We start from the raw sequence: 55,987 nt of genomic DNA on the forward strand, positions 1-55,987 counted from the left end.
CCTCTGCCGCCTCGCGGGCGCGGCACGGCCACCAACCTGCACAACCGTTTTGCGCCCACTGTCAGCGTGGCGGAAGACGACGGCTGGTATCAGGAAGTGCCACAGACCCAGGGCACCGAAGTCCGTATCGAAACCGCGAAAACCATCATTACCCGCAACAGCTCGCCGGATATCCCGTTTGACCGGGCGATCAACCCGTACAGAGGCTGCGAGCATGGCTGTATCTACTGCTATGCGCGGCCCAGCCACGCATATTGGGACCTGTCGCCGGGGCTGGACTTCGAAACCAAGCTGATCGCCAAGACCAACGCCGCCGACGTGCTGGAGCAGCAACTGTCGAAACCGGGCTACACCTGCGCGCCGATCAACCTGGGCTCCAACACCGACCCGTACCAGCCCATCGAGCGCGAGTACAAGATCACCCGGCAAACCCTCGAAGTGCTGCTGCGCTACCGTCATCCGGTGACGATTATTACCAAGGGCTCGCTGATCCTGCGGGACCTCGACCTGCTGACCGAGCTGGCGCAGCAGCGGCTGGTGGCGGTGATGATCAGCCTCACCAGCCTGGACGATGAACTCAAGCGCATCCTCGAACCGCGCACGGCTGCACCCAAGGCCCGGCTGCGGGCGATCCGGGTGATGCGTGAGGCGGGGATCCCGGTGGGCGTGCTGTGTTCGCCGATGATCCCGATGATCAACGACAGCGAGCTGGAAAGCCTGCTGGCCGAAGCTCATGCCGCGGGGGCACAAAGCGCGGCGTACATGATGCTGCGTTTGCCTCTGGAGGTGGCGCCGCTGTTTGAGGAATGGCTGGCGGCCCATTACCCGCAGCGCGCGGCCCATGTGATGAGCCTGGTGCGGCAGGTGCGCGGCGGTGAGGTCTACGACAGCCGCTTCGGTGTACGCATGCGTGGCGAAGGGCCGTTTGCCGATTTGCTGGCGCAACGTTTCGCCAAGGCGATCAAACGATTGGGGCTCAACCGGCGGGAAGGGTTTAATCTGGATTGCACGGCGTTTTGTCCGCCGGGCAGACAGATGGCATTATTGTAAACTGCTGGATAAGCGTACTTTTCTGTAGGAATAGTCGCGTTTTGATATCACTGAAAGCCCTGATCTAGAGCGGTTCATTCAGTTTGAGTTAAGTTTCGGCGGGTACCTTGTTCATCGAGTGACTAATGAGTCGGTGCTTCAGTTTGGGCGCCGGCCGCACTGGAAAACTCCCCTGCTCCAACCAAGAGGATGAATTATGAGTGACAAGGATAAACAGCCGTTGGCTGCGTCGGCTTCAGCCCCACACGAGGCGGAATCCGCCGATGCAGCGCTGCAGCACATCGTTGAAGGCTTTTTGCATTTCCATAACGAGATCTTCCCCCAGCAGGAAGAGCTCTTCAAAAAACTCGCCACGGCCCAGAGCCCGCGGGCAATGTTCATTACCTGCGCCGACTCGCGCATCGTTCCCGAGCTGATCACCCAAAGCTCCCCTGGGGATTTGTTCGTGACCCGTAACGTCGGTAATGTCGTGCCCCCTTATGGGCAGATGAACGGCGGTGTTTCAACGGCTATCGAGTACGCGGTACTGGCCCTTGGTGTGCAGCACATCATCATTTGCGGCCACTCCGACTGCGGCGCCATGCGCGCGGTGCTCAACCCCCAAAGCCTGGAAAAAATGCCCACGGTAAAGGCCTGGCTGCGCCACGCCGAGGTCGCCAAGACCATGGTCCAGGACAACTGCGATTGCGCCAACGAACACGAAAGCATGCACGTGCTGACCGAAGAAAACGTTATCGCCCAACTGCAGCACCTGCGCACTCATCCCTCCGTGGCCTCGCGCATGGCCAACGGGCATTTGTTTATCCATGGCTGGGTCTACGACATCGAGACCAGCGAAATCAGGGCCTACGATGCGGATCAGGCAGCGTTCCTGCCCTTGAACGGTACCCAGCCGATTCCATCCGCGACGCCTAAAGCGCGCTTCTAAAACAATCCCCTGTCGGGTAACGCGATGGCTGCCATTCGAGCAGCCAGGCCTTGCCACGCCCGGCGAATGCCTCGGGAGAGTCATTATGCGTGCTGCTCAATTGAAAGCTGTGCTGCCACGGGAGCTGCTGGCTTCCGTGGTTGTGTTTCTGGTCGCCCTGCCGCTGTGCATGGGGATCGCCATCGCGTCCGGAATGCCTCCGGCCAAAGGCTTGATCACCGGGATCATCGGTGGCCTGGTGGTCGGTTGGCTGGCGGGGTCGCCGTTGCAAGTCAGCGGTCCGGCGGCAGGTTTGGCGGTGTTGGTGTTCGAACTGGTTCGCCAGCATGGCATGGCCATGCTCGGGCCGATCCTGTTGCTGGCGGGCTTCCTGCAATTGGTAGCCGGGCGTTTGCGCCTGGGCTGCTGGTTCCGCGTGACTGCGCCTGCAGTGGTGTACGGGATGCTGGCGGGGATCGGGGTGCTGATTGTCCTGTCGCAAGTACACGTGATGCTCGACGGTGTGCCAAAGCCCTCGGGGCTGGATAACCTCGCCGGCTTCCCTGCGGCACTGATCCAGGCGATCCCCACATTGGGCGGCGGGCTCGGCTGGCAGGCCGGTTTGCTCGGGCTGTCGACGATTATGGTGATGTGGCTGTGGGACAAATTTCGCCCGCAAAAGCTGCGCTTCGTCCCCGGCGCCCTGCTCGGCGTGGGCCTGGCGACAGTCACCAGCCTGGTGCTGGCGTTGCAGGTCAAGCGGGTGGAGGTGCCGGAAAACCTCGCGGATGCCATCGATTGGCTGCGCCCCAGCGACCTGCTGAACCTGGCGGATCCCAATCTGTTGATCGCAGCCTTCGCCGTGGCATTTATCGCCAGCGCTGAAACGCTGCTTTCGGCGGCGGCAGTCGACCGTATGCACAGTGGCCAGCGTTCCGACTTCGACAAGGAATTGTCGGCACAAGGCGTGGGCAACATGCTGTGTGGCCTGGTCGGCGCCCTGCCGATGACCGGTGTGATCGTGCGCAGTTCGGCCAACGTCCAGGCCGGCGCTACCACGCGTTTGTCAGCAATGTTCCACGGCTTGTGGCTGCTGGCGTTCGTGCTGTTGCTGTCCAGTGTGCTGCAAAGCATTCCGGTGGCAAGCCTGGCGGGTGTGCTGGTGTACACCGGGATCAAGCTGGTGGACATGAAGGCGTTTCGTGGCCTGGCGCGCTACGGGCGAATGCCGATGTTTACCTACGCGGCGACGGCGCTGGCGATCATCTTTACCGACCTGCTGACGGGTGTGTTGGTGGGCTTCGGGTTGACGCTGGTGAAGCTGGCGTTCAAGGCCTCACGCTTGAAGATAAGCCTGATCGACCTGCCGCAGGAGGGCGAGATGGAGCTGCGATTGACGGGGGCCGGGACCTTTCTCAAAGTGCCTGCATTGACCCAGGTGCTGTCGACGGTACCCGCCGGGACCACCTTGCATGTGCCGCTCAGTAACCTGAGCTATATCGACCACTCCTGCCTTGAGCTATTGGAGGAATGGGGTCGGGCCAATGCGGCCAAGGGCTCGAAGCTGATGATCGAGGCGCGGGGGTTGAAGCGCAGGTTGGAAGGACGGGTAAGAACGACGACCGGAATAGGCTCGGCGCCGTCTGTTGGCTGACGAAACCGGATCAAAATGTGGGAGCGGGCTTGCTCGCGAAGGCGCAGTGTCAGTCACYGAATGTGTTTCTGATACACCGCTTTCGCGAGCAAGCCCGCTCCCACATTGGATCTTTGCAAGCCGGCAAATCTAAGCTGGCTGGTCCAGCTCAAGACCCACGCCCAACTGCCGCGACAGGCACGGCCAGCGCTTCCACGCCGCTTCCGTGTCCGGGCTCTTGAGCTTGTCGCGGTACGCCTCGACCGACTCCAGGGCAAAACTCTCTTCGTTAAGCATCTCATCCACCGCGTGGTGCACCGCCTCATCTAGCTGATTGGCAAACGTCTCGCCGATCAATTGGTGGGCGATCACGTTCGCCACGGTGGTATCCAGCGGAATCAACGGCTGGCCGAAGTGCTTGATATACAGATCGTTGACCTCTTCCACCAGGCGATGCGCCAGGTAAGCCTCATCCAGCAAACCGTCCAGGCCTTCATGCCCGGCCAGGATCGCCGGCGGCTGCAGGAAGAAATGCTCGGCGATTTTCAGCACCGGTTTGATCTGGCTTTCAATACCGGCTTCGCGGGCGACATCGTTGGCCGCGTCCAGCAGATCGGGGACCTGGTCGATGTAGGCGCTTACAAAACGCGTCATCACGCCCTTGGCGTCGACGTCAGGCACGGAAATCGCCGGGTGCAGGTGCGGTAACTGGACTTCCAGCTGCTGAGCAAGCTGGCCAGTGCTGGATTCGTGTTGATGGGCACGGGAAATCTGCTCGCGCAATGCGGCGGTGTTCATGAAAGCTCCAGTGATGCAGGCGTAGGAAATAGGGAGAGCATAAGGTAGCTCGTTTATACGAGAGCCTAAGACGCATTTGTCATAATTATTTCATGGTTATGCGCTGGCGTTATATCAAATTGCCATCGTTCGTCGGATAACGCGCGCCACCGGTCCTGTTGTGTGGTCCGTTTCCTCATTTTCGTTCATTTGCCCGATCACATTGCGGGGTGGCGGTCGCTGTCTATACTCGATTTTGTACGCAATTAGCTGATGACGCCCGACTGCATGAGCAGGCAAGGCTTGGCGGTTGTAAGCAGTATGGAAGCCGCTCCCTTGGCCGCAGGTGCAAACCGGCGGGATAACAAGAATGATAAGGGGAACCCGCAATGACGCGACATCCACATGTTTGGATGGGCCTCCTGTTGTGGTCAGTATTCGGCCAGGCGCAAGCCGCCTGGACAACGAATATGGCGCCAGGGGCCACTGAAGTCAGTCACGCCGTGTTTGACCTGCACATGACCATTTTCTGGATTTGTGTGGCGATTGGCATCGTCGTGTTTGGCGCGATGTTCTGGTCGATGATCGTTCACCGGCGCTCCACGGGACAGGTGGCAGCCAAGTTCCACGAGAGTACGACGGTGGAGATTCTCTGGACCGTGGTGCCCTTGCTGATCCTGGTGGCGATGGCCATTCCGGCCACCAAGACGCTGATCAACATCTACGACAGCACTGAGTCGGATATCGATATCCAGGTCACCGGCTACCAGTGGAAGTGGCATTACAAATACCTGGGCCAGGATGTCGAGTTCTTCAGCAACCTGGCCACGCCCGCCGAGCAGATCCATAACCAGGCCGTCAAAGGCGAGCATTACCTGTTGGAAGTCGACCAGCCGCTGGTGCTGCCGGTGGGTGCCAAGGTGCGTTTCCTGGTGACCGCTGCGGACGTGATCCACTCCTGGTGGGTGCCGGCGTTTGCGGTGAAGCGTGATGCGATTCCCGGCTTCGTCAACGAGGCCTGGACCCGCATCGAAAAGCCCGGCATCTATCGCGGCCAGTGCGCCGAACTGTGCGGCAAGGACCACGGCTTCATGCCGATCGTGGTGGAGGTCAAATCCAAGGCCGACTACGACACCTGGCTCGGCGAGCGTAAGGAAGAGGCCGCCAAGCTCAAGGAGCTGACCTCCAAGGAATGGACCCTGGATGAGCTGGTGGCCCGTGGCGACAAGATCTACCACACCACCTGCGTCGCCTGTCACCAGGCCGAAGGCCAGGGCCTGCCGCCGATGTTCCCGGCGCTCAAGGGCTCGCCGATTGCCACCGGGCCCAAGGAAGACCACCTGCACCGCGTGTACTTCGGCAAGCCCGGCACCGCCATGGCGGCGTTCGGCAAGCAACTGTCGGAAGTCGATATCGCGGCGGTCGTGACCTATGAACGTAACGCCTGGGGCAACAACAAAGGCGACATGGTCACACCTAAAGACGTACTGGCTCTGAAACAGGCGGAAAGCAAATGACTTCCTTCATTGCATATTCCCTGAACCGTCCCGCCCACTCGTTCGCAGGAGAAAGGCCATGAGCGCTGTGATCGATGACCACGGTCATGCCGGTGACCACGCTCACGGCCCCGCCAAGGGCCTGATGCGTTGGGTACTGACCACCAACCACAAAGACATCGGCACGATGTACCTGTGGTTCAGCTTCTGCATGTTCCTGCTTGGTGGCTCGTTTGCCATGGTGATCCGTGCCGAGCTGTTCCAGCCGGGTTTGCAGATCGTCGAGCCGGCGTTCTTCAATCAGATGACCACCATGCACGGCCTGGTGATGGTGTTCGGTGCGGTGATGCCAGCGTTTGTCGGCCTGGCCAACTGGATGATTCCGTTGATGATCGGCGCGCCCGACATGGCCCTGCCGCGCATGAACAACTTCAGTTTCTGGCTGTTGCCGGCGGCGTTCCTGATGCTGGTTTCCACCCTGTTCATGCCCGGCGGCGGGCCGAACTTCGGCTGGACCTTCTACGCCCCGCTCTCCACCACCTACGCGCCGGAAAGCGTGACGTTCTTCATCTTCGCCATCCACTTGATGGGCATCAGTTCGATCATGGGCGCGATCAACGTCATCGCCACCATCCTCAACCTGCGCGCTCCCGGCATGACGTTGATGAAAATGCCGCTGTTCGTCTGGACCTGGCTGATCACAGCCTTCCTGCTGATCGCGGTGATGCCGGTGCTGGCGGGCTGCGTGACCATGATGCTGATGGACATCCACTTCGGCACCAGCTTCTTCAGTGCCGCCGGTGGCGGTGACCCGGTGTTGTTCCAGCATGTGTTCTGGTTCTTCGGCCACCCCGAGGTGTACATCATGATCCTGCCGGCGTTCGGTGCCGTCAGCTCGATCATCCCGACCTTCTCGCGCAAGCCGCTGTTCGGCTACACCTCGATGGTGTACGCCACGGCGAGCATCGCGTTCCTGTCGTTCATCGTGTGGGCGCACCACATGTTCGTGGTGGGCATCCCGCTGGTGGGCGAGCTGTTCTTCATGTACGCCACGCTGCTGATCGCGGTGCCCACGGGCGTGAAAGTGTTCAACTGGGTCAGCACCATGTGGCAAGGCTCGCTGACCTTCGAGACGCCGATGCTGTTCGCGGTGGCCTTCGTGATTCTGTTCACCATCGGCGGTTTCTCCGGGCTGATGCTGGCCATCGCCCCGGCGGATTTCCAGTACCACGACACCTACTTCGTGGTGGCGCACTTCCATTACGTACTGGTGCCTGGGGCGATCTTCGGGATCTTCGCCTCGGCCTACTACTGGCTGCCGAAATGGACCGGCCACATGTACGACGAAACCCTGGGCAAGCTGCACTTCTGGCTGTCGTTCGTGGGGATGAACATGGCGTTCTTCCCGATGCACTTCGTAGGGCTTGCCGGCATGCCGCGTCGGGTGCCGGACTACAACCTGCAGTTCGCCGACTTCAACATGGTCTCCTCCATCGGTGCCTTCACCTTTGGCGCGACGCAGATCTTCTTCCTGTTCATCGTCATCAAGTGCATCCGTGGCGGCCCGCCTGCGCCGGCCAAGCCGTGGGATGGCGCCGAAGGGCTGGAGTGGAGCATTCCTTCGCCCGCGCCGTACCACACCTTCACCACGCCACCGGAGGTCAAATGAACACCTCCCTATCCTGTGGGAGCTGGCTTGCCTGCGATGGCATCACTTCGGTGTACCTGAAAGACCGAGTTGCCAGCATCGCAGGCAAGCCAGCTCCCACAGAAAGGCCATTCGCAGAACATTCATTCGCAGGTGGCCGCCATGCTTGAGTCCGTGCCTATCAAGCGCCTGGTCACGCGCCTGCTGATCCTGGTGGTGGCGATGTTCGCCTTCGGGTTTGCCCTGGTGCCGATCTACGACGTGATGTGCAAGGCGTTCGGCATCAATGGCAAGACCGCCGGGCAGTACGAAGGCGAGCAGGTGGTGGACCCGACGCGGCAGGTGCGGGTGCAGTTCCTGTCCACCAATGCCATCGATATGGTCTGGGAATTCCACTCCAAGGCCGACGAGGTGGTGGTCAATCCCGGCGCAGTCACCGAGATGCTGTTCGTGGCCTACAACCCCACCGACAAGCCGATGACCGCCCAGGCGGTGCCGAGCATTTCGCCGGCCGAGGCGGCGATGTACTTCCACAAGACCGAGTGTTTTTGCTTCACCCAGCAAGTGCTACAGCCAGGTCAGCGCATAGAGATGCCGGTGCGCTTCATTGTCGACCGCGACATGCCCAAGGATGTGAAGCATTTGACCCTGGCGTACACGCTGTTCGATATCACCGCGCGCCAACCGCCCGTGGCTGTCCATACCGGCGGCTAGGCGTTGCTTGCGGGCTCGATTAGGAGAACGAATACATGTCGACTCATGATACGTACTACGTACCAGCGCAAAGCAAATGGCCAATAATTGCTACGTTGGGGATGCTGATCACGGTGTTCGGATTGGCGACCTGGTTCAACGATTTGAAGGCCGCACGCCCGGAATCCCACGGCCCGCTGATCTTTTTCGTCGGTGGCTTGCTGCTGGCCTACATGATGTTTGGCTGGTTCGGCGCGGTGATCAAGGAAAGTCGCGCCGGTTTGTACAGTTCGCAGATGGACCGCTCCTTTCGCTGGGGCATGACCTGGTTCATCTTTTCCGAAGTGATGTTCTTCATCGCGTTTTTCGGTGCGCTGTTTTATGTGCGGCACATGTCGGCGCCGTGGCTGGCGGGCGAAGGCCACAAGGGCATCGCGCACATGCTGTGGCCGAACTTCGAATTTGCCTGGCCGCTGCTGAACAATCCTGACCCGAAAATGTTTCCGGCGCCCAAGGGCACCATCAGCCCGTGGGGCTTGCCGCTGATCAACACGATCTTGCTGGTCAGCTCCAGCGTGACCATCACTATCGCCCACCATGCCTTGCGCAAAGGCCATCGCGGCGCACTGAAGATCTGGCTCGCGATCACCGTGTTGCTGGGTTGGGCGTTTCTCGGGTTCCAGGCCGAGGAATACATCCATGCCTATAAGGAGTTGGGCCTGACCCTGGGTTCCGGCGTGTACGGCGCGACCTTCTTCATGCTCACCGGCTTCCACGGTGCCCACGTGACCATCGGCACGATCATTTTGTTTGTGATGCTGATGCGCATCCTGAAGGGGCATTTCAACAACGAACACCAGTTCGGGTTCGAGGCGGCCAGTTGGTATTGGCACTTTGTGGACGTGGTGTGGATCGGGCTGTTTTTCTTCGTTTACGTGCTTTGAGGTGTTTCACCAAGGCGCATGAGATACCAGTTGGCCGCTGAAGAAACCCCAGGTGATCAACCCCAGGGTGATCACGGCCAGCACCACACGCACGGTCAAGGCAGTGACGAGGCGGTTGGAGTTGCCCTCGTCCTTGACCAGGAAGAACAAGCCACTGAACAGGCTCACGACGGTAGCAATCAGCATCAGGGCAATGGCTGCTTTGAGCATGGTGGGCTCCGGGGCTCTTTTTTGGAGGGGGCGAGCAATGAGATTCAGTATAGCCAGCGCAGCACCGACCTCTGCGGCAATGCCATGAAACCCTTTCGCCCCGGTATTGCGCCGACGCTGGTGGTACTCGTGCTGCTGCCGTTACTGGTATTTCTCGGCTTTTGGCAGCTGTCTCGCGGTCACGAAAAACAGGCGCTGCTGGACACTTACGCCGAGCGCCGCGCTGCCGAGCCCATGAGCAGTACGCAACTGCAGGCCACCGAAGATCCGGCGTTCCGTCGTGTGCATTTGCGCGGGCAGTTCGATGCCGAGCACAGCGTGTTGCTGGATAACCGCTTTCGCGACGGCAAGGTCGGTGTGGAGCTACTGCAACCTTTCCATGATCAGGCCAGCGGCGAGTGGCTGTTGCTCAATCGTGGCTGGCTGCCCTGGCCGGACCGCCGTGCACCGCCGGTTTTCACCACTCCCGAACAACTGTTGAATCTCGACGCCTGGGTCTATGTGGCGCCTGGTGAGACCTTCCAGTTGCATGCCGATCCGGCGGGCGCACAGTGGCCACGATTGTTGACCGCGCTGCATCCCGCAGCGCTGTGGACCGAGTTGGGTCGCAGCGGATTCGCCTATGAAGTGCGGGCTGAAGCGGGCCCGGCCACCTACGAAACCAGCTGGCCCGTGGTCGCCATGGGCCCGGAAAAACACCTGGGCTACGCCGTGCAGTGGTTCGCCATGGCGGTGGCGCTGTTCGGCCTTTACCTCTACCTCGGATGGCACAACACAAAAAAGGAGAAGCGCCATGGGAGCGGCCATGAATCCACTCAACATGTCTGACACGCCGGCAGCGCCCAATCGGCGCAAGGGCCGTTGGCAACTGATCCTGATCCTGCTGATGGTGGTCGGCCCGATGGTGCTCGCCACCTTTATGTACAAATTGCAGTTCTGGGTGCCGGACAGCCGCAGCTACCACGGCGAGATGATCGGCAATGGCCAGACCCGTGCCGACATTGGCGTGCAGGCTGACGAAGACCGCTGGCAACTGCTGGTCACCGCGCCCACCGCCTGCGCCGCCGACTGCCAGCAACTGGTGTACCTCGCACGCCAACTCCAGATCGGCCTGGGCCGTGATGCCTCCCGCGCCAGCCACGCCCTGGCCAGTGCGCAGCCGGTCAGCACCGCGTATGACGCCAAACTCAAGGCCGAATACCCGCAACTGCAACGCTATTCCCTGGACCTGTCGACCTTCAACAAAGACGCCGCCGCCCAAGGCAGCGGCGATGCCCAGCTGTGGATCGTCGACCCCCACGGCAACCTGGTGCTGCGCTACGACGCCCGCGTCAAGGGCAAGGACCTGCTCAACGACCTGCGCCTGCTGCTGAAACTGTCGAACATCGGATAAGGACACCGTCATGGCCAAACCTGGATTTCGCCTCGCGCTGTTTGCCACCCTGCTGGCCCTGATCGTGGTGCTGCTGGGCGCCTATACCCGCCTTACCCACGCGGGTCTCGGTTGCCCGGACTGGCCGGGTTGCTATGGCTTTATCAGCGTGCCGAAAAGCGAAGCCCAGCTGGCCCATGCCGAACTGCATTACCCGGACACGCCGGTCGAGGCGGACAAGGGCTGGAACGAGATGACCCACCGTTACTTCGCCGGCACCCTCGGGCTGTTGATCGTGCTGCTGGCGGCGCGCGCCTGGACCCATCGGCATCATCCGGGCCAGCCGTTGAAGCTGCCGTTGTTCCTGTTGGCGGTGGTGTTCGCCCAGGCAGCGTTTGGCATGTGGACGGTGACGCTGAAGCTCTGGCCGCAAGTGGTCACCGGGCATTTATTGGGCGGGTTTGCGACGTTGAGCCTGCTGTTCTTGCTGACGCTGCGATTGTCCGGCGTATTGCCGGCGCTGATCGTGCCCAGGCGTTTGCAGTATTGGGCCACGGCCGGGCTGGTGCTGGTGATCGGCCAGATCGCGCTGGGTGGATGGGTCAGCTCCAACTACGCAGCCGTGGCGTGTATCGACCTGCCGACCTGTCACGGGCAATGGTGGCCGGCGGCGGATTTCGCCAATGGCTTTCACCTGACCCAGCATATCGGCCCCAATTACCTCGGCGGGCAACTGGACAGTGATGCGCGCACGGCGATTCACCTCACCCACCGGATTGGCGCGCTGCTGGTCACTGTCGTGTTGCTGGGCCTGGCCTGGCAGCTCAAGGTGGTCGGCATGACCCGCCTGGCGGGCCTGTTGCTGATCGCCCTGACGGCGCAACTCTGCCTGGGCCTGAGTAACGTGTACTTCCACCTGCCGCTGCCGGTTGCGGTCGCGCATAACGCCGGCGGCGCGGCGTTGCTGCTGACGCTGGTGCTGGTCAATTACCACGCCCGCACCAGCCTGGTTCGGGTGCGACATCAGTTGCCGTTCGGCTGGCGCTTCAGCCCGCGTAAACACGTGTCGGGCCTCATAACCATTAAAGGAGAGATGCCATGGCGACCTTGATCAGCGAGCGTCACAGCCAGGCGATCTGGCGTGACTATCTGGAGCTGACCAAGCCAAAAGTGGTGGTGCTGATGCTCATCACCTCGCTGGTGGGCATGTTCCTCGCCACCCGCGCCGGGGTACCGTGGCCGGTGCTGATTTTCGGCAACCTGGGGATCGCGCTGTGTGCCGGCGGCGCGGCGGCGGTCAACCATGTGGTGGACCGGCGCATCGATGCGCTGATGGCGCGTACCCATAAGCGCCCGCTGGCGGAAGGGCGCGTATCGCCTGTGGCGGCGCTTGTTTTTGCGATGGTGCTGGCGGTGGCCGGGCTGGCGCTGTTGCTGGCGTTTACCAATCCGCTGGCCGCCTGGCTGACCCTGGCTTCACTGTTGGGCTACGCCGTGATCTACACCGGTTTTCTCAAGCGTGCGACGCCGCAGAACATCGTCATCGGTGGGCTGGCTGGCGCCGCGCCGCCGTTGCTGGGTTGGGTTGCCGTCACTGGCCACGTCAGCGCCGAGCCGTTGCTGCTGGTGCTGATCATCTTCGCCTGGACCCCGCCGCACTTCTGGGCCCTGGCGATTCACCGCAAGGAGGAATACGCCAAGGCCGACATCCCGATGCTGCCCGTGACCCACGGCGAGCACTACACCAAGGTGCATATCCTGCTCTACACCTTCGCCTTGCTGGCGGTCAGCCTGATGCCCTATGTCATCCACATGAGCGGCATGCTGTACCTGGTGTGCGCACTGGTTCTGGGCGGGCGCTTTCTGCAATGGGCCTGGGTGCTGTACCGTGGCAGTCGGCCGCACGCGGCGATCAACACCTTCAAGTACTCTATCTGGTACTTGTTCGCGCTGTTTATCGCCCTGCTCGTAGACCATTACCTATTGTTGAACCTATGACTCGAACTCAAAAAACTGTCTTCATTCTGGTGGCCATTGTCGCGTTGATCATGGGCCTGACCGTCAACAAAGTCCTGAGTGGCAAAGGCCAGGGCGACCCGACGGCCTTGATCGATGCCGGCATCATCCTGCTGCCGCAAAGCCGCCAGTTGCCGCCGGTGACCATGACCAACCAGGACGGCCAGCCGGTGGTGGTCAACGAGCTGAAAGGCAAGTGGAGCGTGCTGTTCTTCGGCTACACCTTCTGCCCGGACATCTGTCCGACCACCCTCGCCCAGCTGCGGCAGATCAAGAGCGAGCTGCCCAAAGACGTTGTGGATAAGTTGCAGGTGATTTTGGTCAGCGTTGACCCGAACCGCGATACACCGGCGCAGCTCAAGCAGTACCTGGGCTACTTCGATCCACAGTTCGAGGGCTTGACCGGTGCGAATGTGGACGATGTGCAGAAGGTTTCGAATGCGGTGAGCATTCCGTTTATTCCGGCAGACACCAGCAAGCCCAACTACACCGTCGACCACAGCGGCAACCTTGCGCTGATCGGGCCGGATGGAACGCAACGCGGGTTTATCCGGGCGCCGTTGAACAACCAGAAGCTGGTAGCGCAGTTCCCGGGGTTGTTGCAGCGTAAATAAGCCTGCCGACCATTTTCTGAGCGACACAAATCAAATGTGGGAGCGGGCTTGCTCGCGAAGGCGGTGTGTCAGTCAACAGATGTATCGACTGAACCACCGCCTTCGCGAGCAAGCCCGCTCCCACATTGGTTTGGATCGTTCCCACGCTCTGCGTGGGAATGCCCCACTGGACGCTCTGCGTCCGCTTTTTCGATCGGGGTTTCGGCCTTGGATCAGAACGCCGGCAGGATCGCGCCTTTGTACTTCTCAAGAATGAACGCTTTCACTTCCGGGGTGTGCAGGGCTGCAACCAGCTTCTTCACCGCATCCGAATCCTTGTTGTCTTCGCGGGTCACCAGGATGTTCACGTAAGGCGAGTCGTTGCCTTCGATCACCAGGGCGTCCTTGGAGGGGTCCAGCTTGGCTTCCAGGGCGTAGTTGGTGTTGATCAGCGCCAGGTCGACCTGGGTCAGCACGCGCGGCAGGGTGGCGGCTTCCAGTTCGCGGAATTTCAGGCCTTTCGGGTTTTCAGTGATGTCCTTGATGGTCGACAGGATGTTGGTCGGGTCCTTCAGGGTGATCAGGTTGTGCTTGGCCAGCAGCAACAGCGCACGGCCGCCGTTGGTGGCGTCGTTCGGGATCACGACGTTGGCGCCGCTTGGCAGGTCTTCCAGCTTCTTGTACTTGCTGGAGTAGGCGCCCAGAGGCTCCAGGTGCACAGCGCCAACGCTCACCAGATGAGTGCCCTTGGCTTTGTTGAACTCATCCAGGTACGGCTGGTGCTGGAAGAAGTTGGCGTCCAGGCGCTTTTCGGCTACCTGTACGTTTGGCTGAACGTAGTCGGTGAAGACTTTGACCTGCAGGTCTACGCCTTCCTTGGCCAGAGCCGGCTTCACGAATTCGAGGATTTCAGCGTGCGGCACCGGGGACGCGGCCACGGTGAGGGTTTCGGCGGCGTGGGCGGAGAACGCGGCAACGGCGGCGAAAGCAACCAGTAGTTTTTTCATTCAACAAGCTCCTTGTTCGGGAATTGGCCGGCTTAACGCCGGCAATAGCCGTTATTTTCGAGAAAAGTGCACCACCAGCTTGTCGCCGACGGTTTGCAGAATTTGTACCAGGATCAGCAGCAGCACCACGGTGACCACCATCACGTCGGTCTGGAAGCGCTGATAACCGAAGCGGATCGCCAAGTCACCCAGGCCACCGGCACCCACTACGCCGGCCATGGCCGTGTAGGAAACCAGTGTAATCGCCGTCACCGTAATCGCCGCGAAGATGCCGGGGCGGGCTTCGGGCAGCAACGCGTTGGTAATGATCTGGCGAGTGGTCGCGCCCATGGCCTGGGTCGCTTCGATAATCCCGCGGTCCACTTCACGCAGCGCCGTTTCCACCAGGCGCGCAAAGAACGGCGTGGCACCCACCACCAGCGGTGGAATTGCACCGGCAACACCCAGCGAGGTGCCGGTGATCAGCACCGTGAACGGGATCATTACGATCAACAGGATAATGAACGGCAGCGAACGCAGGATGTTCACCACCAGCGACAACAGCGCATAAACATTCTTTTGTTCGAACAGCTGACGCGGGCTGCACAGGAACAGCAGCACGCCCAACGGCAAGCCCAGCAATACGGTGAACAGCAGCGAGCCGAACAGCATGGTCATGGTGTCGCCGGTGGCGAGCAGGATTTCCGACCAGTCGATGTTCGAGAAAAAGCTCAAGAGGATTTCCATTAGCGCAGCACCTCCATATGGACGTCTGCCGCGGTGAAGGCGGCGAAGGCGGCCTCCATGTCACCGCCGGTGACGGCGAGGGTCAGTTGCCCGTAGGGAATGTCTTTGATGCGGTCGATACGACCGGCGAGGATGCTGTAGTCCACACCCGTGTCGCGGGCGACGGTACCCAGCAGCGGCGCGTAGGTCGCTTCGCCCTGGAATGTCAGGCGCACGATGCGCCCCGGTACATGGGCGAAGTCATCACGCTGTTCGCCTTCGTCGACTTGCTCGGATTCCTGCACGAAGCGCTTGGTGGTCGGGTGCTTGGGGTGCAGGAATACATCGGCGACGGTGCCTTGCTCGACGATCACGCCGGCATCCATCACGGCCACGTGGTCGCACACGCGGCGGATCACGTCCATTTCATGGGTGATCAGCACGATGGTCAGCTTCAGCTCGCGGTTGATCTCGGCCAGCAGTTGCAGGACCGAGGCCGTGGTCTGCGGGTCGAGGGCGCTGGTGGCTTCGTCGCACAGCAGGATTTTCGGCTTGGTGGCCAGGGCGCGGGCGATGCCGACGCGCTGCTTCTGGCCGCCCGACAACTGCGCCGGGTACTTCTTGGCGTGGTCGGACAGGCCGACCCGGGCCAGCAATTCGGCCACGCGCAGGTCGATTTCCTTGCGGGAAAGTTCGCCCGCGAGGGTCAGCGGCAGCGCCACGTTGTCGGCAACGGTCTTGGATGCCAGCAGGTTGAAGTGCTGGAAGATCATCCCGACCTGTTGCCGGAAACGGCGCAGGCCGTTGGCGTCGAGGGCGGTGACTTCTTCGTCATCGACCTTGATCTGGCCGCCGCTGGGTTGCTCCAGGCGGTTGATCAGACGCAGCAAAGTACTTTTTCCCGCACCGGAATGGCCGATCAGACCAAACACCTGGCCATTTTCGACGCGCAGGTTGGTGGGATGCAGTGCGGGGATATCCTTACCGGCGACCCGGTAGGTTTTATGGACGTTATGAAACTCGATCACGTAGCGAACCTTGTGGGGCGCATTAAAAAGGGATCAGCGGTTAGCCGGGCGCGCATTTTAGCCTGTCCGTATAGCGTTTCTTAGCATTTATTTCTCATCCGACCAGCGATTTGGCAATAACGCGATCAAAGGTCATAAAAAAGGAACGGTACAAAACCGTGTCAGTCACTACATAAGCAACTCGAAACTCCCAGGTGCCGTGCCTGGGGTTTTGCTCAAGAAGAGCCGGGGATCGCTCTGGCCTACGCAAACGAGGAGTTTTTGTCTGATGAGTACTAAAAAGCCAGTTACCCCGCCCAAGAGCGAACTTGCGGGCACCGACACTCTGGACCGTGGCAACACCAACGCCAAGCTGCAAAGCCTGGAAACATTCCGCTCCGACGCGACGGGCCAGGCACTGCGCACCAACCAGGGCGTGAAGGTTTCCGATAACCAGAACAGCTTGAAGGTCGGCTCCCGTGGCCCATCGCTGCTGGAAGACTTCATCATGCGTGAAAAAATCACGCACTTTGACCATGAGCGGATCCCGGAACGTATCGTTCATGCTCGGGGTACCGGTGCCCATGGTTATTTCCAGACCTACGAAAACCACTCGGCGCTGACCAAGGCCGGATTCCTGCGTAACCCGGAACATAAAACCCCGGTATTTGCGCGCTTTTCCACGGTTCAGGGCCCACGCGGCTCCGGCGATACCGTGCGTGACGTGCGTGGGTTTGCCGTAAAGTTCTTCACCGATGAGGGCAACTTCGACCTGGTGGGCAACAACATGCCGGTGTTTTTCATTCAGGACGCGATCAAGTTTCCTGACTTCGTGCATGCGGTAAAACCTGAGCCCCACAACGAGATTCCTACCGGCGGCTCGGCCCACGATACGTTCTGGGATTTTGTTTCGCTGCAGCCGGAGTCGGCGCACATGGTGATCTGGGCCATGTCTGACCGGGCGATCCCGAAAAGCCTGCGAACCATGCAGGGGTTTGGCGTGCACACCTTCCGCCTGGTGAATGCCGAGGGCAAATCCAACTTCGTCAAATTCCACTGGCGGCCTACCGTCGGCACCTGCTCCCTGGTGTGGGACGAGGCGCAGAAGCTGGCGGGCAAAGACACGGACTTCCACCGTCGTGACCTGTGGGAATCCATTGAAAGTGGCGATTACCCGGAGTGGGAATTGGGCGTGCAGATCATCGCCGAAGAGGACGAGCATAAGTTCGACTTCGATATTCTCGACCCGACCAAGCTGATCCCCGAAGAGCTGGTGCCGATCACGCCGTTGGGCAAAATGGTGCTCAACCGCAACCCGGACAACTACTTTGCCGAGACCGAGCAAGTGGCGTTCTGCCCGGGGCATATCGTGCCGGGCATCGACTTCTCCAATGACCCGCTGCTGCAAGGCCGTCTGTTTTCCTACACCGATACGCAGATCAGCCGACTGGGTGGGCCGAACTTTCACGAGTTGCCGATCAACCGTCCGGTAGCGCCGTTCCATAACGGCCAGCGCGATGCCATGCACCGCACCACCATCGACAAGGGCCGCGCGTCCTACGAGCCGAACTCGATTGATGGCGGCTGGCCGAAAGAAACTCCGCCTGCGGCGCAGGACGGTGGTTTTGAGACGTATCCGGAGCGCATTGATGCCCACAAGATCCGTGAGCGCAGCGAGTCGTTCGGTGATCACTTCTCCCAGGCGCGCCTTTTTTTCCGCAGCATGAGCAAGCACGAGCAGGAGCACATCATCGCCGCCTACAGCTTTGAACTGGGCAAGGTGGAGCGTGAATTTATTCGCGCTCGCCAGGTGAACGAGATCCTCGCCAACATCGACTTGGAACTGGCCAAGCGTGTGGCGCAGAACCTGGGCTTGCCAGCACCGACTAAAGGTACGGTGCCAGAGCGCAAGACGTCTCCGGAACGCTCGCCAGCGTTGAGCCAGGCCAATTTGCTGTCGGGTGATATCAAGACCCGCAAGGTGGCGATTCTGGCGGCGAACGGTGTTGATGGTGCGGCGATTGATGCCTTGAAGAAGGCGCTTGAGGCCGCAGGTGCGCATGCGAAGTTGCTGGGGCCTACCTCGGCGCCGGTAACGACGGCGGATGGCAAGAGCCTTCCGGTGGACGCTTCCATGGAAGGCTTGCCTTCGGTGGCGTTCGATGCGGTGTTTGTGCCGGGTGGCGCCAAGTCGGTTCAGGCGTTGAGCGCTGATGGTGTGGCGTTGCATTACCTGCTGGAGGCCTACAAGCACTTGAAAGCAATTGCCCTGGCCGGTGAGGCGAAGCAGTTGCTGGATGTGCTGAAGCTTGAGGCGGATGCGGGCTTGATTGTGGGCGGCGACGCGAAGGCGTTTAAGGCGTTCTTTGCGGCGATTGCCCAGCATCGGGTCTGGGATCGGGAGCCGAAGGCTAAAGCTGTTCCGGCTTAAGGTATCGGTCGTTTGTTAGATCGCCTTCGCGAGCAAGCCCGCTCCCACATTTGACCGCATTCCAAAGTTGGAACTCGGTTAAATGTGGGAGCGGGCTTGCTCGCGAATGGCGTTATTCAGTCTTACGCGGAATCAGCACGACCTGCGCCGGAACCTTCTTCAGGATCTGCCGGTGAATCTTCAGGTCATACCCCGAATCGATGCGCTTCACCCGTTTGGTCAGCAACGTGGCCAGCCATGGGTAATCTTCGGTGCGCGGTGCCTGGATGCTCACATCGCACTGGTAATTCACCACATCGGTGGCGATCTCATCCAGTTGATGGCGCAGTGCCTCGATATCGGTGAGGTTCAGCGCAACCGTAGTGCTTGGCGCTGCCGGGTCGATGACCTTGGCCGGCGGCTTGGCTTCGGCGGCTTTCAGGGCGGCTTCGGCTTTGTCCAGCTCGACTTTACGGGCATGGGCGATCGCACTGTTGACGCCACCGGTCAGCGCCGGAGCCTTGGGCATCAATGCCCGTGCGCGGCTCAGGGCCGTCGCGGCAGCGTTGACATCACCCTTTTGCAGGACGATCTGGCTGCGCTGCAAATAGGCTTCGGCCAGTTGGCGCTGATAAGGCTCCAGCGCCGGGTCGTTGGGCGACTGGGCCTGCAAGGCGGCCAGCTCGTCTTCGGCGGTGGCCAGTTCACTGCTGGCGAGGTTTTGCTCCAGCTGTGCGATGGCCGCAGCACGTGCGTCCGGCGCCTGGGGGGCGGCGGGCGGGGTGCTTTGGCAGGCGCCCAGCAGCAAGGAAAATGCGGCAAGGAGCAGATAACGGGCGTTGAACAGCTTCATTCCTGCGACTCTCTAATTGCGCAAAAAGCGAGCAAGTCTACACCCCACGACGGGGCAGGACAAAACTCAGCAGAAACAGGGCGGCCGCCGTGACCACAATCGACGGCCCGGCCGGGGTGTCCTTGAACCAGGACAGCGCCAGGCCACCACACACCGCGAGCATCCCCAGAAGGCTGGCGCCGAGCGCCATTTGCTCCGGCGAGCGGGCGTGACGCTGGGCCGCAGCAGCCGGGATGATCAGCAGCGATGTGATCAACAATACGCCGACAATCTTCATCGCGACAGCGATCACCACGGCGATCAGCAGCATCAGGGTCATGCGCAGCGCCGCCACGGGCAAGCCTTCGACGGTGGCCAGTTCTTCGTGAACGGTGATCGCCAGCAGCGGGCGCCACAGCGTCACCAGCAGCACCAGCACTGCCGCGCTGCCGCCTAGAATCCACGCCAGGTCGGTGGGGCTGATAGCCAGCAGGTCGCCGAACAGGTAGGCCATCAGGTCGATACGCACTTCATGCATGAAGCTCAGCACCACCAGGCCCAGGGACAAGGTGCTTGGGGCCAGGATGCCCAGCAGGGTATCGGAGGCCAGCGGCTGACGCTGTTGCAGGGTCACCAGCAGCACAGCCAGCAGCAGGCAGCCGACGGTGACGGCAATGGTCGGGCTCACATCCAGCAGAAATCCCATGGCCACGCCCAGCAGCGCAGCGTGGGACAGGGTGTCGCCAAAATAGGCCATGCGCCGCCAGACCACGAACGAGCCCAGTGGGCCCGCCACCAGCGCCAGAGCCAAGCCTGCCAGCAGGGCGTAGAGCAGAAAATCAGCCATGCTTGCAGCTATCTCCATGAACGTGGGTGTGGGATGCGGTGGAGTCATCGACTACAGCGCCATGCAGGTCATGGGCGTGGTCGTGATGGTGGTGGTAGATCGCCAGGCTCTGGGCGTTCTTGCCGAACAGCTCGACAAAAGCCGGATCGCCGCTGACCTGTTCCGGGTGGCCGGAACAGCACACGTGACGATTGAGGCACACCACCTGGTCGGTGGTGCTCATCACCAGGTGCAGGTCGTGGGAGACCATCAGCACGCCGCAACCATGGCGGTCCCGCAGGCGGGTGATCAGGCTGTACAGCTCGGCCTGGCCGGCGACGTCGACGCCCTGTACGGGTTCATCCAGTACCAGCAATTCCGGCTCGCGCAGCAGGGCGCGGGCCAGCAGCACTCGCTGCATTTCGCCGCCGGAGATGCTTTGCACCGGGCTGTCGATCACCTGTTCGGCGCCCACTTCCTTGAGGGCGGACTGTGCGCGGGCACGGTCGACACCGGGCACCAGGCGCAGGAAGCGCAGCACCGAGAGGGGCAAGGTCGGGTCCACATGCAGCTTCTGCGGCATGTAGCCGACCCGCAGCCTCGGCTTGCGCCACACGCTGCCGCTGTCGGGCTTGAGCAGGCCGAGTACGGCGCGCACCAGGGTGGTCTTGCCGGCACCGTTGGGGCCGATCAGCGTGACGATCTGACCTGGCTCGACGCTCAGGGCGATGTTGTCCAGCACGTTTTGCCCGGCGAACGTGACCCCGACCTGTTCCAGGCGGATTAACGCAGTGCTCATCAAGCCCCCTGGCAGCCCGAGCACACACCGACGACTTCGACGGTTTGCCCTTCGACCTTGAAGCCGACGTCGCCGGCGCTCTTGATGATGCTGTCGCTGATGCTTTTTTGCTCAAGTTCGATGGCGGCGTGGCACTCGCGGCAAATCAGGAACTGGCCCTGGTGCGCGTGTTCCGGGTGGTTGCAGCCGACAAAGGCGTTGAGCGATGAGATGCGGTGCACCAGGCCGTTGTCCAGCAGGAAGTCCAGCGCGCGGTAAACCGTGGGCGGCGCGGCGCGGCGGCCGTCCTGCTCGCTGAGCACGCCGAGGATGTCGTAGGCACCCAGCGGCTTGTGGCTTTGCCACACCAGCTCCAGCACCCGGCGACGCAGGGCGGTCAGGCGCAGGCCTTGGCGCGCGCACAAGGCGTCGGCCTCTGACAGTGCGCTGTGCACGCAGTGAGAGTGGTCATGGGGACGGCTGGCAAGCGGTGTTTTAGGCATGAGCGGCGACAGATATTTGTGAGAGACGTTATTATGTTACCTGTTCCTGCCTCCTTGAGTGGTCATCGTGTCCAGACTTTTTCCCGTTTTTGTCGTATTTGTCACCAGTTTGCTGCTTGCCGGTGCCGCTCAGGCGGAGGTTCGGGTGCTGACCAGTATCAAACCGTTACAACTGATTGCTGCTGCTGTGCAGGATGGCGTGGCGATTCCCGAGGTATTGCTGCCGCCGGGCGCTTCGCCGCATAACTATGCGTTGCGCCCTTCCGACGTACGGCGCGTGCAGTCGGTGGACCTGCTGTATTGGATCGGCCCGGACATGGAAAGCTTTCTGCCGCGTGTCTTGAAAGGCCGCAGCTTGCCGACGGTGGCGGTGCAGGACCTTCCGGGAATGAAACTGCGTCGGTTCGCCGAAGATAGCCACTCCCATGCTGAAGATGCCGACGAACATGATCATGACCATCGCCCGGGCAGCCTGGATGCGCATTTGTGGCTGTCGACGGTCAACGCCCGGGTGATTGCGAACCGCATGGCGGCGGATCTCAGCGCTGCCGACCCGGCGAACGCCGAGCGTTACCAGAGCAACGTGAAGGCCTTTGATGGCCGTATGGATGCACTGGACGCGCGCTTGAAGGCACGTATGGCGGACGTCGCCGGCAAGCCGTACTTCGTGTTCCATGAAGCCTTCGATTACTTCGAAGATGCCTACGGCCTCAAGCACACCGGGGTGTTCAGTGTGGCCGCAGAAGTGCAGCCGGGTGCCCAGCATGTGGCAGCGATGCGTACGCGTTTGCAGGAAGTGGGCAAGACTTGTGTGTTCAGCGAGCCGCCGTTGCGCCCGCGCCTTGCGGAAACGCTGGTGGCGGGTTTGCCGGTGAAGCTGGCGGAGCTGGATGCGTTGGGCGGCTACACGCCGGCCTCCGCCCAGGGGTATGAGCAGGTGCTGGAGAAGCTGGGGAATGACCTGGCTGGGTGCCTGGAGTCGCTCTGATAGACGCCGCATAACCACTGTGGGAGCGGGCTTGCTCGCGAATGCGGTGGATCAGTCAGCGCATCTGGTGACTGAAACTCCACATTCGCGAGCAAGCCCGCTCCCACATTTTGATCGCGTACGATCTTTACAGCGCGAACGGTAGCGGGGTCTTGACCTGCTGGCGTTGCGCCAGGCGCACCTGAAACTCGCGCGGGTCGTGAATCAGCACGTCCTGCCCGGCGAACGATTCCGCCGCAATCAGGCGTGACAGCCAGAACCGCACACAGGCCACACGCAGCATGGTCGGCCACAGCTCCGCTTCCTTGGCGGTAAACGGTCGCAAGCCCGCATAAGCCCCCAGCAACGCCCGCGCCCGTTGGCCGTCGATCACGCCGTCGGCGTCCGAGCACCAGTCGTTCAGGGCGATCGCCACGTCGTACAGCATCGGCCCCGAGCAGGCGTTGTAGAAGTCGATCAGCCCGGTCAGGTGCGTGCCTTCGAACATCGCGTTGTCGCGAAACAGGTCGGCGTGGATGTTTGCCCGGGGCAGCGCGAGGATCTGCGCCTTGTGCGCCTCGATCTCATCCAGCGCCGCTTGCAACAGGCCGCGTTGTTCCGCGTCGAGGTGCGAAATCAGTTGCGCGCCTTCGCTGAGCATCCAGTCCAGCCCGCGATCGGTCTTGCGTTCCAGCACCTTCTCGCCTTGGGTGGCGAGGTGCAGGTGGCCGAGCAATTCGCCCACTTGCACGCAATGCTGGGCGTTGGCGTCCTTGATGTGCTTGCCCGCCAGGCGCGGTTGCAGCAGCGCCGGTTTGCCCGCCAACTCGCGCAAGGCCACGCCGTCGCTGGTACGCAGGGCGTAAGGCACTGGCAAATCAGCGTCGTGGAGCACGTCCAGCAGTTCGATGAAGAACGGCATTTCCTGCACGGGGCCGCGTTCGACCAGGGTCAGGACAAATTCGCCCTGTTCCAGGCTGATGAAGAAATTGGTGTTTTCACTACCAGCGGCAATCCCCTGGAAATCAAGCAGGCGGCCGAGCCCGTAAGGGGCAAGAAAGGTTTCCAGCTCGGGCCGAGCCAGGGGGGTGAACACAGACATGGTTAAAACTGCCGTTACGGGCGCTGCGGGGAGCAGCGCCGATTAAAGTTAAGAAATCATTTCCATTCGAAGATCTTCCATGACGGGATCAGCATATCCGGCTGGTCAGAGCGGATGAAGTTCGCATCGGTTCCGTCCGCGCGCACCAGGAAGTAAGGCGGAAAGCCTTTCTGGGTCACCTTGATCGCGTACAGGAAACCATTCTGGCGGTATTCCTGAATGGTCTTGTCGCCTTCCGTGCGAATGGTGACTTCCGGGTCGCCCGAAGGGGCAGTATCTGCCGCTATGGCCACCATCGGAGTGAGTGCAATCAAGCCGGTCAACAACAGGCGATTTACTGTACGCATGATAACCTTGTCCCTTTGTCGTCATTGGTCCGGCTATTCTAGCGCCTGACCCGCCGAAAAGGTTGATCCTGCTCATGAGCCAAGCCCCCCTCGTCCTGGTGGACGGTTCTTCTTACCTGTACCGCGCCTTTCACGCGCTGCCGCCGCTCACCACTTCCAAAGGCCTGCCTACCGGCGCGGTCAAGGGCGTGTTGAACATGCTCAAAAGCCTGCGCAGGCAATACCCGAACAGCCCGTTCGCGGTAGTGTTCGACGCCAAGGGCGGGACATTTCGCGATGAGCTGTACGCCGAATACAAGGCCAACCGCGCGAGCATGCCCGATGACATGCGCGTGCAGATCGAGCCGCTGCACCAGAGCGTGATCGCCCTGGGCTTCCCGCTGCTGTGCGTCGAAGGCGTCGAAGCGGACGACGTGATCGGCACCCTGGCCCGCAGCAGCGCGGCCGCCGACCGTCCGGTGGTGATTTCCACCGGCGACAAGGACATGGCGCAGCTGGTCGACGGGCACATTACCTTGGTCAACACCATGACCGGTAGCGCCATGGACGTTGAGGGCGTGAAGGAGAAATTCGGTGTCGCTCCCGAGCAGATCATCGATTACCTGGCGTTGATGGGCGATTCGTCCGACAACATCCCGGGCGTTCCGGGCATTGGTCCGAAGACGGCTTCCGGCCTGTTGGTAGGCGTCAACGGCGGCTTGAAGGAGCTCTACGAGCAGCTCGATATCGTGCCGACCTTGCCGATTCGTGGTGCCAAGACCCTGGTTGCCAAACTGGAAGAGCATAAGGCGAGTGCGTTCCTGTCCTACGAGCTGGCAACGATCAAGATCGACGTGCCGCTGGACGTGGGCCTGGATGATTTGCACCTGATCGAGCCGGATCGCGAGAAGCTGCTGGAGCTGTACACGCTGCTGGAGTTCAAGAGCTGGATTGACGAGATTCAACGCGATGCCAAGCGCGTCGAGTTGAGCGCTGCTCCTTCGGCCGCGGTCGCCGAGGCAGCGGTTGAGGTGGTCGCGCCGGTTTCTGTGGAGCCGGTGTACGAAACCATCCTCACCCAGGCCCAGTTCGATGTCTGGCTGAAGAAGCTCAACGACGCCAAGCTGTTCGCCTTTGATACCGAGACCACCGGGATCGACGCCCAGAAAGCGCAACTGGTGGGTGTGTCGTTTGCCGTGCAGGCCCATGAAGCAGCCTACATTCCGCTGACCCACTCCTACATCGGCGCGCCGGAACAGCTGGATCGGGACACCGTGCTGCTGGCCCTGAAGCCGTTGCTCGAAGACCCGGAAAAACTCAAGGTCGGCCAGCACGCCAAGTTCGACATGAACATCCTGGCCAACTGCGCCATCGGTGGTGACCCGGCACACGGCATCACCGTGCGCGGCATTGCCTTCGACACCATGCTTGAATCCTATGTGCTGAACTCCGTGGCGACGCGCCACGACATGGACAGCCTGGCGAAGAAGTACCTGGACCACGACACCGTCAGCTTCCAGGACATCGCCGGCAAAGGCGCCAAGCAGCTGACCTTTGACCAGATTGCCCTGGAGCAAGCCGGCCCTTACGCGGCGGAAGACGCGGATGTGACCCTGCGTTTGCACCAGGAACTGCACAAGCAGCTTGCCGCTATTCCTACCCTGGCCAGCGTATTGTCCGACATCGAGATGCCGCTGGTGCCCGTGCTGGCGCGCATTGAGCGTCAGGGCGCCCTGGTGGATGCCGCCTTGCTGGGCATCCAGAGCATCGAGCTGGGCAACAAGATGGTCGACCTCGAGCGCCAGGCGTATGAAATCGCCGGCGAGGAATTCAACCTGGGCTCGCCCAAGCAGTTGGGTGCGATTCTCTACGAGAAACTCGGGTTGCCGGTGTTGAAGAAGACCGGCAAGGGCCAGGCCTCGACGGCCGAGGAAGTCTTGGCCAAATTGGCTGAAGATGACTACCCACTGCCGAAAGTGCTGATGCAGTACCGCAGCATGAGCAAGTTGAAAAGCACCTACACCGACCGTTTGCCGGAGCAGATCAACCCGCGCACCGGTCGCGTGCACACTTCCTATCACCAGGCCGTAGCAGCAACCGGGCGCCTGTCCTCCAGCGATCCAAACCTGCAGAACATTCCGGTGCGTACCGCTGAAGGCCGGCGTATCCGCCAGGCATTTGTCGCGCCCAAGGGCTACAAGCTGCTGGCGGCGGACTACTCGCAGATCGAGCTGCGCATCATGGCGCATTTATCGAAGGACGAAGGCTTGCTGAATGCGTTCCGCGACGACCTGGACGTGCACACCGCCACGGCGGCCGAGGTGTTCAAGGTTGAGTTGGCTGAGGTCACGTCCAATCAGCGTCGCAGTGCCAAGGCGATCAACTTTGGCCTGATCTACGGCATGGGCGCCCAGAAGCTGGGCAAGGACATCGGCGTCGACACCAAGACCGCCAAGGCTTATATCGATGTGTACTTCGCCCGTTACCCGGGGGTGCGCGAGTACATGGAGCGCACCCGTGCCCAGGCGGCTGATCAGGGTTATGTGGAAACCCTGTTCGGGCGCCGCCTGTACCTGCCGGAGATCAATTCCAACAAGCCTCAGGAGCGTGCTGGCGCCGAGCGTACGGCAATCAACGCGCCGATGCAGGGCACTGCGGCCGATATCATCAAGAAGGCCATGGTCAAGGTCGACAACTGGCTGACGGACTCGGGCCTGGACGCCAAGGTCATCCTTCAAGTGCACGATGAATTGGTGCTGGAGGTACGTGAGGACCTGGTGGCTGAAGTCAGCGCGAGGATTCGTGAACACATGAGCGAGGCGGCAAAGCTGGATGTGCCGCTGGTGGTAGACGTCGGCGTGGGCGACAACTGGGACGAAGCGCACTAAACCTGGGGCCTGGGCCGCGGCATCATGCCGCGGCAGCGCTTTAGATCGGAAAACGCGGCGGGTTATTTCCAATAGTTTTTTGAACGTGCCGGAACTTAACCCGTGAATTGCTACTCAGAGTTACTGAATGGGTGGTGAAGCCCTTCAATGCTCCTATGTTGTGTTAAGTGTTGGCAGATATCTGGACCCCGCCCTAGCGGTCCGGAACTTGGACCCCGAACTTCCCCTCCCCATACGAAGTCCGGGGTTTTTTTTGCCCCGAGTTTTTACTCGGCGGCTTCCGAACCCTTGTCAGCCAGTTCCATCCAGCCTGCCAGCACAGTGTAGGCGTCTTCCAGGCCCATGCGTTTTGGCGCCGAGAACAACTGGATAGTCACCGCATCACCCCAACCCTTACGGATTTCTGCCTGCACTTTGAGCAGGGTGTTTTTCGCTGCGCCGTAGGTCAATTTGTCGGCCTTGGTCAGCAAGACGTGCATCGGCATGCCGCTGGCGACGGCCCAATCGAGCATCAACAGGTCGAAGTCGGTCATTGGATGACGGATGTCCATCATCAGAATCAAACCCTTCAAACTCTCCCGGCCACCCAGATACGCTTCGAGGTGACGCTGCCAGTGCAGCTTCAGCGGGATAGGTACTTTTGCATAACCGTAGCCCGGCAGGTCGACCAGACGCCGATCATCGTCTAGCTTGAAGAAGTTGAGGAGCTGTGTGCGCCCCGGGGTTTTCGAGGTACGGGCCAGGCTGGCGTGGGTCAGGGTGTTCAGCGCGCTGGACTTGCCGGCGTTGGAGCGGCCGGCGAATGCGACTTCGAAGCCTTCGTCATCGGGGCATTGGTCGACTTTGGCGGCGCTGAGCATGAAGGTGGACTGTTGGCACAGGCCGAGGATGGGATTCTTGAGTTGCATGAGTTTTCCGATGTGGGCGGTGCCGGGAATAGGTGCGGCAAGCGGTGTCGTTTCCGTTTCAGTAGCGCCAGTATATAATGCCGCAGATTTTGTGTGTGCTTTGTCCCAGCGAAGGATGAAGTTCACGGGAGCGATAGACCTTTATTGCGCATTAGAACGCAAAACGCTCTCAAACCCTGAAAAGGTCGATGTATGACCAAGTGGCTGCTGGCCTTCGGTTTCTTGATGCCACTTTACAGTGCGCAGGCTACACAGGAACCGGAGGCCGTGTACAACCGCTTTTGCGGGGCCTGCCATGCCGGACAGCTGCCCAACGCCCCTGGACGGGGTGACCAGGCAGCCTGGAAGCCAAGATTGGCTCAAGGTATGGACACGCTGGTGCAACACGTGACCCAGGGTTTCAAGGCGATGCCGCCGCGTGGTTTGTGCATGGACTGCAGTACCGAGGATTACCATGCCGTCATTCAGTTGATGGTGAGTGAACCCGGTCCATAACTCTTTAACCCTTAGCCGTAGTTGGATTAGCTGATGAACAAACTGATCGTGAGTCTGCTGTTGACCCTGGGCATCACCGGTGTTGCCCATGCCGCAGGCGACGCCACTGCTGGCCAGGCGAAAGCCGCCGTATGTGGTGCTTGCCATGGACCGGACGGTAATAGCCCGGCGCCTAACTTTCCAAAACTGGCCGGCCAGGGTGAGCGTTACCTGACCAAGCAGATGCACGACATCAAGGACGGCAAGCGTACGGTCCTGGAAATGACCGGCTTGTTGACCAACCTCAGCGATCAGGACCTGGCGGATATCGCGGCGTATTTTGCCAGCCAGAAAGGCAGTGTGGGAGCTGCTGATCCGAAACTGGTGGCCCGCGGTGAAGAATTGTTCCGCGGCGGCAACCTGGAAAAAGGCATGCCTTCCTGCCTCGGCTGCCACTCGCCTAACGGCGCAGGCCTTGCTGCCGCTGGCTTCCCGCACTTGAGCGGCCAGCATGCCCAGTACATCGGCAAACAGCTGACGGACTTCCGCGAAGGCAATCGCACCAACGACGGCGATACCAAGATCATGCAGAGCATCGCCGCGAAACTCAGCAACAAGGACATCGAAGCCGTGTCCCAATACATCCAGGGCCTGCACTAAGTGCCCCGGCTACGTTAACGCTCGATTAATCCGTCGATGCAAGCATAAAAAGGGTGGCCCAGGCTGCCCTTTTTTGTGGCCGGTGCCGTTACACTAACGAACTCATGCCCGCGTAGACCTGTCACAACAAAGGTCGCGTGAGGCGACTTTATTTGTCCAGGAGTAAAGCATGCGTAATCTGATCCTCAGCGCCGCTCTCGTCACTGCCAGCCTTTTCGGCATGACCGCACAAGCTGCCGATAATGTGCCGCTTGAAGCCGGTAAAACCTACGTTGAGCTGGCCAATCCTGTGCCGGTTTCCGTACCGGGCAAGATCGAAGTGGTGGAGCTGTTCTGGTATGGCTGCCCGCATTGCTACGCTTTTGAGCCAGTCATCAATCCGTGGGTCGAGAAGCTGCCTGAGGACGTGAACTTCAAACGTATTCCTGCCCTGTTCGGCGGCCCATGGGACGCCCACGGCCAGCTGTTCATTACCCTGGACACCATGGGTGTAGAACACAAGGTTCACGCGGCTGTCTTCAATGCCATCCAGAAAGAAGGCAAGCGCCTTGTGAAGCCTGAAGACATGGCCGATTTCGTCGCCACCCAAGGCGTCGACAAAACCAAGTTCCTGGAGACATTCAACTCGTTCGCTGTGAAGGGCAAGATGGCCCAATACAAGGAACTGGCCCAGAAATACGGCGTGCAAGGCGTACCGACGCTGATCGTCAACGGCAAATACCGCTTTGACATCGGCAGTGCCGGCGGCGAAGAGCAGGCGCTGAACGTGGCCGACCAATTGATCGCCAAAGAGCGCGCAGCCAAGTAAGGGGCCCGTCATGCGTCGCTGGGGTACTGAACGTGTCGTTGGCCTGCATGATCCGAAGGTCAACGAACATCACCTGGAATCCACGGGCCTGCCGGCTGACAGTCGGTTGCGCCTGCTCAGTTTCAATATCCAGGTGGGTATCAGTACCGAGAAATACCGGCATTACCTGACCCGTGGCTGGCAGCACCTGCTGCCCCACAATGGGCGTGCTGGCAATCTGCAAAAGATCGGCGACCTGCTGGGTGACTTCGACCTGGTAGCCCTGCAGGAGGCCGATGGTGGCAGCCTGCGTTCCGGCTACATCAACCAGGTCGAACACCTTGCGCAACTCGGTGCCTTTCCCTACTGGTATCAGCAACTCAATCGCAACCTCGGCAAACTCGGCCAGCACAGCAATGGTGTGCTCAGCCGCCTGAAGCCGTGGGCGATCGAGGATCACCCGTTACCCGGTCCAAAAGGCCGCGGGGCGATTCTCGTGAGGTTCGGCGAAGGGCCGGAAGCGTTGGTCGTGGTGATGATGCACCTCGCGTTGGGGGCACGAACCCGCACCCTGCAGTTGGCCTACATCCGCGAGTTGATTGGCAACTACAAACACCAGGTGCTGATGGGGGACATGAACACCCACGCCAGCGACCTGCTAAAGAATTCCCCGTTGCGCGACCTTGGGTTGCTGGCGCCGCAAGTCGAAGCCACCTTTCCCAGCTGGCGACCGCAACGTTGTCTTGATCACATCCTGCTCAGCCCGACCCTGACACTCGAAAGTGTGCAGGTACTGGCGCAGCCCATCTCCGATCACCTGCCCGTCGCGGTAGAGATTCGTCTGCCGGGTTCGCTCACGGCTGATGCATTGCCCGCGTTGAGCCCCGGCCCTCGCGGACCCCTTGCATGAGCGACGACGCCCAGCGTTGGAAAGAGAAATACCTTAAAAGCGTCGAGCAACAAGAAAAGCTCGAGCGTCGCTGGGCCGCCCGCCTCGACCTGCTGCGCCGAGGGCTGGTGCGCAGCACCCTGGCGGCAGAAGGGACCGACCGAGCGGTTGACCAATGCATGAAGGAAATGCGCGATGTGGTGCGCACCGACGACATGGACGCCGCCCTCGCTGCATTGCTGCCGCGCCTGGAAAAGGCCGTGCTGGATTCGGAGCAGCGCCGCGAAATCCGGGTTGACCAGATCGGCAGCGCGTTGACGGCCCTGGTCACTCAGTTGCAGAAACTGCCCTTGCCACGGGACGTGAGTCGCCCGCTGAAGGCTTTCGCCAAGCAGCTGGACGGTCGGGTTGGCCAGGCGCGGGAGATCCCGCTGTTGCTGAGCGAGCTGAGCGGCCTGCAGGGGCAGGCGCTGAGTAACCTGGAGCCGGAGGGCGAAACCAGCCGTTCGAGCCCGGGGCTGTTGCAGCGTCTGTTTGGCACCAAGGACGCAATCGACACGCCGGAGGTTGAAGCGCCCACGCCATCCCGCCCGGCTTCTCCGGCGCCTGCTGCGCCAAAGCCCAGGCCGGTGGATGAAGTTGAAGCGCCGGCGCAATCGGCGGAACTGGCCCAGGCGCTGCGGGCTTTTTCGCCGCAGCCGAAGGTCCCGGCCCCCATCGAGTCGCCCCCTGAGCCGGTATCGCCAGTAGAGGCTGCCGACGCTGTCAGCGAAGCGGTGCCTGTTGTTCCGGCCGTCGCGGTCACACCGTCCGTCGTCGAGGCACCCGCTACGATTATCGAAACGCCAGAACCCGAGCAACCGATCGAAGCGGAGGTTGAGCTCGAGAGTGCTCTTGCCGCCATGGTCGAGGTGCCAGAGGTGCAGGCCCGTGAGCCGGAGCGGACAGAGATCGGCAGTCTTTCCCTGCCCCCGGTCCTGGCCGATGAACCGCAAGAATCGCCCGAGCAGGCAGAGCTGAACCCAGACGAGCTGCAAGCGGATCAAGCCTACGCCCTGCCCGACACCCCCGAGCCGTCTTACAGTTCGGTGGCCAAGCACATCGAAGATACCCTGCTCGGCTTACTGGAAGACCTCTCGCTACCCGAGCGCCATCGGCCCCAGGCCGAAGCCATGCGTGAACGCCTGGCCCACGGATTGAACTGGTACGAATTGCTGCCGATCCTCGATGACCTGGCGGTGTTGATGCTGGCGATCACCGACAGCGGCCAGCACGAGTTTGAAGCCTACCTCAAGCAACTCAACGATCGTCTCGAGGCGTTCCAGGGGCACCTGCAGGTCGCCAGTGACGGCCACGCCGACAGCCGCTCGGCGGCCAGGGAACTGGATACCCAGATCCGCGAACAAGTGGATGGTTTGCAAACCAGCATGCAGGACGCCGCAGACCTCGACAGCCTCAAGCACGTGCTGGAGAGCCATCTCGAAGGGTTGCTGGGCACCATGGATGAACACCGCCACCAGCGTGACCAGCGCGAACAGGAAGTGGCTGCACGGCTCAAGGGCCTGGCCGAACGGGTCGCCAATATGGAGCAAGAGGCTCAGGGCTACCGTGAACACCTTGAGGTTCAGCGCCAGAAAGCCCTGATCGATCCGCTCACCGGACTACCCAACCGCGCGGCCTGGAGCGAGCGCCTGGAGCATGAGGTCAACGCCTGGCACCAGCGTGGAAATAACCTGTCACTGGCCATGCTGGACCTCGATCACTTCAAGCGCATCAACGACGGCTATGGTCATCTGGCGGGCGACAAGGTGCTGAAAATCATCGCCACGGTGCTTCGCAAACGCCTGCGGCCGAACGACTTCATCGCGCGTTTTGGCGGTGAAGAGTTTGTACTGCTGATGCCCAACTCGTCGCTGTCCGATGCGTTGGCGGTGGGTGAAACCCTGCGTGCAGCCATCCAAGCCTGCCCGTTTCACTTCAAGGGCGAGCCGGTGACGATTACGGTGTCCATGGGCATGGCGCAGTTTCAGCCGGGAGAACGCAGTGACCTGGCGCTCAAGCGCGCTGACGAGGCGTTATATCGTGCCAAGGCGGCGGGGCGTAATCAGGTGCAGGCGGCCTGACCGGAAATGTTCCATTTTGTTTAAAACATCGCATTTGGCCGCCTGGCAGCAAACGGTACGTTACACTGTTGCATTATCGTCTTAAGCGTACTATTTGCTGCCATGAAACTTCTGTGTTCTGCCTTTCTGTTTCTCCTGCTCGCCGGTTGCGCGAGCGGCCCTCGCCTGGACACCAGTCATCCTTCGGTGAACCACGACAATCGTGTGCAGTTTGTCGTCGTGCACTACACCTCGGCGTCCCTTGAGCGCTCCCTGGCGCTGTTGACCCATGGCCAGGTCAGCAGTCATTACCTGATCGGTGATAACGCCTCGGCCACCATCTATAAGCTCGTGGATGAAAGCCAGCGCGCCTGGCATGCCGGAGAAAGTGAATGGATGGGCCGCACCTGGCTCAACTCCAGCTCCATCGGGATCGAGATCGTGAACCCGGGTTATCGGGATTTGCCGACGGGCCGCGTCTGGTATCCCTATTCCGAAGCGCAGGTGCAGTCGCTGGTGGTGCTGCTCAAGGACATCACCAAACGCAACGGCATCGACCCGCGAAACATCATCGGCCATAGCGACATTGCCCCGCTGCGCAAGCTGGACCCGGGGCCGTTGTTCCCCTGGAAGCGCCTGGCGGATGAAGGGCTGGGCATGTGGCCGGACGCCAAGGCGGTGGCCCGTTACCAGGTGCAGTACGCAGCCGATCTGCCGAGCATTACCTGGTTCCAGGAAGAGTTGGCGAAGCTGGGCTATCCGACGCCGCAGACGGGCGAACTGGATGTGGCGACGCGGCATGTGGTGGCCGCGTTCCAGATGCATTTCCGGGCGTCGCTGTTTGATGGGACGCCGGATGCCGAAAGTGCTGCGATCCTGCGGGCGTTGAATCACCAATAACGGTTGGCGCGTTGGTCCTAAAGGGGCAACGCCATGTAGAACTGCGTCCCCTGCCCCGGCCGCGAATACACCCCCATGCGGCCACCGTGCAATTGCACGATCTCCTTGCACAGCGCCAGGCCCAGCCCGGCGCCGCCTTTCTTGCGGCCTACCTGCACAAACGGTTCGAAGATTCGTCCCTGCTGGCCGTAGGCAATGCCTTCACCGTTGTCTTCAACGCTGACAATCACCCGTTCGCCATGACGACGCGCCTGCAAGCGGATCTGCCCACCGTCGGCTGTGTGCCGCAGGGCATTGCCCAGCAAATTGTCGAGCACCCTTTCCAGCTGCGCTCGATCGGCATGCAACCTCGGTAGCGGGGATTGTTCCTCAACCAGCAGCTCGATGTTCTGCGCATTCGCCTGCTCCGCGAAGCGGGCGCGGGCATGTTCGAGCAGGTCGCTGATGTCACACGGGCCCAGGGTGAGTTTCTGCAAGCCATTCTGGTAGCGCGAGAAGTTGAGCAAGTCGTTGATCAACTGCATCAGGCGCTGCATTTCCTCGTTGACCGTATCCAGCAGGTCCGCTTCGCGCGACTCCGCAGGAAACTTCGCCCGTTCCCGGAACAAGCCGAAGGCCATGTGCATGCCCGTCACCGGCGTGCGTAATTCATGGGACGCGCGCAACACAAACTCACTGCGTACTCGTTCAAAGGCACGCTGTTCGGTAACGTCATGCAGCACCATCACCGCGCCCAGAATGTGCCCCTGGGTATGGCTGACCGGCGTCAGGCTGTACGTCAGCAGGCGCAGCTCACCCTCAACCTCTACTTCCAGGTCTTCAGGTGCGCGCTCCAGGTTGCCGCCGCGCAGTACCAGCTGCAGCTGTTCATCCAGTTCCGGGCGGCCCAGGGCGTCGCCAAGGCCTTGGCCCAGGCGATTCTCGTCCCAGCCGAGTTGACGTTGTGCCACCGGGTTAAGGTGTTCCAGGCGACCCTGGCGGTCGATCATCAGCAGGCCGTCGTCGATGCTGTCGAGCACCGCCTGCAGGCGTTGTTGCCCGGCGAGTAGCTCGTCGACATTGGTTGCCTGATGCTGGCGCAACGCCTCGGCCATGATGCCGAAGCGTCGGGTCAGCAGGTTCATTTCCGCTGCGGATGAAATGGGCAGCGTGACTTCGAAGTTGCCCTGGCCGATCTTGTCGGCAGCCTTGGCCAGCGCTTCGATCGGCCCGCCAAAGCGTCGGGCGATACCGTGGGCGGTAACGAAACCGATGATCAGCACCGCCAGCCCGACCAGGCCCAGCAGGCCGGCAATCAGCAGCGCACGTTCACGGGACTTGTGTTCGGTATCGTTGATGTTATCCAGGGCTTTCTTGTGCTCGGTGATCAGGCCGTTGCGCAGGATGTTGAAGCGTTTGGTCAGCTCGTCGTTGTTGCGCAGTTGCGGCGGAGCATTCTCCTTTTCATCGAACGCCTCGAGAAAGCTCAGGTAATTGGTCTTGGCCTGGGTAAAACCGCTGGTTACCGCATCCTTTTGTTCGTGGTCGATACCTTGCTGCAACAGGGCGAAATAGTGTTGCTTGGAGTCTTCCAGCGCAACGGTATTCGGCTGTTCATTGAGCATGATCATCAACTGGTCGCCGAGGGTCTGCCGAAGCTTGAGCCCCAGGTCCAATGTGATGAAGTTGCTGCGAATCAACGATTCCTGGGTCTTGGCCATTTGCATGACGCTCACCAGCCCCAGCAGCAACCCCAACAGGGCGACGGTGATCAGCGCGGAAATACTCAGGAACAACCGAGTGCGCAGGGTCATCGCAAGCTTCATAGGCTACAGCTCACAGGTTGTATTGTTTGCGTTTGCGGTACAGCGTCGACGCATCAATGCCAAGGGTTCGGGCCGCCTGGTCCAGGGTGTCGCTGGTGGCCAGCACGGCGCCGATATGCGCCTTTTCCAGTTCATCCAGGCTCAACGCCGCACCGATACGCGGGGCATTGTTGGTCGGCTGCTCGGCCATGCCGAGGTGGCTGATCTCAACTTTTTCCTGCGGGCAGATGATGCTGGCCCGCTCAACCACGTTGCGCAGCTCACGGATGTTCCCCGGCCAGCGGTAGTTGAGCAGTGCCTCACGGGCTTCATCGCTGAAGCCGCGCGCCGGCCGCGCATATTCCTTCACGAAGCGCGCCAGGAAGCGGTCGGCCAGGGTCAGGATGTCTTCGCTGCGTTCGCGCAGGGGCGGCAGGTGCAAGGTGATGACATTCAGGCGATACAGCAGGTCCTCGCGGAAACGGCCGTCGCGAACCATGTCTTCCAGGTTCAGGTTGGTAGCGGCGAGAATTCGCACATCGGCACGGCGCGTCACCGGGTCGCCGACGCGCTCGTATTCCTTGTCCTGGATAAAGCGCAGCAACTTGGGTTGTAAAGTAAGCGGAAAGTCGCCGATCTCGTCGAGAAACAAGGTGCCGCCATCGGCCTGGTTGACGCGGCCCAGGGTGCTTTCGCTGGCGCCGGTAAACGCACCACGGCTATGACCGAACAACTCGCTTTCCATCAGTTCCGCCGTCAGGGACGGGCAGTTGATGGTGACGCAGGATTTTTTCGCGCGTTTGCTCCAACCGTGGATCGCCCGGGCCAGTTCACCTTTACCGGTGCCGGACTCGCCGAGAATCAGGATGTTGGCATCAGTGCCCGCCACCTGGCGTGCGGTTTCCAGCACCACCATCATCGCCGGGCTATGGGAGTCGAGGCCGTCCTTGGGCTGGCGCACTGCGCCTTCCAGGGCTTCCAGGCGTGCCGAGAGCTGGCGCACTTCCAGCTGCTTGGCCGTGGCCAGGCGCAATTGGTCGGGGCTGCAAGGCTTTACCAGGTAGTCGGCCGCGCCGGCCTGGATCGCATCCACGGCGGTGTCGACGGCCGAGTGGGCCGTGACGATCACCACGCGCATCCACGGCGCCTGGATACGCATTTGCGCCAGTACATCCAGGCCGTTGTCTTCGCCCAGGCGCAGGTCCAGGAAGCACAGGTCAAACACCTGGCGTTGCAACAAGGCATCGGCCTGGGCGGCGCTGTTGGCGGTGGCTACGGTGTAGCCTTCATCTTCCAGGCAGTAACGGAAGGTGCGAAGGATCGCGGATTCGTCATCCACTAAAAGAATGCGGCCTTGAAGTTCCTTGGCTGATTCCATCTGTCCCGCGCTCCCTTAAGAATGAATGATGTTGTTTAGTCCCGGAATAATCGGGCAAGTTGCATGGTTTATTCTGATTGATTAAAGCCGTCACCGCGCAGCTATCTGCGCTTCTTCTTACAAAGACGCCCACAAGAGGCGTTTTTGTCTCCCTCTTGCCACTTCGGCAGTCGAACGTTGCCTTCCTATCCCTTGATCCGACCAGTGACCATCGTGCATTTCGCACGGCAAGGATAGGGGCATCGTGCAGGATGCTCGTGGTGTCAAAGCGCTTTTGTTTTTAACTGGTTGATTTTATTGGTTTTTATTTTGTTAAAAAACTGGCACGCAGGCTGCAATACACCTCATACGAGTTTCATCTACGAATAATCAGAATGCGGGAGAGATACAGCATGACTCGCCAAAGCCTGACCCAACTGCGTGTATCGCCACTGCGCCTGCAACAGGGGCTGTTTGCCAGCCTGGCCCTGATGGTGACCTTGATTGGCGGTCAGCAATTGGCGCATTGGCAGCAGAGTCAGCAGCAAGTCGTGCAGTTTGAACGTCCGATGATGACCCAGACCCATTTCCGCTCCGTCGGCAGCACTGCCGCCGATGTGACAACCCCGCAATTGGCGGCGGTTGAACAGGACTCCACCCTCGGCGACCTGCCATCGCAGGAACGCTGGGTGTTCTAGGCAATACACGGTCCTCGAATCGAGCGACCGCAGGCACTACCGCTGTTACCCCTAAAAGAAGCGTAAGGAGAATCACCATGTTGAGTTGGGCAATCACATTTCTGATCATCGCCATTGTGGCTGCAGTCCTGGGCTTCGGTGGTATCGCGGGCACCGCCACGGGTATCGCCAAGATTCTGTTTGTGGTCTTCCTGGTGATGTTCATCGCTTCCTTCTTCTTTGGCCGTCGTGGTCGAGGCTAAGCATGTTCAACTCGTCCCTTAAAGTCCTGGCTGCCGCCCTGTTGTTGGGCGGCAGCGGCTTGGTGCTGGCTGCCAATGATGGCCAGTCCCGAGCCAACGAACTGCTGAGTGCGGACCCGCAGTACCGCGAGACCTGGCAGAGCGTGGTCAAGAAGGAAGAGCGCCTGCCTGAATGGGTGATGAACCTGTCGGGTAGCGCTGAACAGATGAATGCCGTTGAAGAGGATGGTGACGAGTACTTGGTCGGGCCGCTCTGTGAAACCGCAGACACATGCCTGAACAAGCGCCTGATCGTCGCTTTCAGCTTCGACAAGGAAGATGCTTACGCGATGTTGGTAGAAGTCCCGGCGGGCTTGCCCGCGGACAAATCGCCAACGCGGCACGCCGACTACCGTTTTCTTGGCAAGCCGGACGAAGGCATGCAAAAGCTGCTGATGGAACAGCTCAAGAAAGATCCGAATTGGTACTAGGTTCGGTCTGACGACGCTGTCGTCTACCGGCTTAACGTCCATAGAAAGAAGCGCCGTGCTTCTTTCTGTTTGCATCGCCCGACAAGGGTGGTGCATGACCAAGGGGCCGGGTTGCTCTGATCGTTTGGATCGGCGTGACCTACGGGGACAGGGAGTGCCTGCGCAAGGGCCGGGTCAGGTGAAAAGCTGCGACGCAAGTTCCCAAGCCGATGGTTTGTGGAACTTGCGACGGGCTTGCGGCTCCTATGCCCGCTTCTGTCATGCCGCCCATAGCGGCAATTCTCCTTTTTGCGTCCGCCCAACCATTTCTTGGTGTTTCCGCGTGACCATCTATCGAGAAAGTTTGTCTCCTGCCAGACGAGTTTTTCGATGGTATGCGTAGGAATTTTCAGGGGTTTTCAACTGCGACCGTAGATTTTCAAAAAACCCTGCGCGAGCCTGAAATGGCCGGTTCGCGGCATTTATGCCTGCCGAAATGTCGTATTCGAACTGACCGTTCAGACAGAAAAACTCAAAAAAACTCATGCCGATTCGGCATAGGGTAGGCGTTTACGGCATTAGACGTCGCCTCCTTGCATCGGAATAGTTGCGCCTTTTTTCGCCTGCCAGTGAGCCATATCGGCCAACTGCGGTGACCTTCTACGGGGGCAGATGCACACACTTTTTCGCTCTCGAGCGTTCCAGCTGCTGGCGCATCTGCCTGAGTCCACTTGAAGTAAGGGTAATGACATGAAGAAGGCAAAGCTAAGCCTCGCCTGGCAGATCCTCATCGGTCTGGTGCTGGGGATTGCAATCGGTGCGGTGCTTAACCATTTCAGTGCTGAAAAGGCCTGGTGGATCAGCAACGTGTTGCAGCCCGCTGGCGATATCTTTATCCGCCTGATCAAGATGATCGTTATCCCGATCGTGATTTCGTCGCTGATTGTCGGAATCGCCGGTGTTGGCGATGCGAAAAAGCTCGGCCGGATCGGCGTTAAAACCATCCTTTACTTCGAAGTGGTCACCACCATTGCCATTGTGGTCGGCCTGTTGCTGGCCAACCTGTTCCATCCGGGTACCGGCATCGACATGAGTACCCTGGGTACCGTCGACATTTCCAAATACACGGCCACTGCCGCCGAGGTCCAGCACGAGCACGCGTTCATCGAGACGATCCTCAACCTGATCCCGTCGAATATCTTCGCCGCCGTGGCCCGTGGCGACATGCTGCCGATCATCTTCTTCTCGGTGTTGTTCGGCCTCGGCTTGTCGAGCCTCAAGCCTGAATTGCGCGAGCCCCTGGTGACCATGTTCCAGGGCGTGTCCGAGAGCATGTTCAAAGTCACCCACATGATCATGAAATACGCCCCGATCGGTGTATTTGCCCTGATCGCGGTGACCGTCGCCAACTTCGGCTTCGCCTCGCTGCTGCCGCTGGCCAAGCTGGTGATCCTGGTTTACGTCGCCATCCTGTTCTTTGCTTTTGTGGTGCTGGGCCTGATCGCCCGCCTGTTCGGTTTCTCGGTGATCAAGCTGATGCGCATCTTCAAGGATGAGCTGGTGCTGGCCTACTCCACTGCCAGCTCTGAAACCGTGCTGCCGCGTGTGATCGAGAAGATGGAAGCCTACGGCGCGCCGAAGGCGATCTGCAGCTTCGTGGTACCGACCGGCTATTCGTTCAACCTCGACGGTTCGACCCTGTACCAGAGCATCGCGGCGATCTTTATCGCCCAGCTGTATGGCATCGACCTGTCGATTGGCCAGCAACTGATGCTGGTGCTGACCCTGATGGTCACCTCCAAAGGCATCGCCGGCGTGCCGGGCGTGTCCTTCGTGGTGCTGCTGGCGACCCTGGGCAGCGTGGGCATTCCGCTGGAAGGCCTGGCGTTCATCGCCGGTGTCGACCGCATCATGGACATGGCCCGTACCGCACTGAACGTGATCGGTAACGCCCTGGCCGTACTGGTCATCTCCCGTTGGGAAGGCATGTACGACGATGCCAAGGGCGAGCGCTACTGGAACTCCCTGCCGCACTGGCGCACCAAGCAAGCACTGCCGGCCGGCGAGACCACTCGCGGCTGACCGCCAGGACTGGCTCCTACACAAACCCCGGAAAATCCGGGGTTTGTCGTTTCTGCCAGCCCCGCTATCATTCGCCCCATCTTTCGGGGGATTCAACTGATGCTCAATGGCCTGTGGCTTGGCTTCTTTATCGTGGCGATGGTGTCTGCGCTGGCGCAATGGCTGATCGGCGGGAATGCCGGGATCTTTGCGGCCATGGTGGAAAGCATTTTCGCCATGGCCAAGCTGTCGGTCGAGGTGATGGTGTTGCTGTTCGGCACCCTGACCTTGTGGCTGGGCTTCCTGCGTATCGCCGAGAAAGCCGGGATCGTCGACTGGCTGGCCAAGGCCCTGGGGCCGCTGTTCCGGCGCCTGATGCCGGAAGTACCTGCCGGTCACCCGGCCATCGGCTTGATCACGCTCAACTTCGCCGCCAACGGCCTGGGCCTCGATAACGCCGCTACGCCCATCGGCCTCAAGGCCATGAAGGCGCTGCAAGAGCTCAACCCTATCCCCAATACCGCCAGCAACGCGCAGATCCTGTTCCTGGTACTCAACGCGTCTTCCCTGACCCTGCTGCCGGTCACCATCTTCATGTACCGCGCCCAGCAAGGTGCGGCGGACCCGACGCTGGTGTTCCTGCCGATCCTGCTGGCCACCAGCGCCTCGACCCTGGTGGGCCTGTTGTCGGTGGCGGTGATGCAACGCCTGCGGCTGTGGGACCCGGTGGTGCTGGCGTATCTGATTCCGGGTGCGCTGGTACTGGGTGGCTTCATGGCCTTGCTGGCGACGCTCTCAGCCACGGCGCTGGCGGGCCTGTCGTCGATCCTCGGCAACCTCACGCTGTTCGGGCTGATCATGTTGTTCCTGGTGATCGGCGCGCTGCGCAAGGTCAAGGTCTACGAGGCGTTTGTCGAAGGCGCCAAAGAGGGCTTCGACGTTGCCAAGAACCTGCTGCCGTACCTGGTGGCGATGCTGTGTGCAGTGGGCGTGTTGCGGGCGTCCGGCGCGCTGGATTTCGGCCTGGAAGGCATTCGCCACGTGGTGGCCTGGACCGGCATGGACACGCGCTTTGTCGATGCGCTGCCGACCGCGATGGTCAAGCCGTTCTCCGGCAGTGCGGCGCGGGCGATGTTGATTGAGACCATGCAGACCCAGGGCGTGGACAGCTTCCCGGCGCTGGTGGCGGCGACGATTCAGGGCAGCACCGAGACCACGTTCTATGTGTTGGCGGTGTACTTTGGCTCGGTGGGAATCCAGCGGGCACGGCATGCGGTGGGGTGTGCGTTGTTGGCGGAGTTTGCTGGTGTGGTGGCGGCGATTGCGGTGTGCTACTGGTTCTTCGGCTAAGACCTGAATCCCTGTGGCGAGGGAGCTTGCTCCCGTTGGGCCGCGAAGCGGCCCCAGTCAGTTATCGCAGGTGTGTCAGTCAAAGCTCATTGACTGGTTTTGGGGCTGCTGCGCAGCCCAACGGGAGCAAGCTCCCTCRCCACAAAAGCGCGGTTTCCCAGGCCGACGGCCCAATCCACCACCTGCCTGTTCAGCGCATCCCCAGCCTGACCAAACCCGGCCACCACCGCCGGCACCTTGGTATCCCCCACCGGCTGCCTCACCTCGAACCGCTTGCTGGCAATAATCCGTTGATCACTGCCGCGCACCAACCGTGCGTCCAGCCGTATCACCACTTCAACTGCGCTGCCGCGATACTCACTCTGAAACGCCTGCAACTGCCCGCCCAACTCAAAGTCCGCCTGCAGATTGGTCTCATCGGTACTGAGCAACGTCACCCGCCCATCCCGCTGGAACCCGTCCAGCAACCGGTTACGCAACAGCACGGGGGCTGGATCGCTCCAGCGGGAATTCGCATAGCTGCTGATCAAGTCACCGTTAGGCACCACGGCAATCCGCGGGCTGTCGAGGAATTCGCTGGTCTGCGGCTTCGCCACCCGCAGCGACCAGGCCACCGGGCTGGCCTGCGTGGCGGCCTGCGCCGATGGCAACCGGTACACGTCCGAGGGATCCGCCTTCGGCAGGATGGAACACGCACTGACCAATACCAGCGCAACGGGGGCGATCATTTGGTACGCACGCTTCATGGCGTGAACTCCTTGTTCTTGTCGCTGCCCAGCAGGTAACCGCTGGGGTTGGCTTCCAGGCGGCGGGAAATGGCGCGCAACGAACCCAGGGTTTCGCGCAGCTCGCGCACTGCTGGCGCCAGTTCGTTGAGACCCTGCATGCCGCTGTTCAGGGAATCCTTGTTGTTGGTCAGCAAGGTGTCGATCGTGGCCGTGCTCTGTTGAAGGGACTGCATGGCCTTTTCAGCACTGCCGAAAACCTGCTTGCCCTGGTCGTTGAGCAAACCGTTGGCGTTGCGCATCAGCGCGGTGGTTTGCTCCAGGGTGGCGCTGGCCTGTTTGCTCACCTGCATCAATTGCTGCATCACCACCTTGATGTCGCCGCGCTGATCGGCAATCGCGCCGGTGGTCTGTTGCAGGTTGTCCAGGGTATTGCTGAGGCGGTCGACGTTCTCCCGGGAGAACATGTGATTGGCGTTGTGCAGCAGCAAGTTGATGCTGGTCATCAGGTCGTTGCTGTTGTTCAGCAGTCGCGCGATCGGCGATGGCGACGCAATGATTTCCGGCAGGTTGCCGTCCTTGCCCTTGAGCTCAGGGCTTTGGGGCGTACCGCCGCTGAGCTGGATGATCGAGGTGCCAGTAATGCCGGTCAGGGCCAGCTTGGCCTGGGTGTCTTCCTTGATCGGCGTCTGCCCGGCCAGGCGGATGCGCGCCAGCACCCGGCGCGGGTCTTTCGGGTCGAGGCGCAGGCTGGTGACGTCGCCCACCTTGATCCCGCTGTACTGCACGGCACTGCCTTGGGACAGCCCACTGACCGCCTCGTTGAACACCACTTCGTAATCCTGGAATGCGCTGTCGACGCTGGACTTGGCCAGCCACAGGCCAAACAGCATGGCGCCGACCACGACGATCACGCTGAACAGACCGATCATCACATGATGGGCTCGGGTTTCCATGTCATACCTCGTTGAGCAGTTGAGCGGCATCCAATGCCGCGCGGCCCCTTGGGCCATGGAAGTATTCGTGAATCCAGGCGTCGTCGGTTTCCGAGACGACATCGATGGCATCCGCCACCAGTACCTTTTTCTGCGCCAGCACCGCTACGCGGTCGGTGATGGTGTACAGCGTGTCGAGGTCGTGGGTGACCAGGAACACGCTCAGGCCCAGCGCATCGCGCAGGGTCAGGATCAGTTGATCGAAGGCGGCGGCGCCGATCGGGTCGAGGCCGGCGGTGGGTTCGTCGAGAAACAGGATGTCCGGGTCCAGCGCCAGGGCACGGGCCAGGGCCGCGCGCTTGATCATGCCGCCGGAGAGTGACGAGGGGTATTTGTCGGCGGCCGACAGCGGCAGCCCGGCCAACGCCAGTTTCACTGCCGCCAGGTGCTCGGCATCGGGACGGCTGAGGCCGGCATGCTCTATCAGTGGCAACGCAACGTTCTCGGTGACCGTCAGCGAGGAAAACAGCGCGCCCTTCTGGAACAGCACGCCGAAGCGCCGCTCCACCAGTGACCGCTCGTGTTCCGACAGGCTCGGCAAGTTCTGCCCGAACACCCGCACCTGGCCTTCGCTGGGCTGGCGCAAACCGATGATGCTGCGCAGCAGCACCGACTTGCCGCTGCCGGAGCCACCGACGACGGCGAGGATTTCACCCTTGTACAAGTCCAGGTCGAGGTTCTCGTGCACGCTTTGCGAACCAAAGCGGTTGCACAGCCCGCGGACTTCGATCACCGCCTCAGTGGGCGCACGGCGTAAACGACTCACCAGCCCATCTCCATGAAGAACAGTGCGGCGACCGCATCCAGCACGATCACCACGAAAATCGATTGCACCACACTGGAGGTGGTGTGGGCGCCGACGGACTCGGCGCTGCCGCTGACCTTGAAACCTTCGAGGCAGCCGATGGCCGCGATAAGGAACGCGAAGATCGGCGCCTTGACCATGCCGACGAGGAAGTGCTGCACGCCAATGTCCGATTGCAGCAGCGACAGGAACATTGCCGGCGAAATATCCAGGGCCACGGCACACACCACACCGCCGCCGATAATGCCCGAGAGCATTGCCAGGAACGTCAGCATCGGCAGCGCCACCAGCAATGCCAGTACGCGGGGCAGCACCAGCAACTCCATCGGGTCGAGGCCCAGGGTGCGGATCGCATCGATCTCTTCGTTGGCCTTCATCGAGCCGATCTGTGCGGTGAAGGCACTGGCGGTGCGGCCGGCCATCAGGATCGCGGTGAGCAACACGCCGAACTCCCGCAGGAAGGAGAACGCCACCAGGTCCACGGTGAAAATGCTCGCGCCAAAACTGGCCAGCACCGTGGCACCGAGAAACGCCACCACTGCGCCCACCAGGAAGGTCAGCAAGGCCACGATGGGGGCCGCGTCGAGGCCGGTTTGTTCGATATGCGCAACCATTGGCGTCACGCGCCAGCGCTTGGGCCGGAATACGCCACGGGCGAAGGTTTCGAGGATCAGGCCGATAAAGCCCAGCAGTTTCATGCCGTCTTGCCAGACGGTGTAGACCGCGCCGCCGATGCGCGCCAGCAACATGATGCCGGCGGCTTCTTCCGGTTCCTTGACCGGCACACAGAAGTCGTTCAGAGAACGGTAGACGGTTTTCAGTAACGCGCGGTCGGCGGTCGAGAGGCTGCAGTCGGTCTGTTCAGCGGACTGTTCGATGCGCTCTGGGCCGAGCAATTCCACCAGCAGCGAGGCGCCGGCCGTGTCCAGAGCGCCGAGGCCGTTAAGGTCGATACGTGCACCAGCGTCGTACTGGCCGTCGAGCTTTTCCGACAGCTTCTTCAGGTTGGCATAGTGGGCAAGCGTCCAATCCCCTGTAATCCTCAGCAATGGAGGCTGGGTGGACGTGTCCAGATGGGCTGCACCGGCCGTTGTGCTACTGGTCATAAGCTCCGAGCTTGTTTGGCTATTCCAGAATTCCTACGTAATAGCACGATCCTGCCTACTTTGGCGCGTCTGGCGTTGTAGCGCCCTGACCGGGGTCAGTCACCTTGAAGCGCAACACGCCGATCACTTGGCCATCTTCGGTCAGCACCCGTACCTGCCAGCGTCCTACCGAGTCGGGGGGGAAGTTCTGCTTGTGGGTCCAGGCCCGATAGCCTTCCTTGCGCCCACCATGGATGTCCAGGGCGATGCGGTCGACTTCCTTGCCGTTGAATTTCCACACATGGTAGATCCGCTCATCCAGGCCGCGCGGCGCGTTGATCGCGGTGTAGGCATACAGCCCGCTGCTGCGCAGTTGGGCGGCGCTGACTTCTTTCAGGTCATCGCCGGGCGTGCGGTCCTGCAATTGGGTGCTGATGGCCACTTCGGTCATCCACAGCGTCGCGGGCGGCACCCAAGTGCGCAGGAACCAGCCGGCGCAACCAATCGCTGCGGTAACCCCCAACAGCATCGCCCAGCCCTTGATGCTACGCAGCGGCAGGCTCACGGCCAGGCTCGGGATAGAGAGCGCCATCGCCACGCCGAGGGCCAGTTTGTAACTCTCGGCGGTGGTCAGGTGCAGGATGATCGGCAGCGCGGTCAGCAGGGCCGCAAACAGGGTCAGGGTGTGCAGTGCGAGAAACAGCGAGCGCTTGGGCGCCAGCCACTTGTAGTACAGCGGGTCGGTGATGGAGACCAACGCCGCCGCGCCCAGCAGGCCGGTAAAGATCGACTGGCCGCTGTTCCAGGTGGTGGTGACAAAAAAGAACGGCAGCACAAAAAACAGGCTTTCCTGATGGATCATCTGCGTGGCGTAGCGCAGCAGCGGTTCGGGGATTTCCCGTTTGAAGACTTTGCTGAACAGCTGGGTGAGGCTGTTTTCGAGCATCAGCCATAACCAGCTCACCAGCATGATGATCGCGATCCAGCTGGCCATGCCTTGCTGGCGATCCACCAGGATGAAGCTGCCCACACCCGAGATGAAACCGCCGAGTGCAATCACCCCTGGGTAGCGCTTCATCAGCTCGAGGATGCGCTGGATGGTGTGGGTCAGGATAGGCATTCGGCAGTTCACAGTCTTTGTAGGAAAAATCCCAGACAGAATAACGTTTTAGCCGTTTTCTCGGGGCCCGATTACGCAATCCCTTTGCGATAACGCCACACACCTAGTAACACAATCGCAATCAGCCCCAGTGCGCCTGCGGCGATCCAGTTGAGGCTATCGTAGCTGAACAACGGTTTCTCGATGCGCCAGTAGCCGTTCTGCTTGAGCAACTCGCGCATGGCCTGGTTGGCTTGCTCCAGGCTTACAGCCTTGATGCGCTTGGCCGGGTCGCTGAAATGCCCTTTGGCGTAGTCGCCCGAGGCACTCCAGTAATAGTCGGCCAACGCGCTGTTGCCTTGAACGGCCCACGCCTGGCGGGCAATGGCGGCTTGTTGCAGGCGGGCGAAGGTGGCCGGGTCGAGGCCGTCCTTGAGCAACTGGGCCCTGAGGGTTTCCAGCACGTGCTCGGCTTCCGGCAGGTTGTCGCGTTCAAGGTCGGCGTTGAGGCTCATGAAGCCGACGCCGCCCAGCACTTCGCGCTCGCTCCATGGGCCATAGGACAAGCCGTGCTGCAAGCGCAATTGACGATACAGCGCCCAATCCAGGTAGTCCTTGAGCAGGTCGAAGGTTTCATCGTACTGGTCGTCCAGCACCGGCTCGGGGAATAACCAGTGCAGCTTGGCGTTGTCACCGACCCAGCCGTGGATCAGGTCGCGGCGGACGGCGGCGGCGTGTTGAATCTCCGGCAACGGGCGATGTTCGCTGGGGTCAACCGGATCCAGTGCGCCGTAGGTGCGTTCGAGATAGGCCGGCAGCAGCTTGTCGAGGTCGCCGACGATGATCAGGGTCATGTTGTTGGGGGCGTACCAGGCCTTGCGCAGCTTTTCCAATTGGTCGCGGGTCAGGTGCTCGACTTCGGCCCGCTCGGCGCATTTGAGCCCCAGTTCGACGGCAAGCTGACTGCTGGCCTTGTGGCCGAGGTCCTGGCGGTCCAGCAGCCGTTGCAGGTGTGAGTAATGGCCGCCGTCTTCGCGCTCCACCACCTGTTTGGCGGCATTGATGTTGGCGTCGGTCAATTGGGTGCGGGTGATGATGGCCAGCAGCAGGTCGAGCACCTTGCGCTGGTTCTGCGCCGGAGCCTCGATGACGAAAGTGGTGTCGGCATTGCTGGTGTAGGCGTTCCAGTCGCCGCCGAGGGCTTGCATGCGTTCTTCCAGTTCACCTTCGCCGCCACCGTCGATCCCGCTGAACAGCAAATGCTCCAGCAGGTGCGGCAGTTCCTTGTCTTCGCAACTGAAGTCATCCAGGCCCACACCCACCACCAGGCGGATTGCCACGTGGCCGCGTTCGGTGCCCGGCTTGAGCAGCAATTGCAGGCCGTTGGGCAGGGTGTAGCCCTCGACTTGCAGGCGGTCAAAGGCAAAGGTGTGTGCCGAACCCATGAGCAGGCAGGCGAATAGCAGGCGACGCATAACAGGCTTCCTGGCGAGTGAGGTCCGTTGTTAACTGACTTCACTCGCCGTCGTACGTTCAGGGCGAATGGGTGATGTCGGCAATATCGTCCGCCGAGAGCGCACCGGTGTCGGTGGTTTCCAGCACCACATAAGCGCTGCTGCAGAACAGCGAGTTGAGACGCTTCATGTCGGCAATCAGCTCCAGGTGCAAGGAACTGGTCTCCAGGCTCTGTACGATTTTACGTTGCAAGCGGCTGACGTGGGCGTGGGCCAGGCGACGCTCCTGGGCGCGGAAGCGGCGCTTTTCCCGCAGCAGTTGCCGGGCGCTTTCCGGGTCGGCACTGAGGAACACCGAGAGCCCCAGGCGCAGGTTGGCGATCAGCTGGGTTTGCAGGCCCGCGAGTTCTTCCAGGCCGACTTCGGAGAATGAGCGGCGCTGGGAGGTCTTTTGCTGCTGGACCTTGCGCAGCATGCGTTCGATCAGGTCGCCGGCCAGTTTCAGGTTGATCGACAGTTCGATGATCTCGGCCCAGCGTCGGCTGTCCTGTTCGCTGAGGTCTTCCCGGGGCATTTGCGCGAGGTAGAGCTTGATCGCGCTGTAGAGCGCCTCGACATCGTCGCTCAGGCTGCGCATTTCCTGGGTGATGGCGGTTTGCTTGCCGCGCAGCACCTCCAGCATCGAGGTCAGCATGTTGTCGATCAGGTCGCCCAGACGCAGGGTTTCGCGGGCGGCGTTGGCCAGTGCCAGGCTTGGGGTGGCGAGTGCTGCCAGGTCCAGGTGGCGCGGCTTGGCCAGGCCGTTGACCTCTTCGCGTTCCGGGAGCAACCAGGCGCACAAGCGGGACATCGGGCCGATGGTGGGCAGCAGGATCAGGCAGCGAATAACGTTATAGAGCAGGTGGAAGGTGATCACCATGCCTTGGGCGCTGTAGTCCAGGTTATCCATCCAGCCGACCAGCGGGTCGAGTACCGGGATGATCAGCAGCAAGCCGATCAGCTTGTACAGCAGGCTGCCCAGGGCCACCTGGCGCCCGGCGGCGTTCTGCATGCTGGTGCTGAGGAAGGCCAGCACGCCGCTGCCGATGTTGGCGCCGATCACCAGGCCGATGGCCACGTGCAGGCCGATCACGCCGGCACCGGCGAGGGTCGCGGTCAGCAGGACGGCGGCCAGGCTGGAGTAGGAAATCATCGCGAACAGTGCGCCGACCAGGGCATCGAGCAAGATGTCGCCGGTCAGCGAGGCGAACAGGACCTTGACGCCCTGCGCGTGGGTGATCGGGCCCGCGGCTTCGACGATCAGTTGCAGCGCAAGGATGATCAGCCCGAGGCCGATCCCGACACGGCCCATCTGCCCGGCGCGTGTCTGTTTGCGCGACAGGAAGAAAATCACCCCGAGGAAAATCAACAGCGGCGACAGCCACGACAGGTCAAAGGTCAGCACCCGGGCCATCAGCGCGGTACCGACATCGGCACCGAGCATGGTCGCCAGGGCGGGCATCAGGCCCATCAGGCCCTGGCCGACAAACGAAGTCACCAGCATCGCCGTGGCGTTGCTGCTTTGCACCATGGCCGTCACCAGGATGCCGGCGATAAACGCCAGCCAGCGCTTGGACATGTTCTGCCCGATGACCTGGCGCAAGTTGGAGCCGTAGACCCGCAGGATGCCGGTACGGACGATGTGCGTGCCCCAGATCAGCAGGGTTACCGCGGAAAGCAGATTGAGCAGGGTCAGCATGCTGGGCCCCCTGTGTTGAGTCGTGCTCCAATCGGAGCAAGTGAATAGTGCCGCGTGCCGTTCTACGTCTTGTACTTAAGCTGTAGTTGGCGAATGGGCTCGGCGCCAGCATCGCATAGCTAAAGTCGGGATTGAAACAAAACTGTCATGAAATCAGCTTTTTGCAGATGAAAAAAAGGGGCTCTAAAGCCCCTTTTTCAGCAGCGGGTCCAGGTTATTGACCCGGAATGTCCTTGCGCAGTTTCACAGGGTCCTGCTGTTTCTTCTTTTTCGCGATGGCGGTACGCATCTTGATGTTCACCGCTTCAACCGCCAGGGAGAACGCCATGGCGAAGTAAACGTAGCCTTTTGGCACGTGAACGTCGAAGGCTTCGGCGATCAGCACAGTACCTACCACCAGCAGGAACGACAGCGCCAGCATCTTCAGCGACGGGTGTTTGTCGATGAAATCGCTGATGGTGCCAGCGGCCAGCATCATCACGAGTACGGCGACGATGATCGCGGCCACCATCACCGGTACGTGGGAAACCATACCGACGGCGGTAATCACCGAGTCCAGGGAGAACACGATGTCGATGATCGCGATCTGGATGATGGTGTAGATGAACTTGCCACCGGCGCCCTTCGGCTCGTCGTGGGTTTCGTCTTCACCTTCCAGGGCGTGGTACATCTCCTGGGAGCTTTTCCACAGCAGGAACAGGCCACCGAAGAACAGGATCAGGTCGCGGCCGGAAATGCCTTGGCCGAACACCACGAACAGATCGTCGGTGAGGCGCATGACCCAAGTGATCGACAGCAGCAACAGGATCCGCGTGACCATCGCCAGCGCCAGGCCGAAGATCCGGGTACGCGCCTGCATGTGCTTGGGCATGCGGCTGACCAGGATCGAAATCATGATGATGTTATCGATGCCCAGGACGATCTCGAGGGCCGTCAGGGTGAAGAAGGCAATCCAGATTTCCGGATTGGTCAGCCATTCCATGTGTATTCCTTTGAGCGAGTGTTAGACCGCGCCAGCCTTAAGAGCCGGCGCAGTGAGTTGTACGATTATAGAGTGCTGAACAGCGGAAAAATCCCCATCAGCAAAGCGGCGACCATTATGCACAGGCACACCAGCACCGCCCACTTGAGGGTGAAGCGCTGGTGATCGCCAAATTCGATACCCGCCAGGGCTACCAGCAAGTAGGTCGATGGAACCAGTGGGCTCAACAAGTGCACGGGCTGGCCAACGATTGAGGCGCGGGCCATTTCCACGGCAGTGATGCCGTAGTGGCTGGCGGCTTCGGCCAGTACCGGCAGAACGCCGTAGTAGAAGGCATCGTTGGACATGAAGAAGGTAAACGGCATGCTCACCAGCGCGGTGATCACGGCCAGATAAGGCCCCAGCGCGTCAGGGATGACGGCCAGCAGGCTCTTGGACATGGCATCGACCATGCCGGTACCGGACAGGATGCCGGTGAAGATACCGGCGGCGAAGATCAGGCCGGTGACCGCCAGGACGCTGCCGGCATGGGCCGCGATCCGGTCTTTCTGCATCTGCAGGCACGGGTAGTTGACGATCATCGCGATACTGAAGGCCACCATGAACAGTACCGGCAGTGGCAACAGGCCGGCGATCAAGGTGCACATCAGGGCGAAGGTCAGTGCGCCGTTGAACCAGATCAGTTTCGGACGGCGGGCGTCCGGGTATTGCGAGACGCTGATTTCGCTGTGGTCGATTTCATCGCCTTGCAGGTGCAGCTCGCCCAGGCGTGCCCGTTCGCGCTTGCCGTACATATAGGCAATCACCAGGATGGCGACGACGCCGGCGGCCATGGCTGGAATCATCGGGACGAAAATATCCGATGGGTCCACGTGCAATGCACTGGCGGCGCGGGCGGTCGGGCCACCCCATGGGGTCATGTTCATCACCCCACCGGCGAGGATGATCAGGCCGGCCATGATCCGCGGGCTCATGCCGATGCGCTGGTACAGCGGCAGCATGGCGGCCACGCAGATCATGTAGGTGGTGGCGCCGTCTCCGTCCAGTGATACCACCAGGGCCAGCACGGCGGTGCCGACCGAGACCTTCAGCGGGTCGCCCTTGACCAGCTTGAGGATCTTGCGCACGGCCGGGTCGAACAGGCCGGAGTCGATCATCAAGGCGAAATAGAGGATGGCAAACATCAGCATTACGCCGGTCGGCGCAAGCTTGGTGATGCCCGCGAGCATCATCGGGCCGATCTGCGGGGCAAAGCCGCCGAACAGCGCGAACAGGATCGGTACGATGATCAGGGCGATCAGCGCAGACAGGCGCTTGGTCATGATCAGGAACATGAACGTGATGACCATGGCAAAGCCAAGGAAAGTCAGCATAGGAGTACTCCAGGCGTAGCGCGGCTAGGGAATGGCGAACCGGTTGGGTCAGCGCAGAACGAAAGGCACGAGGCGTACGGGTGGAGTCGGGGCAAACAGGCGGGTACGAGCGGACATCGGGAATCACCATTGTTGTTGTTAACAACCGGTCTGTTGCCGGTAGTGGTGGGCGATCCTAGTCCCGGAAGCTTTCAGCCAGCTTTCGCTTGAGAAACGGGCTACGTTGAATGGACGACTGGTCCTGTATGAAATAAGGATGTGGGAGACAGAGCATGCATGAGCAACACCAAGGCGGCTGCCATTGCGGGCGGGTGCGTTATCAGTTCAGCGGGGCGTTGGTGGATATTGCCCACTGCCACTGTTCGATTTGCCGGCGGGTCAGCGGCGGCTTGGTGACGACCTGGATCACCCTGCCCCGTTCCGCATTCGCCTGGGTGGCGGGAACGCCGGCGCAGTACGAATCTTCGCCGACATGCGTGCGGTATTTCTGTTCTAACTGTGGGGCGCATTTGGCGCTGGTAACGCAACTGAGTGCCGAGAGTATCGATGTGACCATCGCAACCCTGGATCACCCGGAGCTGGCCCCGGCAGATCGGCACATCTGGGTAGAGAGCCGATTGCCGTGGTTACACCTGGATGAGCAACTACCGGAAGAAGCCGGAGAAGCGCTCTAGGGCAGTTCGAACCCGCCGGAGGCCTTGTGCAGTGCGCGCAAGTGCTCGCCTAGCTGCTTGAGGTTGGCTTCACATGCGGCAATCTCCGCCGCGCGGGCCGGTTCCAGCAGCGCCCTCACCTCTTTGTCCAGATCGCCGGTCAGCGACTGCAACTGCTTCTGGCGCGCGGCGCTCTCTGATTCCAGGCGTTTGGATTCTGTTGGTTGTGGCAAGCCGTAACCGCTGGTGCCCAGCAGCTCTGCCGGGCGACTGAGGAAGCCACTGTTGGCAAGGATCTGCTGCAACGTCGCGTTGGCCTTTTCCATGCCGCCGTTCTTCAGCTCGCGGGCGCCAAGGTAGCGTTGCTTGACTTCATCCTGGGCCAGCATGAGCTGCTTGCGGAAGCTCGCCTGTTCCAGCAGCAACAAGGCGGCGCTGGCGCGCAGGTCGGCTTCGGCGAACCATGGGCGGCGCTCTTCGGCACTCAGTGACAACCAATCCTCCACTTCAGCCTGTTTGATCGGCAGGCGCTTTTTCAACACCTCGAACATCGCCTGGTAGCGCTCGCGGAAGGAGTCGAAGTGATAGCCGAGGCGCAGCGCGCGTTTTTTGTCGTCCAGCACACTGGTATCGGCCAGGCCTCGGCCCTTGAGGACTTCCAGCAGGCCATTGGGCGTGATGTTGTCCAGGCCGGTCAGCTGCGGGTTGGCGCTGCCGCTGCGTAACAGTTTCAGGCTCTCTACTGCGCAGTTGTTGGAGATGAAGAAGTAGTTGCCGTCGTAGCTCCAGTGCATTTCGGCGGCGTGTTCGACGGTATCGTTGATCTCCTGGCGCGTGAGCTTCAACGGCACCGACGCCAGGCCGCGCAGCTCGGTCTTGGTGTACTCGTCAATGACCTGAGACAGCGGCAGCACGAACAGCCGCGACGGGTATTTGCCGATCAGGCCGTCCCAGCTCGACAGTTGTACGTCACCGACAAACGCGCGGTAGGACAACACCAGGTGCTGGTCCAGGTCCAGGCGGCAGTCCGGGCCCCGTGGCCGGCCGGGGGCGCAGATCACCAGGCGCAGCATGCTGTGGCCCCAGCGACTCACGAGGTTCTGGTTGGCTTCGGCCAGCAGGTAGTCGATTTCGTAGACCCGCTCGGGGTCGACCTGGCCCAGTGGAGTCTTGGCGAAGTCGTTGCCGGCGTTGAGGAAGGCGTAGGTTTTGGCACAGGTGTCCTTGGCGGGCGGCGCCCAGCCAAAGTGTTCCTTGTAATAGCGGTACAGCGAAGGCCGGCGGCAGGCATAGCTCGGGTCGAGGAGGAAGTACTCCATGTTGACGGCGACGAATTCCAGCGGGCTGGTGGTTTCGTAGATGTCCGGGCTGCGGGCGACCTGATGGTTGTTCTGTTCACGTTCGCCGCGACGGCCGACGTATTGCGGCCACCCGGCGAGGTCCAGCAGGCGTGGGTCATCGCTGAGGGTAAAGCGGCGGTCGTTCTGGCCCCGGCATTGATCGGGCAGGCCGATCAGGCCGGTGATGTTGTTCTGGCGGCTGCAACGCTGGATCAGCTTGCGGTCGGCGCTGGACCACAGGCGGGCACGGTCATAGATGTGGGTCAGTTCATGCAGCACGGTGGCGAGCATTTCCCGGCGCACGGTGCCGTGGGGGCGATTGGTTTTTTGCGTCGCGGCACTGCCGTCGGTAAGGCTTTCCAGCAAGTTGCTGTTGAGGTCCAGTTCGGACACCAGCGAAGCCTGGCCGTAGGCGTTCTCGGGCATCTTGTCGGTCCAGCCGACGTCGATGGTCCGGTCCAGTTGCTCGATGAAGCGCGGCGGCAACGCCTGCATCGCTTCATCCAGCAATGCCTGGCTCGCCTGCTGCTGGGCCGGGCTCAAGCCATCGGTCTTGAGCCGCAGTTGCAGGGCGGCCTGAGCCGCGCTGGCGCCCAGCAGCAAGGTGCCGGCCAGTAGCCAGGCGGCAATGCGCCTCACAGAGAGAGGATAGCTTCGGCGAGGACCTGGTCGCTGGCGTCGCGGGCTTCCGGCACGCGGGTTCGCAGGGTGTCGAAGGCGGCTTCCAGTTGAGCGCCACGAATCTCGCCATTGCTGGCAACGAAACTGGCGGCATCGTCGTGGGCTTCGCGTACGACTTTGGAGTCGCGGATGGACGTGGTGGTGTCCGAGGTGAAATCGATGGTACGGGCCGAGGCTCGGACGATGATGTTACTGGTGGCCTTCAGGGTTTGTGCCTGGGCAACACCGGCCAACAACAGCAGGCCGAGAGCGGCGGCGATCAGCGGGCTACGCATGGAATGACTCCGAAATACAAAGATGATTATTGGACGAGAATTGCTTGCGCCAGTTCAAGGTCACTGGCGTTAAGTTTTGGCTGGGTATGGCGCAGATAATCCAGCGCTGATTCCAGTCGGGCTCCCCGCCATTGGCCGTCAGTGGCAATGAAAGCGGCAGCGTCATCCTGGGCGGCCAGTATCAGTTTATGGTCGAACGGTGCGGAGGTCACTTTGCTGGTGGCATACGCACTGACAACGAGGCTCTGGGTGGACAGGTCAAAGGCCGGAGCTTGCGTGGACCAGCAGGTGCAAAACACTACGGGAGCGATCAACAGGCGGTATGAAAAAGCCATGGGACTCGACAACTGAAAACGAGCGCCAAGGCTAGCGCAATGCCCGGGCGAGAGCCAGCGCGGAGGGTTCGGGGAGCGCCTGGCGCCCCCTTTAACCCACCTGCGGTCAGATGGCCAGGATCGCCTGGGCCAGCTGCGCGTCAGTCGCGGTATTCAGTTGTGGAGCCTGTTGGCGGATCTGGGCCAGGGCGCTTTCCAGTTTTACGCCACGGATGGCGCCTTCGCTGGCAACGAAGCTGGCGGCGTCGTCACGGGCAGCACGTACGACCTTGTTGTCACGCAGGGAGGAAGTGGCATCGGAGGTGGCGTCTGAGGTGGCTTTCAGTGCGCCGACGATCGAATCCGTGGTCACGATCAGGCTGGAGGCGTTGGCATTGGCAACCAGGGCCAGCAGAGCTGCAGCGCTCAGCAGGTGAAGACGGGACATGGGGTGACTCCTGTAAATGAACGAAAGGGTGGCACAAAGCTACTGCTTGAGCAGCGAGACCATGGGCATCAGACGCCCGTTCTACAGGGTTCGCCACGTGGTAGCCGGATATTAGCCGCCGCTTATCTGTTCGGATAGCTTCCTGCGGTGATTACTCGCGCCAGAACGATTTGGCCAGCTCAGATGCCCGGTCGCCGTGACTGATACCCGCATCGGACAATTCCCGCGGATCCAGTTGAGCCAGCAGCCTGCGTGTGCGGGCCCGTTGCCCCCAGCAGACGAGTGCTGCAGCGGTGCGCTTGAGTAGCTGTATCAACCGAGGGTGTTGCTGGTTTTTGGTATTCATGACGCGCGCCTTTCATGAGGTCCTGGAACACCATCTTGGGCTGGAGGGTGCTACCGGTACAGATACACGCGGGTTAAATTGTACTGCTTAATTGTTATATTTTTTAAACTGTATCGGTCTGTAGAAAGCCGACTGTTTTCGCCATTGAAAATCCAAACCCCAGAAACAGCAGAACCCGCCGCCGGTTACCCGGGGCGGGTTCTGCTTTAACAATTCGGAGTGCTGGCGGTGGACCCGGTGGGTCAGGGCCAGCGGACGCTAATTAGCGCCAGAACGGCTTGCTCAGCTCTTCGTAGCGTTGTGCTTCGCTGATACCGGCGTCA

At 61.1% G+C, this 55,987-nt stretch carries 56 protein-coding genes (1 of these 56 only partly in view); 27 read left to right on the forward strand and 29 right to left on the reverse strand.

Annotated elements, in window-relative coordinates; translation table 11 throughout:
• The 3 genes from JV201_RS00275 to JV201_RS00285 form a co-directional block, all read left to right on the forward strand.
• Positions 1–1,050 (forward strand): PA0069 family radical SAM protein (locus JV201_RS00275; protein WP_257903274.1); only part of this gene is annotated, 1,050 nt, incomplete at its 5' end.
• A 196-nt stretch (positions 1,051–1,246) separates the two neighbouring features.
• On the forward strand, positions 1,247–1,978 hold the full coding sequence (locus JV201_RS00280; protein WP_076013306.1) for a carbonic anhydrase: 732 nt from the start codon (positions 1,247–1,249) through the stop codon (positions 1,976–1,978).
• An 85-nt stretch (positions 1,979–2,063) separates the two neighbouring features.
• The gene (locus JV201_RS00285) at positions 2,064–3,611 is read left to right on the forward strand and encodes a SulP family inorganic anion transporter (protein WP_008439613.1); all 1,548 of its coding nucleotides are present in this window, start codon (positions 2,064–2,066) and stop codon (positions 3,609–3,611) included.
• Between the two features lie 129 nt (positions 3,612–3,740).
• Here JV201_RS00285 and JV201_RS00290 read toward each other — a convergent pair whose 3' ends face one another.
• Complete coding sequence (locus tag JV201_RS00290) at positions 3,741–4,388, reverse strand: hypothetical protein (RefSeq protein ID WP_177048221.1); 648 nt, start codon at positions 4,386–4,388, stop codon at positions 3,741–3,743.
• Positions 4,389–4,756: 368 nt separating this feature from the next.
• Between JV201_RS00290 and coxB the strand changes: the two genes are divergently transcribed.
• From coxB to JV201_RS00310, 4 genes are all read left to right on the forward strand, one after another.
• Positions 4,757–5,884: a cytochrome c oxidase subunit II gene (coxB, locus tag JV201_RS00295; RefSeq protein ID WP_003214854.1), complete on the forward strand. Its 1,128-nt coding sequence runs from the start codon at positions 4,757–4,759 to the stop codon at positions 5,882–5,884.
• A 58-nt stretch (positions 5,885–5,942) separates the two neighbouring features.
• Positions 5,943–7,532, forward strand: coding sequence for a cytochrome c oxidase subunit I (gene ctaD, locus JV201_RS00300; RefSeq protein ID WP_003214853.1), 1,590 nt, complete (start codon positions 5,943–5,945; stop codon positions 7,530–7,532).
• Between the two features lie 141 nt (positions 7,533–7,673).
• Positions 7,674–8,225 (forward strand): cytochrome c oxidase assembly protein, encoded by a 552-nt coding sequence (locus JV201_RS00305; RefSeq protein WP_008439615.1) that lies wholly within the window; start codon positions 7,674–7,676, stop codon positions 8,223–8,225.
• Between the two features lie 35 nt (positions 8,226–8,260).
• Positions 8,261–9,148: a cytochrome c oxidase subunit 3 gene (locus tag JV201_RS00310; RefSeq protein ID WP_003214849.1), complete on the forward strand. Its 888-nt coding sequence runs from the start codon at positions 8,261–8,263 to the stop codon at positions 9,146–9,148.
• A gap of 6 nt (positions 9,149–9,154) precedes the next feature.
• On the opposite strand, the gene JV201_RS00315 is transcribed toward JV201_RS00310, so the two are convergent.
• Positions 9,155–9,358, reverse strand: a complete 204-nt coding sequence (locus JV201_RS00315) for a twin transmembrane helix small protein (protein ID WP_010168612.1) — start codon at positions 9,356–9,358, stop codon at positions 9,155–9,157.
• Between the two features lie 84 nt (positions 9,359–9,442).
• Between JV201_RS00315 and JV201_RS00320 the strand changes: the two genes are divergently transcribed.
• From JV201_RS00320 to JV201_RS00340, 5 genes are read left to right on the forward strand one after another with little or no spacing between them, the layout of a single operon-like run.
• The gene (locus JV201_RS00320; protein WP_177122400.1) at positions 9,443–10,186 is read left to right on the forward strand and encodes an SURF1 family protein; all 744 of its coding nucleotides are present in this window, start codon (positions 9,443–9,445) and stop codon (positions 10,184–10,186) included.
• On the forward strand, positions 10,152–10,751 hold the full coding sequence (locus JV201_RS00325) for a hypothetical protein (RefSeq protein ID WP_023659276.1): 600 nt from the start codon (positions 10,152–10,154) through the stop codon (positions 10,749–10,751). Before JV201_RS00320 ends, JV201_RS00325 begins: the two co-directional genes overlap by 35 nt.
• A gap of 10 nt (positions 10,752–10,761) precedes the next feature.
• The gene (locus JV201_RS00330; protein WP_177035394.1) at positions 10,762–11,841 is read left to right on the forward strand and encodes a heme A synthase; all 1,080 of its coding nucleotides are present in this window, start codon (positions 10,762–10,764) and stop codon (positions 11,839–11,841) included.
• Positions 11,829–12,728: a heme o synthase gene (cyoE, locus tag JV201_RS00335; RefSeq protein ID WP_008439626.1), complete on the forward strand. Its 900-nt coding sequence runs from the start codon at positions 11,829–11,831 to the stop codon at positions 12,726–12,728. Before JV201_RS00330 ends, cyoE begins: the two co-directional genes overlap by 13 nt.
• Positions 12,725–13,360: an SCO family protein gene (locus JV201_RS00340; RefSeq protein ID WP_003214837.1), complete on the forward strand. Its 636-nt coding sequence runs from the start codon at positions 12,725–12,727 to the stop codon at positions 13,358–13,360. The genes cyoE and JV201_RS00340 overlap by 4 nt, the downstream gene beginning before the upstream one ends.
• 212 nt (positions 13,361–13,572) lie before the next feature.
• On the opposite strand, the gene JV201_RS00345 is transcribed toward JV201_RS00340, so the two are convergent.
• The 3 genes from JV201_RS00345 to JV201_RS00355 are packed head-to-tail and all read right to left on the reverse strand — an operon-like array spanning position 13,573 to position 16,079.
• On the reverse strand, positions 13,573–14,346 hold the full coding sequence (locus JV201_RS00345) for a MetQ/NlpA family ABC transporter substrate-binding protein (protein ID WP_003214835.1): 774 nt from the start codon (positions 14,344–14,346) through the stop codon (positions 13,573–13,575).
• Positions 14,347–14,397: 51 nt separating this feature from the next.
• The gene (locus JV201_RS00350; protein ID WP_003214831.1) at positions 14,398–15,072 is read right to left on the reverse strand and encodes a methionine ABC transporter permease; all 675 of its coding nucleotides are present in this window, start codon (positions 15,070–15,072) and stop codon (positions 14,398–14,400) included.
• Positions 15,072–16,079 (reverse strand): methionine ABC transporter ATP-binding protein, encoded by a 1,008-nt coding sequence (locus tag JV201_RS00355; RefSeq protein WP_003214829.1) that lies wholly within the window; start codon positions 16,077–16,079, stop codon positions 15,072–15,074. Before JV201_RS00355 ends, JV201_RS00350 begins: the two co-directional genes overlap by 1 nt.
• A gap of 268 nt (positions 16,080–16,347) precedes the next feature.
• Between JV201_RS00355 and katE the strand changes: the two genes are divergently transcribed.
• Entirely contained in the window at positions 16,348–18,489 is a 2,142-nt protein-coding gene (katE, locus tag JV201_RS00360; protein ID WP_003214827.1) for a catalase HPII, read from the forward strand.
• A 112-nt stretch (positions 18,490–18,601) separates the two neighbouring features.
• Here the strand turns inward: katE and JV201_RS00365 are convergent, their stop codons facing one another.
• From JV201_RS00365 to JV201_RS00380, 4 genes are read right to left on the reverse strand one after another with little or no spacing between them, the layout of a single operon-like run.
• Positions 18,602–19,321 carry a PA5502 family lipoprotein gene (locus JV201_RS00365; protein WP_003214825.1) on the reverse strand — a complete coding sequence of 240 codons (720 nt, stop codon included), beginning with the start codon at positions 19,319–19,321 and terminating at the stop codon, positions 18,602–18,604.
• Positions 19,322–19,358: 37 nt separating this feature from the next.
• On the reverse strand, positions 19,359–20,147 hold the full coding sequence (gene znuB / locus JV201_RS00370; protein ID WP_003214823.1) for a zinc ABC transporter permease subunit ZnuB: 789 nt from the start codon (positions 20,145–20,147) through the stop codon (positions 19,359–19,361).
• On the reverse strand, positions 20,140–20,925 hold the full coding sequence (gene znuC, locus JV201_RS00375; protein WP_008439630.1) for a zinc ABC transporter ATP-binding protein ZnuC: 786 nt from the start codon (positions 20,923–20,925) through the stop codon (positions 20,140–20,142). The genes znuB and znuC overlap by 8 nt, the downstream gene beginning before the upstream one ends.
• The gene (locus JV201_RS00380; RefSeq protein WP_003214819.1) at positions 20,925–21,407 is read right to left on the reverse strand and encodes a Fur family transcriptional regulator; all 483 of its coding nucleotides are present in this window, start codon (positions 21,405–21,407) and stop codon (positions 20,925–20,927) included. The genes znuC and JV201_RS00380 overlap by 1 nt, the downstream gene beginning before the upstream one ends.
• Before the next feature lie 58 nt (positions 21,408–21,465).
• Between JV201_RS00380 and JV201_RS00385 the strand changes: the two genes are divergently transcribed.
• Positions 21,466–22,395 carry a zinc ABC transporter substrate-binding protein gene (locus JV201_RS00385; protein WP_008439631.1) on the forward strand — a complete coding sequence of 310 codons (930 nt, stop codon included), beginning with the start codon at positions 21,466–21,468 and terminating at the stop codon, positions 22,393–22,395.
• A 127-nt stretch (positions 22,396–22,522) separates the two neighbouring features.
• Here JV201_RS00385 and JV201_RS00390 read toward each other — a convergent pair whose 3' ends face one another.
• Together JV201_RS00390 and JV201_RS00395 are read right to left on the reverse strand one after the other, a co-directional pair.
• A complete protein-coding gene (locus tag JV201_RS00390; RefSeq protein ID WP_219406356.1) occupies positions 22,523–23,476 on the reverse strand; it encodes a homoserine kinase in 954 nt (317 codons plus the stop codon).
• A gap of 56 nt (positions 23,477–23,532) precedes the next feature.
• Entirely contained in the window at positions 23,533–23,823 is a 291-nt protein-coding gene (locus JV201_RS00395; protein WP_178965321.1) for a DUF2782 domain-containing protein, read from the reverse strand.
• 74 nt (positions 23,824–23,897) lie between these two features.
• On the opposite strand from JV201_RS00395, the gene polA reads away from it, so the two are divergent.
• The gene (polA, locus tag JV201_RS00400) at positions 23,898–26,690 is read left to right on the forward strand and encodes a DNA polymerase I (protein ID WP_219406357.1); all 2,793 of its coding nucleotides are present in this window, start codon (positions 23,898–23,900) and stop codon (positions 26,688–26,690) included.
• A 266-nt stretch (positions 26,691–26,956) separates the two neighbouring features.
• Here polA and yihA read toward each other — a convergent pair whose 3' ends face one another.
• Positions 26,957–27,598 carry a ribosome biogenesis GTP-binding protein YihA/YsxC gene (gene yihA / locus JV201_RS00405; protein ID WP_003214811.1) on the reverse strand — a complete coding sequence of 214 codons (642 nt, stop codon included), beginning with the start codon at positions 27,596–27,598 and terminating at the stop codon, positions 26,957–26,959.
• Between the two features lie 192 nt (positions 27,599–27,790).
• Here yihA and JV201_RS00410 point away from each other — a divergent pair, with 192 nt between their 5' ends.
• From JV201_RS00410 to JV201_RS00435, 6 genes are all read left to right on the forward strand, one after another.
• Positions 27,791–28,093: a cytochrome c5 family protein gene (locus JV201_RS00410; protein WP_003214809.1), complete on the forward strand. Its 303-nt coding sequence runs from the start codon at positions 27,791–27,793 to the stop codon at positions 28,091–28,093.
• A gap of 33 nt (positions 28,094–28,126) precedes the next feature.
• Complete coding sequence (locus tag JV201_RS00415; RefSeq protein ID WP_003214807.1) at positions 28,127–28,732, forward strand: cytochrome c4; 606 nt, start codon at positions 28,127–28,129, stop codon at positions 28,730–28,732.
• 169 nt (positions 28,733–28,901) lie between these two features.
• The gene (locus JV201_RS00420; protein ID WP_087694548.1) at positions 28,902–29,540 is read left to right on the forward strand and encodes a thiol:disulfide interchange protein DsbA/DsbL; all 639 of its coding nucleotides are present in this window, start codon (positions 28,902–28,904) and stop codon (positions 29,538–29,540) included.
• Positions 29,541–29,550: 10 nt separating this feature from the next.
• Positions 29,551–30,429, forward strand: coding sequence for an endonuclease/exonuclease/phosphatase family protein (locus tag JV201_RS00425; protein WP_219406358.1), 879 nt, complete (start codon positions 29,551–29,553; stop codon positions 30,427–30,429).
• Entirely contained in the window at positions 30,426–32,531 is a 2,106-nt protein-coding gene (locus JV201_RS00430; protein ID WP_219406359.1) for a GGDEF domain-containing protein, read from the forward strand. Before JV201_RS00425 ends, JV201_RS00430 begins: the two co-directional genes overlap by 4 nt.
• 102 nt (positions 32,532–32,633) lie before the next feature.
• Complete coding sequence (locus JV201_RS00435) at positions 32,634–33,410, forward strand: N-acetylmuramoyl-L-alanine amidase (RefSeq protein ID WP_008439640.1); 777 nt, start codon at positions 32,634–32,636, stop codon at positions 33,408–33,410.
• Between the two features lie 17 nt (positions 33,411–33,427).
• Here the strand turns inward: JV201_RS00435 and JV201_RS00440 are convergent, their stop codons facing one another.
• Together JV201_RS00440 and algB are read right to left on the reverse strand one after the other, a co-directional pair.
• A complete protein-coding gene (locus tag JV201_RS00440; RefSeq protein WP_219406360.1) occupies positions 33,428–35,215 on the reverse strand; it encodes a KinB sensor domain-containing domain in 1,788 nt (595 codons plus the stop codon).
• 10 nt (positions 35,216–35,225) lie between these two features.
• On the reverse strand, positions 35,226–36,572 hold the full coding sequence (gene algB, locus JV201_RS00445; RefSeq protein WP_003214793.1) for a sigma-54-dependent response regulator transcription factor AlgB: 1,347 nt from the start codon (positions 36,570–36,572) through the stop codon (positions 35,226–35,228).
• Positions 36,573–36,964: 392 nt separating this feature from the next.
• On the opposite strand from algB, the gene JV201_RS00450 reads away from it, so the two are divergent.
• The 5 genes from JV201_RS00450 (at position 36,965) to JV201_RS00470 (ending at position 41,351) form a co-directional block, all read left to right on the forward strand.
• Positions 36,965–37,249, forward strand: coding sequence for a hypothetical protein (locus JV201_RS00450; RefSeq protein WP_087694545.1), 285 nt, complete (start codon positions 36,965–36,967; stop codon positions 37,247–37,249).
• Between the two features lie 77 nt (positions 37,250–37,326).
• Positions 37,327–37,491 (forward strand): DUF1328 domain-containing protein, encoded by a 165-nt coding sequence (locus JV201_RS00455; RefSeq protein WP_003170804.1) that lies wholly within the window; start codon positions 37,327–37,329, stop codon positions 37,489–37,491.
• Positions 37,492–37,493: 2 nt separating this feature from the next.
• The gene (locus JV201_RS00460; protein ID WP_219406361.1) at positions 37,494–37,961 is read left to right on the forward strand and encodes an inhibitor of vertebrate lysozyme family protein; all 468 of its coding nucleotides are present in this window, start codon (positions 37,494–37,496) and stop codon (positions 37,959–37,961) included.
• A 729-nt stretch (positions 37,962–38,690) separates the two neighbouring features.
• The gene (gene gltP, locus JV201_RS00465; RefSeq protein WP_003214787.1) at positions 38,691–40,022 is read left to right on the forward strand and encodes a glutamate/aspartate:proton symporter GltP; all 1,332 of its coding nucleotides are present in this window, start codon (positions 38,691–38,693) and stop codon (positions 40,020–40,022) included.
• A 99-nt stretch (positions 40,023–40,121) separates the two neighbouring features.
• Positions 40,122–41,351, forward strand: a complete 1,230-nt coding sequence (locus JV201_RS00470; RefSeq protein ID WP_003214785.1) for a nucleoside recognition domain-containing protein — start codon at positions 40,122–40,124, stop codon at positions 41,349–41,351.
• An 86-nt stretch (positions 41,352–41,437) separates the two neighbouring features.
• Here JV201_RS00470 and JV201_RS00475 read toward each other — a convergent pair whose 3' ends face one another.
• The 9 genes from JV201_RS00475 to JV201_RS00515 form a co-directional block, all read right to left on the reverse strand.
• On the reverse strand, positions 41,438–42,097 hold the full coding sequence (locus JV201_RS00475; protein ID WP_219406362.1) for an ABC-type transport auxiliary lipoprotein family protein: 660 nt from the start codon (positions 42,095–42,097) through the stop codon (positions 41,438–41,440).
• Positions 42,094–43,032: an MlaD family protein gene (locus JV201_RS00480; protein WP_008439646.1), complete on the reverse strand. Its 939-nt coding sequence runs from the start codon at positions 43,030–43,032 to the stop codon at positions 42,094–42,096. The genes JV201_RS00475 and JV201_RS00480 overlap by 4 nt, the downstream gene beginning before the upstream one ends.
• Before the next feature lies 1 nt (position 43,033).
• Positions 43,034–43,837: an ABC transporter ATP-binding protein gene (locus JV201_RS00485; RefSeq protein ID WP_003214778.1), complete on the reverse strand. Its 804-nt coding sequence runs from the start codon at positions 43,835–43,837 to the stop codon at positions 43,034–43,036.
• On the reverse strand, positions 43,834–44,982 hold the full coding sequence (locus tag JV201_RS00490; RefSeq protein WP_032899919.1) for an ABC transporter permease: 1,149 nt from the start codon (positions 44,980–44,982) through the stop codon (positions 43,834–43,836). The genes JV201_RS00485 and JV201_RS00490 overlap by 4 nt, the downstream gene beginning before the upstream one ends.
• A 55-nt stretch (positions 44,983–45,037) precedes the next feature.
• Positions 45,038–46,081, reverse strand: a complete 1,044-nt coding sequence (locus JV201_RS00495) for a DUF5924 family protein (RefSeq protein WP_003214774.1) — start codon at positions 46,079–46,081, stop codon at positions 45,038–45,040.
• Positions 46,082–46,152: 71 nt separating this feature from the next.
• Positions 46,153–47,535 (reverse strand): pitrilysin family protein, encoded by a 1,383-nt coding sequence (locus JV201_RS00500; RefSeq protein WP_219406363.1) that lies wholly within the window; start codon positions 47,533–47,535, stop codon positions 46,153–46,155.
• 58 nt (positions 47,536–47,593) lie between these two features.
• Positions 47,594–49,252 (reverse strand): Na/Pi cotransporter family protein, encoded by a 1,659-nt coding sequence (locus tag JV201_RS00505; protein WP_003214770.1) that lies wholly within the window; start codon positions 49,250–49,252, stop codon positions 47,594–47,596.
• A 214-nt stretch (positions 49,253–49,466) separates the two neighbouring features.
• On the reverse strand, positions 49,467–50,234 hold the full coding sequence (locus tag JV201_RS00510) for a TerC family protein (RefSeq protein WP_003214768.1): 768 nt from the start codon (positions 50,232–50,234) through the stop codon (positions 49,467–49,469).
• A 65-nt stretch (positions 50,235–50,299) separates the two neighbouring features.
• The gene (locus tag JV201_RS00515; protein ID WP_003214766.1) at positions 50,300–51,607 is read right to left on the reverse strand and encodes a CitMHS family transporter; all 1,308 of its coding nucleotides are present in this window, start codon (positions 51,605–51,607) and stop codon (positions 50,300–50,302) included.
• Positions 51,608–51,879: 272 nt separating this feature from the next.
• Between JV201_RS00515 and JV201_RS00520 the strand changes: the two genes are divergently transcribed.
• Positions 51,880–52,281 (forward strand): GFA family protein, encoded by a 402-nt coding sequence (locus tag JV201_RS00520; RefSeq protein WP_008439652.1) that lies wholly within the window; start codon positions 51,880–51,882, stop codon positions 52,279–52,281.
• Here JV201_RS00520 and JV201_RS00525 read toward each other — a convergent pair.
• The 6 genes from JV201_RS00525 to JV201_RS00550 form a co-directional block, all read right to left on the reverse strand.
• A complete protein-coding gene (locus JV201_RS00525) occupies positions 52,278–54,239 on the reverse strand; it encodes a DUF4105 domain-containing protein (protein ID WP_003214762.1) in 1,962 nt (653 codons plus the stop codon). The genes JV201_RS00520 and JV201_RS00525 overlap by 4 nt on opposite strands.
• Positions 54,236–54,556, reverse strand: a complete 321-nt coding sequence (locus JV201_RS00530; RefSeq protein ID WP_003214760.1) for a DUF2388 domain-containing protein — start codon at positions 54,554–54,556, stop codon at positions 54,236–54,238. Before JV201_RS00530 ends, JV201_RS00525 begins: the two co-directional genes overlap by 4 nt.
• Before the next feature lie 26 nt (positions 54,557–54,582).
• On the reverse strand, positions 54,583–54,891 hold the full coding sequence (locus tag JV201_RS00535; protein WP_008439654.1) for a DUF2388 domain-containing protein: 309 nt from the start codon (positions 54,889–54,891) through the stop codon (positions 54,583–54,585).
• A 106-nt stretch (positions 54,892–54,997) separates the two neighbouring features.
• Positions 54,998–55,318, reverse strand: a complete 321-nt coding sequence (locus tag JV201_RS00540) for a DUF2388 domain-containing protein (RefSeq protein WP_003214756.1) — start codon at positions 55,316–55,318, stop codon at positions 54,998–55,000.
• 151 nt (positions 55,319–55,469) lie between these two features.
• On the reverse strand, positions 55,470–55,664 hold the full coding sequence (locus JV201_RS00545; protein WP_003214754.1) for a DUF1127 domain-containing protein: 195 nt from the start codon (positions 55,662–55,664) through the stop codon (positions 55,470–55,472).
• Positions 55,665–55,926: 262 nt separating this feature from the next.
• A protein-coding gene (locus tag JV201_RS00550) for a DUF1127 domain-containing protein (protein WP_003214752.1) crosses the window boundary here: on the reverse strand, positions 55,927–55,987 show its 3' end. 155 nt of this gene lie beyond the right edge of the window; only the last 61 of its 216 coding nucleotides appear in the window; its start codon lies off the right edge, out of view; its stop codon occupies positions 55,927–55,929.

This window comes from Pseudomonas sp. Colony2, from assembly GCF_019382755.1.
Taxonomy (GTDB): Bacteria; Pseudomonadota; Gammaproteobacteria; order Pseudomonadales; family Pseudomonadaceae; genus Aquipseudomonas.

Excerpts from the sequence above, each read along its gene's own strand:
- JV201_RS00280 (WP_076013306.1), top strand. The coding sequence starts at position 1,247 with ATGAGTGACAAGGATAAACAGCCGTTGGCTGCGTCGGCTTCAGCCCCA.
- JV201_RS00285 (WP_008439613.1), top strand. The coding sequence starts at position 2,064 with ATGCGTGCTGCTCAATTGAAAGCTGTGCTGCCACGGGAGCTGCTGGCT.
- JV201_RS00290 (WP_177048221.1), bottom strand. The coding sequence starts at position 4,388 with ATGAACACCGCCGCATTGCGCGAGCAGATTTCCCGTGCCCATCAACAC.
- coxB (WP_003214854.1), top strand. The coding sequence starts at position 4,757 with ATGACGCGACATCCACATGTTTGGATGGGCCTCCTGTTGTGGTCAGTA.
- ctaD (WP_003214853.1), top strand. The coding sequence starts at position 5,943 with ATGAGCGCTGTGATCGATGACCACGGTCATGCCGGTGACCACGCTCAC.
- JV201_RS00305 (WP_008439615.1), top strand. The coding sequence starts at position 7,674 with ATGCTTGAGTCCGTGCCTATCAAGCGCCTGGTCACGCGCCTGCTGATC.
- JV201_RS00310 (WP_003214849.1), top strand. The coding sequence starts at position 8,261 with ATGTCGACTCATGATACGTACTACGTACCAGCGCAAAGCAAATGGCCA.
- JV201_RS00315 (WP_010168612.1), bottom strand. The coding sequence starts at position 9,358 with ATGCTCAAAGCAGCCATTGCCCTGATGCTGATTGCTACCGTCGTGAGC.
- JV201_RS00320 (WP_177122400.1), top strand. The coding sequence starts at position 9,443 with ATGAAACCCTTTCGCCCCGGTATTGCGCCGACGCTGGTGGTACTCGTG.
- JV201_RS00325 (WP_023659276.1), top strand. The coding sequence starts at position 10,152 with ATGGGAGCGGCCATGAATCCACTCAACATGTCTGACACGCCGGCAGCG.
- JV201_RS00330 (WP_177035394.1), top strand. The coding sequence starts at position 10,762 with ATGGCCAAACCTGGATTTCGCCTCGCGCTGTTTGCCACCCTGCTGGCC.
- cyoE (WP_008439626.1), top strand. The coding sequence starts at position 11,829 with ATGGCGACCTTGATCAGCGAGCGTCACAGCCAGGCGATCTGGCGTGAC.
- JV201_RS00340 (WP_003214837.1), top strand. The coding sequence starts at position 12,725 with ATGACTCGAACTCAAAAAACTGTCTTCATTCTGGTGGCCATTGTCGCG.
- JV201_RS00345 (WP_003214835.1), bottom strand. The coding sequence starts at position 14,346 with ATGAAAAAACTACTGGTTGCTTTCGCCGCCGTTGCCGCGTTCTCCGCC.
- JV201_RS00350 (WP_003214831.1), bottom strand. The coding sequence starts at position 15,072 with ATGGAAATCCTCTTGAGCTTTTTCTCGAACATCGACTGGTCGGAAATC.
- katE (WP_003214827.1), top strand. The coding sequence starts at position 16,348 with ATGAGTACTAAAAAGCCAGTTACCCCGCCCAAGAGCGAACTTGCGGGC.
- JV201_RS00365 (WP_003214825.1), bottom strand. The coding sequence starts at position 19,321 with ATGAAGCTGTTCAACGCCCGTTATCTGCTCCTTGCCGCATTTTCCTTG.
- znuB (WP_003214823.1), bottom strand. The coding sequence starts at position 20,147 with ATGGCTGATTTTCTGCTCTACGCCCTGCTGGCAGGCTTGGCTCTGGCG.
- znuC (WP_008439630.1), bottom strand. The coding sequence starts at position 20,925 with ATGAGCACTGCGTTAATCCGCCTGGAACAGGTCGGGGTCACGTTCGCC.
- JV201_RS00380 (WP_003214819.1), bottom strand. The coding sequence starts at position 21,407 with ATGCCTAAAACACCGCTTGCCAGCCGTCCCCATGACCACTCTCACTGC.
- JV201_RS00390 (WP_219406356.1), bottom strand. The coding sequence starts at position 23,476 with ATGTCTGTGTTCACCCCCCTGGCTCGGCCCGAGCTGGAAACCTTTCTT.
- JV201_RS00395 (WP_178965321.1), bottom strand. The coding sequence starts at position 23,823 with ATGCGTACAGTAAATCGCCTGTTGTTGACCGGCTTGATTGCACTCACT.
- polA (WP_219406357.1), top strand. The coding sequence starts at position 23,898 with ATGAGCCAAGCCCCCCTCGTCCTGGTGGACGGTTCTTCTTACCTGTAC.
- yihA (WP_003214811.1), bottom strand. The coding sequence starts at position 27,598 with ATGCAACTCAAGAATCCCATCCTCGGCCTGTGCCAACAGTCCACCTTC.
- JV201_RS00410 (WP_003214809.1), top strand. The coding sequence starts at position 27,791 with ATGACCAAGTGGCTGCTGGCCTTCGGTTTCTTGATGCCACTTTACAGT.
- JV201_RS00415 (WP_003214807.1), top strand. The coding sequence starts at position 28,127 with ATGAACAAACTGATCGTGAGTCTGCTGTTGACCCTGGGCATCACCGGT.
- JV201_RS00420 (WP_087694548.1), top strand. The coding sequence starts at position 28,902 with ATGCGTAATCTGATCCTCAGCGCCGCTCTCGTCACTGCCAGCCTTTTC.
- JV201_RS00425 (WP_219406358.1), top strand. The coding sequence starts at position 29,551 with ATGCGTCGCTGGGGTACTGAACGTGTCGTTGGCCTGCATGATCCGAAG.
- JV201_RS00430 (WP_219406359.1), top strand. The coding sequence starts at position 30,426 with ATGAGCGACGACGCCCAGCGTTGGAAAGAGAAATACCTTAAAAGCGTC.
- JV201_RS00435 (WP_008439640.1), top strand. The coding sequence starts at position 32,634 with ATGAAACTTCTGTGTTCTGCCTTTCTGTTTCTCCTGCTCGCCGGTTGC.
- JV201_RS00440 (WP_219406360.1), bottom strand. The coding sequence starts at position 35,215 with ATGAAGCTTGCGATGACCCTGCGCACTCGGTTGTTCCTGAGTATTTCC.
- algB (WP_003214793.1), bottom strand. The coding sequence starts at position 36,572 with ATGGAATCAGCCAAGGAACTTCAAGGCCGCATTCTTTTAGTGGATGAC.
- JV201_RS00450 (WP_087694545.1), top strand. The coding sequence starts at position 36,965 with ATGACTCGCCAAAGCCTGACCCAACTGCGTGTATCGCCACTGCGCCTG.
- JV201_RS00455 (WP_003170804.1), top strand. The coding sequence starts at position 37,327 with ATGTTGAGTTGGGCAATCACATTTCTGATCATCGCCATTGTGGCTGCA.
- JV201_RS00460 (WP_219406361.1), top strand. The coding sequence starts at position 37,494 with ATGTTCAACTCGTCCCTTAAAGTCCTGGCTGCCGCCCTGTTGTTGGGC.
- gltP (WP_003214787.1), top strand. The coding sequence starts at position 38,691 with ATGAAGAAGGCAAAGCTAAGCCTCGCCTGGCAGATCCTCATCGGTCTG.
- JV201_RS00470 (WP_003214785.1), top strand. The coding sequence starts at position 40,122 with ATGCTCAATGGCCTGTGGCTTGGCTTCTTTATCGTGGCGATGGTGTCT.
- JV201_RS00480 (WP_008439646.1), bottom strand. The coding sequence starts at position 43,032 with ATGGAAACCCGAGCCCATCATGTGATGATCGGTCTGTTCAGCGTGATC.
- JV201_RS00490 (WP_032899919.1), bottom strand. The coding sequence starts at position 44,982 with ATGACCAGTAGCACAACGGCCGGTGCAGCCCATCTGGACACGTCCACC.
- JV201_RS00495 (WP_003214774.1), bottom strand. The coding sequence starts at position 46,081 with ATGCCTATCCTGACCCACACCATCCAGCGCATCCTCGAGCTGATGAAG.
- JV201_RS00500 (WP_219406363.1), bottom strand. The coding sequence starts at position 47,535 with ATGCGTCGCCTGCTATTCGCCTGCCTGCTCATGGGTTCGGCACACACC.
- JV201_RS00505 (WP_003214770.1), bottom strand. The coding sequence starts at position 49,252 with ATGCTGACCCTGCTCAATCTGCTTTCCGCGGTAACCCTGCTGATCTGG.
- JV201_RS00510 (WP_003214768.1), bottom strand. The coding sequence starts at position 50,234 with ATGGAATGGCTGACCAATCCGGAAATCTGGATTGCCTTCTTCACCCTG.
- JV201_RS00515 (WP_003214766.1), bottom strand. The coding sequence starts at position 51,607 with ATGCTGACTTTCCTTGGCTTTGCCATGGTCATCACGTTCATGTTCCTG.
- JV201_RS00520 (WP_008439652.1), top strand. The coding sequence starts at position 51,880 with ATGCATGAGCAACACCAAGGCGGCTGCCATTGCGGGCGGGTGCGTTAT.
- JV201_RS00530 (WP_003214760.1), bottom strand. The coding sequence starts at position 54,556 with ATGCGTAGCCCGCTGATCGCCGCCGCTCTCGGCCTGCTGTTGTTGGCC.
- JV201_RS00535 (WP_008439654.1), bottom strand. The coding sequence starts at position 54,891 with ATGGCTTTTTCATACCGCCTGTTGATCGCTCCCGTAGTGTTTTGCACC.
- JV201_RS00540 (WP_003214756.1), bottom strand. The coding sequence starts at position 55,318 with ATGTCCCGTCTTCACCTGCTGAGCGCTGCAGCTCTGCTGGCCCTGGTT.
- JV201_RS00545 (WP_003214754.1), bottom strand. The coding sequence starts at position 55,664 with ATGAATACCAAAAACCAGCAACACCCTCGGTTGATACAGCTACTCAAG.